The organism is Brevibacillus sp. NRS-1366, from assembly GCF_050467985.1.
In genome coordinates, this window is the sequence record NZ_JBITPN010000040.1 from 1 (window position 1) to 55,709 (window position 55,709).

The window sequence follows — 55,709 nt, forward strand, 5'->3', positions numbered from 1 at the left end:
GTAGGTGGAGGGTAGTTCACTTGTCACAATTTTGTCTCTGTAAGTTCATTTTCAAGCTGTCCACCCCGTTAGAAATGACGAGGTCCGTATGATATGATGGGAGATGATAACGACTGTTGTAATGTACATATAGGAGGATAAATGACGATGAGCAATAGCATAAAAGAAATTACCCCTCAAGAGCTGCTTGCAAAGCTTGCGGCAAACGAGAACGTACAAGTCATTGATGTACGAGAAGTAGACGAATGGAACGCAGGCCACATTAAACAGGCAAAGCTGATTCCACTTGGTTTTTTGCCGCATCGCCTGGATGAGCTGGATAAAGACATTCCGATTGTCATGGTATGCCGCAGCGGTGCGCGCAGCAATATGGCGACAGAGTATTTGAGTGAGCAAGGTTATGACGTTGCGAACATGGTTGGCGGAATGCTCGCATGGCCAGGAGAAAAAGAACTGTAAGAGGATGAGTTCCTTTTCACTCGCTCGGTAGGATGTATAGAGAAAAATGCTTGGATAAGCAGGGGAGGAAGTAAATCGTGAGTGAAGGAGCACAACAACAGCAGGGGTCAGCGCTGCAAAAGCACTGGTTTACTGTGTTGGCAGGGATTATTGTTTTGGCGATTGTCGGGGTCTTTGGCTACAATTACCTATCAAAAGAACAGATTCCCGTTATGAAACCGATCCAGGACTTTACTTTGGACAATAGTAACGGATCATCGTTTACGTTTTCAGAAGGCAAGGGTAAGGTGCGCTTGGTGGAGTTTATGTTTACCAATTGCCCGGATATTTGTCCGGCTACTACCTACAACATGTCCAAACTGCAGGATCAGTTGAAGGAAAAGAGTTTGTTTGGAAATAAGGTAGAATTCGTTTCAATCACATTTGATCCGGATTTTGATACGTCCGAGGTCTTGCAACAATACGCGGACAAATTCAAGGCGGATCAGAGTGGTTGGAAGTTCCTGCGTGGAGATGCACAGGCAGTAGAAAAAGTGACCAAAGACTTTGGTATCGCAGTCCTGAAGCAACCAGACGGAACCATTGCCCACACCGCTCGCATGTTCCTCGTCGATGGAGACGGAAACATGCGTCGCGCGTACGGCATGGCAGCCGATATGGACATGGAGCAAATGATGAAAGAGATGGTAGATCTAGCAGACTAGACGCGGGTCTCCTCGAACGAGATGCGCACCACTTTTTCCGTTCGGCTTTCAAATTCAATATGAACGAGTAGCGCCCGCCTGCGATTGCCCTCCTGGAGCAAAAGCTTGAACGTCTCCTCTGACGTGGTGGGCGTTTTCTGTATGCGCCCCACGTGCAGGTAATCCACGATCTGTTCATGGGGATATTTTTGTTTCGTTTCTTGCATGGCAATCCGTCCCCATTTTGCATAAGGGGGCTGGGCATCTGTGGGAGTGGCGAATGTTATGGTCAGGAGAATGGCAACCATGACAGACAAGCTAGAGTGAATCCGCGGGAAATTGGCGAAAATCAGTATAAGGCACCTCCCTTTTTCAGCGGGTATCGTGTTGGTGTAAAGATAGGGTGCCCGCCAATCAACTTGCTTTTCGCACTTACAATTAGGTACAATTTTCCAATCAACGAGAACCGTAAAAACTTTGTTTGCAAGAAGCGATTACGCAATAACTGCAGATTGTAAGACTGGATGAAACGAACGCCTCGCGTTGTGTTACAATAAGAATGGCATGCTTGGTTCGGGTTCCCAAAATCATGCACGATGAAGTTAGGAGGAAAGAGATTGAGCGACGTTAAGATTTTCGCGATGGGCGGCCTCGGCGAGATCGGAAAAAATATGTACTGCGTCGAGTATGAAGATGAAATCATCATGATTGATTGCGGGGTCAAATTCCCTGAGAATGAAATGTTCGGCATTGATTTGGTTATCCCCGATGTTTCGTATTTGGTGGACAACCAGCATAAAATCAAAGCACTTTTGTTGACGCACGGACATGAGGATCATATTGGGGCGATTCCTTATATTTTGCGCCAAATCAAAGTGCCAATCTACGGTGGTCGCCTGACCCTGGGCTTGGTCAAGGCGAAGCTGGAAGAGCACAAGATGCAAAATGATGTAAAGCTGATTCCGATTTCGGAAGACACGGAAATTCCCTTCAACCGGTTGAAGGCGACTTTCTTCCGCACTAACCACAGTATTCCTGATTCCTTTGGCGTTGTTCTGCATACGCCAGAGGGGATGGTCATTCATACGGGTGACTTCAAATTCGATATGACACCAGTGGGACAAACAACGGAGTACGGGAAAATTGCAAAACTCGGTGCAAGTGGAGATGTGTTGGCACTGCTCTCTGACAGTACCAACAGCGAACGTTACGGTTATACCATGTCGGAACGAACAGTAGGCGAAGGGATCCTCGATGTTGTCCGCAAAGCGCGAGGCCGCATTATTCTCGCTACTTTTGCCTCCAATGTGCACCGTCTGCAGCAAGTAGTTGACGCTGCCGAGCAGTGCAACCGGAAAGTAGCGGTTATCGGTCGCAGTATGGAAAAGGTATTTTTAATTGGACAAGAATTGGGCTACATCCAGATGCCGGAGGGCATGCTGATCGACATCAAGCACATCGACAACTACACGGACAACCAAGTGCTGATCATTTGCACGGGAAGCCAGGGGGAACCAATGGCTGCTCTGACGAGGATCGCATCCGGTTCGCACCGCACGGTTTCGATCTATCCGGAAGACACCGTGATCATCTCCGCTTCCCCGATCCCTGGCAACACGATTAATGTGAGCCGGACAATTGACAAGCTGTATCGTGCAGGAGCCAATGTCGTACTGAGCCATGTATTTGACATTCATGCCTCCGGCCACGGAAGCAGTGAAGAACTGAAGCTGATGCTCAACTTTATTCGTCCGAAGTACTTCATTCCGATCCATGGGGAATACCGGATGCTGAAGACTCACTCCAAGCTTGCTCAGCAGGTAGGGATTGAAGAGAGCAACATCTTTATCATGGACAACGGCGATGTACTCAACTGCAACCGTGAAAAAGCGTGGCTCGGCAAAGTCCAAGCGGGAATTGTCTTGATTGATGGCAGTGGTGTAGGCGACGTCGGAAATATTGTTTTGCGCGACCGCAAGCACTTGGCCGAAGATGGCCTGATGGTGGTGGTAGTCAGCCTGGATATGAAAAACTTCAAGATCCTGACGGGTCCAGACATCGTCAGCCGCGGATTTGTCTATGTGCGCGGATCTGAATCCCTCATCCAGGAAGCGACCATGCTCGTTCGTCAACGCCTGCAGGAAGCGCTGGAGAAGAAAATCAAAGAGTGGTCCGAGTTGAAATCGCAAATCAACGAAGTCATCAAGCCGTTTATTTACGAGAAAACAGGCCGTAATCCAATGATCCTTACCATTTTGATGGAAGTGTAGGATATTGCTACTTCCTCATTCTCCAATGGACATAAACGGGGTATAATATAGGTATTGGAAATGCGTTAGACAAAGGAGAGGTTGCCCAATGATGTCTTATGAAGCATATATGAGTCAAGTGATCCAACCGATGCGTGATGAGTTGACGCGCAACGGTTTCCAAGAACTTCGCACAGCAGAAGAAGTAGAGCAAACACTGCCTAACCAAGAAGGCTTGGCACTGGTTGTCGTAAACTCCGTTTGTGGTTGCGCGGCAGGTCTTGCTCGTCCGGCTGTTGTTCATTCGTTGAACCACTCTACAAAGCCTGACCACATTTTCACTGTATTTGCTGGACAAGACAAAGAAGCTACTGCAAAAGCTCGTGAGTACTTCGAAGGCTATGCACCGTCTTCCCCTTCTTTTGCTATCATGAAAGACGGCAAGATCATGACCATGATTGAGCGTCATCAGATCGAAAATAACGATCTGCAAACGATCTCCAATCTGCTGACCAGCGCATACGAACAGTACAAATAAGAGAATGGAATCTACACCAGGACGCTCGGAAACGGGCGTCTTATTTGTAGAATGAAAGGGGAACAAATCAGGATGCAGACCCGTCCGTTTGGTCGAGACCCGCATCAGGTCTCACTGCTAGGGTTCGGTGCCCAGCGCATTGTGGATGAGCATGACTGCACGGAGGACGAGGCGATAGCCATCATTCGCCGCGCGTTGGAGGCAGGCGTCAACTATTTTGATACCGCACCTAGCTACAGTGATGGTCAGTCGGAGACACGTGTAGGTCTTGGACTTGCGGGCTTGCGTGACAAGGTGTGGATTGCTACCAAGACAGGTGGCCGGACGCGCGATCTGGCACTCAGAGATTTGGAAGGCAGCTTGAAGCGTCTCCAGACCGACTATGTCAATGAATGGCGAATGCACAACATCATGCAGCCGCACGATTTGGAAGCCATTTTTGCCAAGGGAGGCGCACTGGAAGCCTTGCTCGAAGCAAAGGAGCAAGGACTCATTCGTAAAATCAGCATTAGCGCACATACCGATCCGCGTCTTTTGGCAGAGGCCATTCGCCGGTACCCGTTTGACAGTGCATTGGTAGCTCTCTCTGCGCTTGACCACTTTATTTACAGCTTCGCTCACGATTTTGTTCCCCAAGCGGTAGAAAAGGGGGTCGCCGTGATCGGTATGAAGGTAATGGGGCTAGGAAAATTGGCGCCTTGGACAGAAGAAGCCTTGCGCTATACGTGGAGCCTGCCTGTGGCGACCTCCATTCTGGGTGTCAGTAAAATGGAGGAGCTGGAGGCTGATCTGGCTGCCGCAAATACGTTTGTCCCGATGACCGACATCGAACGCGTCGAGCTTTTTCGTGAGATCATGCCACTGGTTCGACCCGATGTCCTGCGTTGGAAAGCGCGTGAATGGATGGCTGGTGAGTGGTATCAGCTCCCTGAGCTGCCATTTTAAAGCAACAGGGCGAATCATAGAGAGTGGGTAGTGAAGTCCTCCTTTCCCTTATTGTGGAAAGAGGGCTTTTTTTAATAAATTGGGGGGATGAGTATGAACAGGCTTGTTGTCATTACAGGTGTGACGAGGGGATTGGGCAGGGCAATGGTAGATCGCTTTCATGAAGCGGGATGGACGGTGGCAGGCTGCGGACGTTCTGAGGAAGAAGTACTGCGGCTATGCAGCCAGTTCGGAGATAAGCATGACTTCAAGTAGTCGACGTAGCAGATATGCGGCAGGTAGAAAAATGGGCAAAGCACGTCTATGCAGAGGTCGGTGTTCCAGATCTGCTTATTAATAATGCTTCTATCGTGAATCAAAATCGTGCTGTCATTGACCTGGCACCGAGTGAGTTTGCGATGGTTATGAACGTGAATGTGAACGGAGTTTTCCATGTCATTCGAGCTTTTTTACCGTATATGGTTGAACGTGCGCGCGGGGGAATTATGGTGAATATTAGCTCTTATTGGGGCAGATATGGAGAGGCGATGCTCGCACCCTACTGCGCTTCCAAATTTGCGATTGAAGGCTTGACCCAGTCGCTCGCTGCGGAATTGCCCCAGGGAATGGCAGCGGTCGCCCTCGATCCGGGCGGCAGTATTGATACTTCCATGCTTCGGTCATGTTCGCCAGATGAAGTAGCTGCTGCACCGAATCCAGAAGCGTGGAGCCATGTTGCTGTTCCGTACATATTGGGGCTAGGTTTAGAAGCGAACGGGAAGTCGCTCACATGCCCGCCTGTGATATGAATGGGAAGGGAAGAGGGAGCTGTCGAGGAAATCTCGGCAGCTTTTTCTAATTGAATCAGAAAGCCTAAACTTCTCCGTATCTGCGTCCTGGTTCAGCAAGAATAACCTTCCGCTAAAACGCGGTCCTCCTCTTTGAAGATGCCTCGATAGGGGTTTTCTTATAATTTCATGAATATCTTCGAAAATAGAGCAACGCTGGTAAGAGAAAAAAGCAGAAATAAGCGCAAGATCTTTGGGACGCCGACCGAAGCGCAATGGAAAAAACGAAACACGTTTTTAAGCGTCCACCCCTGAGCTACTTCTGGGGTCGTCTACTTTGGACGCGGTTTCGTTTTTGGAATGGAGCTGCCCAGGGTGACCCACAGCGGGAGGCCCAAGAATCTGGAGCGTTTTCTGCTTTTTTCTCTCCTCCCCAAAAGCAACTTTCCGAGAGGTTTTACACTTTTTCATTTTTTGTTCTGCCCCGTTTTTTCCCGATATCAAAACGTCCCTGCGTGCTGCTGCCCCTTTTTTTCACGCTGGAAAAAGGAATGGAGCATACACAAGATTACGGCAGCAAAGGAGACGATTGTCGCCAGCACCAGAGTGGGCTCCACACCTCCCTGATCGTACATGAAGCCCATCGCGAGTGGCCCGAGTAAACGACCTACTGTAGTAATAGCGCCTACTACGCCCAAATAAAACGGTGCAGACTCCCCGGTTCTCTCCGTGATAAAGGTAGGAATAGTGGGAGAGATCAGCATTTCTCCAAACGTCGTAATGATCATCCCGATGACAAAAGCGGAATAGCTGCCGTGGTACAACAGGATGAAACCGAATCCTAACGCGTAGAGAACCGCACTGGCGACGAGCTGGGCAGACAGATTTTGCCGCAGAATGCGTTTTAACCAGGTCGTAATGGGCTGACCAGCAAAAATAATGATCCCGTTGATCGTCCACAGCCAGCTATAAGAGGAAAGCGGCATGCCTTGCTCAGTAATGTAAGGGGCGACGCCTGTATTCCAAACCGTATTGGCAAAAAAGATAAAAGCACCGCCCAAGGCCATGAAAAAATACAGTTGATATCGGAGCAAAAGCGCGAATGTATTCGTACCCTGCCCGCGTTTTTGCGCCTCTGCCGATGTTTCCCCAACAAGTTCTCGATGAGAGATATTCTTCATAAAAAGGAAGAAGAACAATGCGAAAAGAAGTGTACTCCCACTATTGAACAAAAAGGTAAGCTGGAAGGAAAAAGTGGCAATCACACCTGCCAAAGAGGTACCGATGGCCATCCCTAAATTATTGCCAACATAAACAATGTTAAACAATTCACGCCGCTGCTCCCTCCAGCGAAAACCAATAAATGCCTGAATAGCCGGAAAAGAAAGGTTGAAAGTGAAACCAAGACCCGTCATCAGTGCCAAATAGACAGGCCAACTAGAAACGAGGGGAATGGACAACTGAATGAGTCCCTGAATGAGCAAGGCACCAACGATGAGTCGCTTGGCACCGAGCCGATGAAAAAGTGATCCACCGACGAATTGTCCCACGATCCCAGCCAGTGATTGGACCATCAGCACAAATCCGGCTTCGGTCATGGAGCGTTGCAAAACAGTATGTACATAAAGGGTAGTAAGGGGCCACATAAATGCGCTGCCGGAAGAGTTGATGAAGCTGGCAACCAGGAAAAATAGCGCTTCCCGTGGATAACGATTCAGCAGGGAGGCTGGGGAAATCACAATAACTCACCCCTTAAAATAAGTTTGCAAATAGTATAACGAATATTAAAAACATTGTAAATGTATAAGTTTAATAAGTGCCGCTACCCAAATAAAGGCTGCTCCACTTTGTCCAGTTTCGAGTATACTAAACAATGTGGAGAGATGGATGGAGTTCACATCAGATACAAAAGACAATAAGGTGGAGTAGTTTTTATGCGAATATGGAAACGAGTGTTGCTCCTGATGTTAGTTGTGATTGCATCAACAGCAGGATACTACGGATATTCCTTTTATCAATTTGCACAAAACATTCAAGGGCCCAATATCTTTACGCCAGCTTTGCCGGATGGTGGGGCAGCGACAAAAGCGGCTGAAATTCCTCAGTGGGATGGCAAAGAACGGGTCAATATCCTGTTGATGGGGGTAGACCGCCGGGGAATGAAAAATAACGGACTCCCTCGTTCGGACTCTATGATGGTGGTCAGTATTGATCCGGTAACAAAGCGCTATGATCTATTCTCTATTTTGCGGGATACCTATGTGGACATTCCGGGAAATGGCAGTTCACGAATCAATTCAGCGATTGTAGACGGAGGACCTGAGCTGGCGATGAAAACCGTTAGTCAGTTTACAGGTTTGCCTGTTGATCGCTATGTCATTACAGATTTTGAAGGCTTCAAGGCATTGATTGATGCAGTAGGCGGTGTGGAGCTGGATGTGGAGAAAAACATGTACTACCACGATCCAACAGACAAGGGCGTCTACGATATTAATCTCAAAAAAGGGTTGCAGCAGTTAGACGGGAACAAGGCTTTGCAGTACGTTCGTTTTCGTCACGACGCTACTTCAGATTATACGCGCACAGAGCGGCAGCGTAAATTGATGGCTGCTGTAGCGAGTCAGATGAAGAGCGGTACAACTCTGATTCAATTGCCGAACATTCTAAAAGAAATTACACCATATGTACAAACCAACATCGGCTCGATGGATATGCTGAAGCTATCTGCTCTCGGACTGAATTTGAATACACAAGCACCAGGTAACTACCAACTGCCGCCGATGGGCATGTTCCATGAATCCCACAAGGCAGGATCGGTTCTGATCCCAGATGTAGATCAAGTACAATCCTTTATTCAAGAAAAGCTCCAGCCTGCTACTGCAGAGGCCATGCAGCCAATCGAAGAAACGTCTAACAGCACGCCAAATTGAGCGTGCTGTTTTTTTTAGAGTGCCAAACAACCTCCAATCGCTTGATGTCGACCCCTGATGGATTAGAAAAAAGTTTTTACCTACTATTACTATTGACTTACTATTTTCAAAAGCGATATAATCCGACTTGTATCACGAAAATATGTAAACCGAACATAATATACGTGGATATCTTTCTTATCAAGAGAGGCGGAGGGACAGGCCCTATGAAGCCCGGCAACCGGTCTATTTTCGAATAGACGAGAGCGGTGCCAATTCCTACAAGATTGATTGGATCTTGATAGATGAGAAGGGTGGATGCGAACGTATACATGCGTTGCAGCCCCTTTTTCGTTTGATGAAAAAGGGGTCCGTTGTTTTAGTGGATCGTGTTTTTTTAACGCATAGGAAAGTTTAAGTACTTCACAGTGTGAAAGCATCCTTGCTTAAACTTCCCGGAGCGCATAAAAACCTTCCACTAAAACGCGGTCGCTCCTCGTGAGCAGGCATCGATAGTGGTTTTTTTATAGGAGGTGGAATTGTTTGATTCAACTGCGCAATTTGCATAAAAGCTACTTAGTAAACGGTGAAAAAATTCCAGCGTTGCTCGGAATAGACCTCTCTATAGATAAGGGAGAAATATATGGGATTATTGGACATTCCGGTGCAGGAAAAAGTACATTAATCCGTTGCATGAACCTGTTGGAACGACCAACCTCGGGGGAAGTCATCGTTGATGGCGTGGATCTGACCAAACTGGATGACCGCAAACTGCAGGAGCAGCGTCGTCATGTCGGGATGATTTTTCAACACTTCAATCTGCTGTCCTCTGCGACTGTTGGAGAGAATGTTGCGTTTCCTCTCAAGCTGGCGAAACGACCAAAGGCCGAGATCAAACAAAAAGTAGATGATTTGCTGAAGCTGGTAGGGCTGGAAGCTCATCGCGACAAATATCCGGCACAGCTTTCAGGGGGGCAAAAGCAGCGCGTAGGGATTGCCCGCGCCTTGGCGAACGCCCCCAAAGTATTGCTATGCGACGAAGCGACATCCGCGCTTGACCCGCAGACGACCAATTCCATTTTGGCTCTGCTGCTCGACATCAACCGCAAGCTGGGATTGACCATCGTCCTGATTACGCATGAGATGCAGGTCATCCGCTCGATTTGTGACCGCGTAGGGGTAATTGACGGTGGACTGATCGTCGAGGAAGGGAAAGTACTCGAAGTATTCCTCAAACCGAAGCATCCGACTACACAGGAATTTGTGGAGCAGGTGGCAGATTCCAATGAGCTGCGAGAAGCGGTTGCCCATGAGAAAGCCTCAGGCAATCGTACTATTGCTCGCGTCACCTTTTTGGGAGAACAGACGTATAAGCCGATTTTGTTCCAGACGATGCAAGAAACAGGTACCGTATTCAGCATCCTGCAAGGGACGATTTCCCGCATGAAAGATACGCCGTATGGTCAGCTGGTCGTCGAGCTCGAAGGCGATGCCGAGCAGAACAAACAGACGATCGAGAAGCTGCGACAAAGCGGCCTTGAAGTGGAGGTGATATAGATGGAATGGTTGCAAATGAAAAATGTCGACTGGTCTGAGATCGGCATTGGAACCGTAGACACCCTCTCCATGCTTGGCTTTTCTACTTTGTTTACAGTCCTGATTGGTCTGCCGCTGGGTGTGATCCTCTTTCTCACTTCCAGGGGGCAGCTCCTTGCGAACCGCGGTTTTTATATGGTGGCATCTTTTATCGTAAACGTCCTGCGTTCGGTTCCCTTTATCATTTTGATGATTTTATTGATCCCTGTTACCAAAGCAATCGTGGGTACATCACTTGGTGTACTTGGTTCCATCCCGCCGTTGGTCATCGGGGCTGCACCTTTCTTTGCCCGCTTGGTAGAAACGTCTCTGCGTGAAGTAGATCGCGGGGTAACCGAGGCAGCGCAGTCGATGGGTGCGTCCAATTGGCAAATCGTGTGGAACGTGCTTCTGCCGGAGTCTCGTTCTGGTCTGATTGCAGGCATTACCATTACGACGGTAGCGCTCGTGTCCTACACGGCGATGTCAGGCGTAATTGGCGGCGGTGGTTTGGGTGACCTGGCTATTCGCTATGGATACCAGCGTTTCCAGACGGATGTCATGATTGTAACGGTTATTATTTTGCTTGTGTTGGTGCAGATCTTGCAATCGCTGGGAGACCGCCTGGTTCTCAAATACAGCCGCAAGTAAGGTCTTTCCATATATCGTTTTAAACTGGTTTACAAAAAAAGGGGGAAATCTACTGTGAAGAAACTAGTCGTATCTGTACTTACTACTGTATTGGCATTTTCTTTGGCTGCTTGCGGAGGCAAAACAGAAACCGCTCCAGCTACAGACGGCAACGCGCAAGGCGGACAACAAGAAGTGACGCTGAAAATCGGTGCTTCTGCTGTACCGCACGCAGAAATCCTGAAATTCGTTCAGCCTAAGCTGAAAGAACAAGGTGTAAACTTGGAAATCAAAGAATTTACCGATTACGTGCAACCGAATATCCAAGTAAACGAAAAACAACTTGATGGAAACTATTTCCAGCATAAACCTTACCTAGAAGATTTCAATAAAGCTCAAAATATGGATCTGGTGCCAGTGGTAGCGGTGCACGTTGAACCATTTGGCGCTTACTCCAAAAAAATCAAAAGTGCTGACGAGTTAGTTGATGGTGCAACGATTGCTCTGCCAAACGATGACACCAACAACGGCCGTGCACTGGCTCTCCTCGAGAAAAACGGCGTAATCAAGCTGAAAGATGGCGTAGGGATCAGCGGCTCTGTGAAAGATATCGTGGAAAACAAGAAAAACCTGAAATTCAAAGAAGTAGAAGCTGCGATGCTGCCGCGCGTTCTGGACGAAGTAGACTTGGCGCTGATCAACACCAACTATGCACTGGAAGCTAAATTGGTACCTACTAAAGACGCTCTGTTCATCGAAGACAAAGAGTCCCCGTATGCGAACTTCCTGGTAGCGCGTCCTGACAACAAAGATTCCGAAGCGATGCAAAAACTGGCGAAGGAATTGAACTCTCCAGAAGTGAAAAAATTCATTGAAGACACTTACAAAGGCGCGATTATGCCAGCGTTTTAATGTAAAAACAATTGATAGATCAAATAAACCCAATCTGCCGCCTTGGCTGGTTGGGTTTATTTTCCTTTATAATAGAATAAATATTCATAAAATTAAATTAAATCTTAGCAAACCCCATTCTCAAGTCCATTTTTGTCGAGTATATTGTGGTGGCGATAGAAAATATTTGATAAGGGGGAACATTTGAATGAGACAGAAAATTTCTATCATTACCGCGATGATTATTATTTCAGGAAGTATCCTGGCAGCTTGTTCAGGAGGGGGACAGACTACGGCACCGAGCTCAGTTGATTCGGGAGCCAAGGTGGTAGAATCCAAGAAGCCCCAAGTATTCCGGGCAAATCTGACGAGTGAGCCGTCTACAGCTGATCCGGGATTAGCCAAGGATGCGACTTCTGGAACCGTCGTCCGCGCTGCATTTGACGGCCTGACCCGTCTCGACAAGGATTCGAAACCAATGAATTCGGTCGCATCAGATGTAAAGGTGTCGGAAGATAATCGCATTTATACCTTCACACTGAGAGATTCAAAATGGAGCAACGGGGACCCAGTAACCGCCCAAGACTTTGAATTTGCCTGGAAGCGTGTACTCGACCCGGCGCTCGCAGCAGAGTACGCTTATCAATTGTATTACATCAAGAATGCAGAGAATGTCCACAAAGGAAAGGCCAAGGCAGATGAGCTCGGAGTAAAAGCGCTGGACGACAAGACACTCGAGGTCACGCTAGAGAATCCTACGCCCTTCTTTCTGGAGCTGACGGCTTTTTACACGTATTATCCCGTGTCCAAAAAAGCGGTGGAAGCTAATCCAAAATGGGCATTTGAAGCGGCCACGCATGTAGGGAATGGCCCCTTCAAAATGACAGAATGGAAGCACAAGAGCAAAATTGTTCTGGAAAAGAACGAAAATTACTGGGATAAAGATGCGGTCAAACTGGATCGAATTGAATTCGCCATGATCGAGGACGATAGTACGGCTTTGTCCATGTTTGAAAATGATGAGCTGGATTGGGCAGGTCAGCCGCTCGGCGGATTGCCAGTGGATGCGATTCCGGCGATAAAGGAATCAGGGAAGCTGGTCATTCATCCAAAAGCAACCATGTATTGGTACAAAATTAACACGACCAAAGGGCCGCTCGCTAATGCCAAAATTCGCAAAGCACTGGCTTATGCCGTCAATCGTCAAATCATCGTAGACAACATTACGCAGGTAGGACAGGTACCTACGATGGGAATGCTTCCGCAGTCCATGATTGTGAAACCGGAAGGCTACTTCAAGGATAACGATGTCGATACAGCTAAACAGTTACTGGCAGAAGGGATGGCTGAGCTGGGGCTGACGAAGCTGCCTCCAATTACTCTGTCCTACAATACGGCAGATCGACACACGAAAATTGCAGAAGCCTTGCAGGATCAGTGGAAAAAAGGGTTGGGGATTGATGTGAAGCTTGCAAACAAAGAATTCAAAGTTCATTTGCAGGACCTGCACGAGTTGAAATATGAGATTGGTCGTCTCGGCTGGAATGCAGATTTTAATGACCCGATCAATTATTTGGAGATGTTCCGTGACGCGAATACGGGGACGAATGACACCGGCTGGGAAGATGCGCGGTACCAGGAACTCCTGAAGCAATCGGCATTAGAGGGGAATCCGGAGAAACGCAAAGAGCTGTTTGCCCAGGCTGAACAGATTTTCATGGATGCAATGCCTGTCATTCCGCTATTTACGGATGTAGATGTATGGGTGCAAAGCGACAAAGTAAAAGATGTACAGGTAGATGGACTCGGATTTATTGATTTGAAGTGGGCGAGCAAAACGGAGTAGACAAGAAAATGGGCTTGTAAATAAAAAAGCGGGGAGAGGATGTGATCCGGCAGCCATGTTTGGAGGCTGACCGGATACGCTCCTTGTTCCCGCTTTTTGCTTGAGTCATTATTGCCTAACAGGGAATCAAAATCCAAAATCCAGTGTTTTACCCGTTTCCGCATAGGTTTTGAGATTGGAGAGAATCATCGGCCAGTGTTTGCTCGCATTAGCGTGAGAAGGATGATCAGCTTGCCATTGGTCGTTGATGAGCACTAGCTTCGTGCATTTGCCGACGGGCTCTAGGGTAATGGTGACACGCGTCTTTAGGTCAGCATGGTTTTCATAATAGGACGGACCAGGATGCTCGAGGTAGCTGATGACTCGATTTGGTTCAAACTCCAGCAGCTTACCGTATACATGTACCGTTTGGTCGCCGTCGTTTCCAGGGCCCACATAAGCCAGCTCGTCACCTACTTGAAAAGTAGAGCGAATGGTACAGCCGAAAAAAATATTCGAGACACCCTCATCTGAGACTAAAGCATGCCAGACATCCTCCGGCTTGGCTGCGATATAGAAATCGTAACGAAGATCCATGATTGTGCCTCCCGTTTTTGTTAGATTTGGAATTGAAAACGTTTCTTTCAACAACTACTCTAAGTATAAACAGAAAATGGATGGTCGTATTGTAAAAACACGACAGGGGGCCAGGCATGGAAAAAATAGCAGTCAAGTTTCCAAAGGGCGTTCTGCATGCGTTGATCGGAGAAAAAAAGTTCTCCCTCCTAAGATTTCAACCTTCTGCGGAAAACAGATATTTTGTACAGCATTACTGGATCGTCAGATGGGATTTGCGTGGTGAACCGCCTTATTCGCAGACGGTACTGGCACATCCCAATATCAATCTCGTATTTGAAAAAGGGGCAACCGGCATCTTTGGAGTGGCGAAAACGACTTCTTCCCACGTGTTGCAAGAACAAGGCAGGGTCGTTGGCGTTAAATTCAAGCCCGGCGGCTTTTATCCGTTCCTGCAGGCACCAGTTTCCTCGCTAACGGGTGGCTCGATCAGTCTGGAGGACGTATTTGGCGTCGAGACGGCACCGCTCGAAAACGAGATATTAAATCAGCCCGATGATACGAAAATGGTGAGTCATGTGGAGGCATTTCTATCTGCACACTTGCCAGAGCGCGACCCGAATACAGCGCTGGTCAGCGGGATCGTAAAGATGATCCAAGAAAACCGATCGATTCTAAAGGTAGAGGATGCTGTTCGCATATCCGGTATGAATATGCGGACGATGCAGAGATTGTTTGAGCGTTATGTAGGGGTAAGCCCAAAATCAGTCATTCAGCGCTACCGTCTCCATGAAGCGGCAGAACGAATCGATCAGGGAACAGTGAGAGATTGGCTGGATCTATCCATTGGACTCGGCTATTACGATCACTCCCATTTTATCCGTGATTTTCGCTCTATTGTAGGCGTGTCTCCCGAAGAGTACCGCCAAAGCAAGTAAAACAGAAAAGAGCTGTCCCCGATCAGATGACGGATGGACAGCTCTTTTTTTTATCCAATATACCTCGGCCTTTTAAAACCGGCTTCTTTTGTAGCAATCACGATAATCCCTTCTTCGGAATCAAGCACGGAAGGACCATCGTGATAAATAAAGCCCTGGAGGGAAGGGATATGACCATGCACCTTTCTCGCACGTTGTGCCAAGAGGGAGCGCCAGACTTGCCTGGCTACATGTCTGGAAACAGGCCTTACGTGGCCGGATACGGTCATGTGGGCATGCGGTTTTCGAGATGGCATGGCATTGTTCCCCTTTCTAATATGGTTTCAAAGTAATAGAAAAGATCTTCATTGGTGCGGATCAGCTGTTCTGCTATATCATTTAGCTCCATCGGGACATCTTTTGCTAACAAATGGATCGTGAAAACAAATATTTTGGCGACAGTAAAACTGAGGATCAGCTCTTTTTCATTCCCATACTTTTTCCCCGTGTACGAAATGACTTTCTTGTTGGTCAAGAAGGAGTCGACTACATAGCTTCGAGGATGGGTATTACTTACATTGTATTCCAAAAAATACGTTTTTGCATGGTCTTTTATTGCCCCCGAGCAACCAATTTGTTTCAAGGCCCTACCGTCTTCTGTTAATTGAAAGAGAGTCGTCCCTTTTACACGAAAATCAGCCAACGGGTAAAATTCGTTGTGGAGAGCGCCGAGGACGGCATGGATGCGAGGTATCATCTGATCACTCGATTCTATCGTCGAGAGGAGGAACCTGGCATGAGACTCCAAACTCCGAACATATCCTTGCAACTCTTTTTCGGACAAGCCTTGTTGCAGCAGTCCGTGCTTCTGGAGCTGGCGGCGAATATGATGACAGGCAGTACCGATTTTGGCCGGAAAAAGCGATGGATCTGTCGTGTGCTCGTAGGTAATGGGAGCAATCCCGAGAAGGTCTGTGGGAAGATGCAATCCATGGACATGACGGGGTGTCATGAAGAATACGCGCTCGATTCCCAGTTTACCTGTGAAAAGGCCAAATTCAAACAGCACATTGTCACGGACTGTTTTGACTTCCTGTGCTCTGTATCTGGTAAGGTCGTCCGGCGTAAAAACAAAAACAGCAAAGTCCACCTGCCTGGTCATAGCGATCAAATCGTGCAATGTGACACTGCTGGGGTCGAATACACCCTGCGGCCAGACGATGCAATCGGCCTCATGCTCGAGTGCGGCTTGAATTTCGTAGGCGACGGGGAGACCTTCTACTGATGATCCGATGAAAATCTCCGGCCTATGTTTATTGTGCACGCTGCCACTCCCCTTCTGGCAACCATTACTTACCAATTCCATTACTTGTAAGTGTAGAGGAATTCTCCAGATTTGCATAGTTTTTCTTGCTGGAGGAATACTTCATCTGATGAAGGTTTAAAATTTATTTCCTTTAACATAATTTGATATTCGAATAAAACATAATTAAACTTACTTAAATTGTCTTTAATATTACTAAAAATGCAGTATATTGTTGGAGTAGCTTTCAATGGAGTTTTACCGATATATAAGGGGGTCAACACCAATGAAAAAAAGCGTATTTGCAGCTATGAGTTCTATCCTTGTGTTGAGTGCTGCGCTGGCTGGCTGTGGCGGCGGCGAGAAAGCAGGAGGGCAAGGAAGTTCTACTGGCAGTGAACAAACTAACGGTCCAAAAGTTTTGCGCATGAACATGAAGAGTGAACCACCAACAGCTGACCCTGGTTTGGCTGAGGATTCCACTTCCGGCGCTCTTTTGCGTGCGACATTTGACGGTTTGACTCGTATTGGTGAAGACGGCAAACCGCATGAGTCCGTTGCCGAAAAAATCGACGTATCCGAAGATGGCTTGACATACACGTTCCACCTGCGCGACAGCAAATGGAGCAACGGCGATGCCGTAACTGCTAAAGATTTTGAATTCGCCTGGAAGCGAGCGCTCGATCCGAAGCTCGGCTCCACTTATGCATACCAACTGTACTATCTGAAAAACGCTGAGGAGTACAACACCGGAAAAGCGAAAGCAGAAGATGTTGGCGTTAAAGCCACAGATGACAAAACACTTGTAGTGACTTTGAAAAACCCAACTCCTTTCTTCCTGGAGCTGACTGCGTTCTACACCTACTTCCCGGTTAACCAAAAAGTAGTCGAGTCCGATCCGAAATGGGCCGGAGAAGCGAAAACACACGTAGGTAACGGTCCGTTCAAGATTGATACTTGGGGGCACAAGAGCAAGCTTGTTCTCGCAAAAAACGAGAACTACTGGGATAAAGATGTTGTTAAACTGGACAAGATCGACTTCTCCATGGTAGAGGATGAGAATACCGAGCTGTCCATGTTTGACAATGGCGATCTGGACTGGGCAGGTGCCCCTACGAGTGCACTCCCGACAGATGCAATTCCAGCATTGAAAGATTCCGGCAAACTGCAAACACGTGCAATTGCGGGAACTTACATGTACAAATTCAATACGGAGAAACCGCCTTTCAACAATGTGAAAATCCGTAAAGCGTTCGCTTATGCGATTGACCGCAAGTCCATCATCGATAACGTGACGCAAACCAACCAAGAACCAGCAATGGGTCTCGTACCGCCGACAATGGCTGTTGCAACCAGCCCATACTTCAAAGATAACGATGCAGAAGCAGCGAAGAAATTGCTGGAAGAAGGTATGAAGGAAGAAGGCATCACCAAAATGCCAACCGTAACTCTTTCCTTTAACACTTCCGAGGGTCACAAGAAAATCGCTGAAGCGATCCAGGACCAATGGAAAAAGGTTTTGGGCGTAGATGTGAAGCTGGAGAACAAAGAGTGGAAAGTATTCTTGGATGACATGCACCAAGGCAAATTCCAAATCGCGCGTTCCAGCTGGACTGGCGACTACAACGATCCATACACATTCCTGGATCTGTTCAAGCTCAAAAAAGGCAGCAACAACGACACCAACTGGGAAAATCCGAAGTACCAGGAGCTGCTGAACAAATCCGCTGTTGAAAAGGATCCAGAAAAACGCAAACAGATTCTGGCCGAGGCAGAGGCATTGCTCATGGACGAAATGCCAGCTGCACCAATCTATTACTACACTCATTCCTATGTGAAGGACGACAAAGTAAAAGGTGTTGTTCTCGACGGTCTGGGCTTTGTAGACTGGAAATGGGCGGACATTCAATAATCAACTACGAGAGAAGAAGGGTGTACAACCCTTCTTTTTTTGTTTTCAAACAAAGGCTTCGAATGCCATGTAGTTGAATGGAAAAGTTTCGATAAATTCAAAATTTTATAAATAAAGGAAAATAAAAATGCACCTTCAGCTATTTCTCGTGGGGAAATATAGAATAGAAAATAATTGGATAGGCCAATAAACCCTTGATTTAATAAGGGTTTATTCGTTTTTATAGAACTTAGGAATCTTTTTCCGTTTTATTTTATCAGTAAATTTATTTTTATAATTGATTAACAATCTTTATAAATAAATAAAAATTTATTAAATCAATCTAAAACATGTTTAAAAATAATATAAATGCATGTATATTGAAAAAAGATTTAGAAAAGGGGGATTACTTGTATGAAAAAGAATGTTTTCGTAGCAATGAGTTCCATCCTCGTCCTTGGGGCAGCTCTCGCAGGTTGTGGCAGCGCTAACCAAGCAGCCGCGCCAGCAGACAAAGCTGCGCAAGGAAGCACAGCTGAAAAACCAGCAGCTGGAGCAAAAGTATTGCGACTGAACCTGCACTCCGAGCCGCCAACAGCTGACCCAGGTATTGCAGAAGATTCCACTTCTGGCACCATCGTTCGCGCTACTTTCGAAGGTTTGACTCGTAACGGTGGCGACGGTAAAGTACATGAGGCAGCAGCGGAGAGCTACACGGTTTCCGAAGATGGCAAAACATATACATTCAAAATCCGCGATGCAAAATGGAGCAATGGCGATGCAGTAACGGCTAAAGACTTCGAATTTGCATGGAAACGCGCTCTGGATCCAAAAACAGCTTCCAACTATGCATACCAGCTGTACTACATTAAGAATGGTGAAGCGTTCAACAAAGGAACGGCTAAAGCAGAAGACGTTGGCGTAAAAGCGGTCGACGACAAAACTTTGGAAGTAACTCTGGAAAACCCGACTCCATTCTTCACTGAGCTGACAGCTTTCTATACTTACTACCCAGTAAATCAAAAATTAGTAGAATCCAACGAAAAATGGGCTGCTGACGCAAAAACTCACGTTGGTAACGGACCGTTCAAACTGGAGGCTTGGGAGCACAAAAACAAGCTGACTTTGGCGAAGAACGACAACTACTGGGATAAAGACAACGTAAAATTGGACAAGATCGAATTCTCTATGGTAGAAGATGAGAACACAGAGCTGTCCATGTTTGATAACGGAGAGCTCGATTGGGCTGGTGCACCTACTAGCGCCCTGCCAACTGACGCGATCCCGGCTTTGAAAGATGCCGGTAAAATGAAAACCCAACCAATCGCGGGTACTTACTGGTACAAATTCAATACGGAAAAAGCACCGTTCAACAACGTGAAAATCCGTAAAGCATTCGCATACTCCATTGACCGTCAAGCTCTGATCGACAATGTATTGCAAGCAGGTCAACTCCCTGCAACAGGTGCAGTACCACCGTCCATGGCTTTGAACAAAGATGGCTACTACAAGGATAAAGATCTGGAAACAGCGAAAAAGCTGTTGGAAGAGGGTATGAAAGAAGAAGGCATCACCAAGCTGCCAACCATCACTCTCTCTTACAACACTTCCGAAGGTCACAAAAAGATCGCAGAAGCAATCCAAGACCAATGGAAAAAGAACCTCGGCGTAGACGTGAAGCTCGACAACAAAGAGTGGAAAGTGTACATCGAAGATCTGCACCAAGGCAAATTCCAAATCGGTCGTATGGGCTGGTTGGGTGACTTCAACGATCCAATCAACTTCCTGGAGCTGTACAAGGAGAAAAAAGGTGGCAACAACGACACCAACTGGGAAAATCCGAAGTACAAAGAGCTCTTGAACCAATCCGCTTTGGAGAAAGATCCAGAGAAACGTAAAGCGATCCTGGCACAGGCTGAGCAAATCCTGATGGATGATATGCCTATCATGCCAATCTACTTCTACACGCAATCTTGGGTACAAAACGATAAAGTTACTGGCGTTGTTATCGACGGTCTCGGCCATGTCGACTACAAAAACGCTGACATCGCACAATAATAGTTGTAAGAAACGAGAGGCGCCCTGTGTGCCTCTCTTCTTTTTTTTGACGACTCATGGACAAATGACCAATCCACCGTGCACTTCCTGACATAGAGTGAAAGGAAACAAACTGTGATCTGGGGGGATAACTGTGGATATTGGCAAATTGCTGAGTATTGTAAAGTCGATTCCCAAGGATAAGTTGAAGACAGATGCTGGCCTCAAAGACGTCATCCGTGAAATGGGCAAGAAAATGGGAAAGAACTTCACAGATAAAGAGCTGAATGGCTATGTGGCGCAGTTTAGACAAATGTCCAAAACCGAAAACGTCGGTAGTCTCATGAATAAACTGTCCAAGAAGGGCGTTGATGCCAAAGACTTGAACAACATCAAGAAACGCTTTAAATAAGGGGGAGCGTAAAAAGGAGGGAGGTGGGATTATCGCTTCCAAAACGAAAAAGAAGCAAAAGCAGGCCGACTCCCAGGATCACCTGATCGAGACGATGAATAAGCTCGCAGATGCTCACCATACGAGTAATGAGCAGATGATGCGCGAGATGAATCAAGTTCGCCAGGAGCTGCAGGATATGAAAGATACATTGGGTCGACTCAAGGCGAGACCCGCGATTGAGCCGCGGCGCAGCATTTTATTCGGGGCACGCCGACGCCCCATTCCTGTTCAGCCCGTTCCGGAAAAACCAAAGCCTGCCTTTTCACTAGAAGATTTACTACCGCTTTTGCCACACCTCAGTGGAGCTATCCCACAATTAAAGAACCCCAAGGTGGCGGAATCGATCAAGGTCTTGTCCAATCCTGCGGTCCTATCCATGATCCAGCAGTTTGTGGCAAATGGAGGATTAAATATGCTAAAGGGACCTGTTGAGCAGGTAAGCAGGAGAGAGCGACGTGGATTGTTTCGTTAACATGTCACGCGAGGCGTTCATTTCGGGAAACGCCTCTTTTTTTTGGAGATCGGATCTATGCCGTTTGTCATGCGGAAATATCAGACTATTTACACTATACAAAAAATTGAATTTCTGGCATAATTGTCTACGAATGTAAACTTCTTATTATTGAGGAGGACAAGCATGTTGAAAAAATCGTTAGTTCCTTTTTGTCTTGTGGCAAGTTTGACGTTCGGAATGACTGCTTACGCTGCACCACATCCTTCTGACAGTGCATTTGACAACAAGATCGTCAAAAGAATAAAGGTAGACAACATTTACAAAATGGTGAAGGAGTTATCAGAAGAACCGAGAGTGGCCGGAACAAAGTCTGAGCATAATGCTGTTACATATATTGAAAAGAAGTTTCAATCGTATGGGTATGATACAGAACGGCAGCCTTTTGAGTTTTACAGTTTTTCAGGGCCGACCGATTTTTCTTTTTCCGTCAGTGGATTTGAAGACACCGATTGGGATCTGGGCACCTTTACCTATGGAGTGAACGGAAGTGTGACCGAAGAATTGGTTTATGCCGGGTTGGGTAGAGAGAGTGATCTGGACGACGTGGATGTGGACGGCAAAATTGCGCTGATAAAGCGCGGGGAGATCTCTTTTGCGGATAAAGTGAAAAATGCTGCAGAGGCAGGGGCAAAAGCTGTCATTATCTTTAATAACAGCTCCGGCACCATCAACGGGACACTTGGAGGACCGGATGACAGCTTTGTTCCAGTCCTTGCGCTCACGAAGAAGCAAGGAGAAGAGCTCCTGGAGAAATTGGATGCGGGCGAAGAGCTGACCGCAACAGTAACCGTGGAAGGGGCAGAGACCAAGGAAAGTACCTCATACAACGTGATTGCCACCAAAAAACCGGACAAAAATAAGGACAACGGGCAAATCATCATTGTCGGTGCTCATCACGATTCGGTAGAAGGGGCACCTGGTGCCAATGACGACGCCTCTGGTACAGCGACAACGCTTGAGCTGGCGCGTGTCATGGCGAATATGCCGACAGATACGGAAATCCGCTTCATTACTTTCGGAGCGGAAGAGAACGGACTTCTTGGCTCCTATGCCTACGTGGAATCCCTGTCGGAAGAGGATGTGGAAAATACGGTGGGCATGTTCCAAATGGACATGGTAGGAAGCAGGGATGCCGGTAAATTGATCATGTATACAGTAGATGGGGAGAAAAATGTCGTCACTGACTTGGGGGCGGCAGCCGGATCACGCTTGTCCGAGACTGTAAACTATGGTCGTGAAGGTCGAAGCGACCACGTTCCCTTTGCAGAAGTGGGCATTCCAGCAGCGTTGTTCATCCATGCACCGGTAGAGCCTTGGTACCATTCGCCGGAAGACAGCATAGACAAAATAAGCAAGGACAAGCTACAGGAAGTGGCTGAAATCGTAGGAGCTGCGGTTTATCAGATCGCACGTCCGGATACGCCAGCCTTGAAAAACGCACACGTTGCGCCAAAGCCTGTCGACTATGATTTTGAGGAAAGAGAATTAGAATAGAGATAATGATTTTCAAAAGAAAAACGACCAGGAAAGTGCCGTGAACCGGCACTTTTTTCTGTTTGTGATTGATTTGGTACCAAAAGACTATAAACTTTACAGATCATGAAGCGTCTAATAGAATGGTGAACGTTGCACAATGGCTGAAGCCACAAAAAAACAGACATCACGGAGGAGGTCATGATGAAAAGAGGATTGTACCCGCTGCTTCTAGCACTGCTGGTCCTGCTATTGATCCCCGGTTGGGCAACAGCTGCAAAGGCAGCGACAGATGAAAGCGTCAAGCTGATGATCGGTGGACAAGCTGTAGAGCCTGATGTGCCGCCAGTCATCAAGAATGGACGGACACTGGTTCCTGTTCGTGTGATCGCTGAAGGACTCGGGGCAGAGGTAGCTTGGAATGAAGCTTCTCGAACAGCCGTGATTACACGGGGGGCACAACAACTTTCCCTTACGCTGGATTCTCGAAGGGCTTTGGTGAACGGCAAACAGGTTAATCTGGATACAGCGCCTGTCATTGTAGGGCAGCGCATGCTGTTGCCGCTGCGTTTTGTCGGGGAATCGCTGGGGGTTACGGTAGGCTGGGATAACAGTAACCGTACAGTGGTTGCAAACGAAACGCCACAGGTAATGCTGAACGGTCACATACCTGCGCAGGCAATCAAGACGTATCTGGTGTCTGATACGATGTATGTTTCGGCACAGGCAGTTGCGCAGCAGGTTGGACAAAAGGGATTTGCATGGAAACGACCTGAACGAGGTCTGACGATTGATGACCAATTGGTTCTTTCATTAGAACAAGTAGAGAGTGAGCTGGGAGGCTCATTCGCTTGGAATAAGAAAAAGAACTTGGTAGAGATCGATCGACTGAACCACCTGCAAGGTTTATCGCGTGACGGGGATCGCGTACACATTGAAACGACGATGCCTGTCCAGGCACAATCTTTTGTGTTGACCGGCCCACATCGCATTGTTTTGGATCTGCCGCAGACGGCTTTGAATGACGATCTCATCGAGCTGTTAGAGGAGCAAAATACTAATGTAGGCAGTATCGGTGAGACAGAAGAAAAGGAACACGTAGAGGCAACGGATGAGGATGAAGAGCAAGATCAAGATCAAGATCAGGATATGGAAGAGTCCAAGACTGAACCACTGATCGCATCGCTGCGTTACAGCCAATACAGTGCTTCACCTGATACCGTCCGTGTCGTCATTGAATTGAATCAGAAGAGTCAGTACAATCTGGAGTATACGGATGATGGTATTGAGGTGCAATTGACACCCAAACCGCAGAAAACGGGATATTTAATCGTGATTGATGCGGGGCACGGCGGTAAAGATCCAGGTACGCTCGGTACTACGGGCAACCATGAAAAAGATTATAACCTGGCTGTTGCTAATAAGGTGGTTGAGCTGCTCAAGCAGTATCCAGAGTTTCAGGTAGTACCTGTCCGCACGACAGATGTTTTTTACGAGCTGTCAGAGCGGGCTGCCATTGCCAATGAACGGGAGGCTGATCTGTTCCTTTCGATTCACGCAAACGCGGCTCCAAGCGGCAAAGCGGGAGGTACCGAAACCTTCTATTACAATGCCAACAGCAAGACCTTTGCGGAAGTCGTACATAAACATCTGCAAGGTGCTACGCAGTTCCAGGATCGGGGAGTCAAGGCTAGCGGCTTTTATGTCATTAAAAATACGAACATGCCAGCTGTTCTTACAGAAACTGGATTCCTTTCCAATCCGACAGAGAACGCACAGCTTACAAATCCAGCGTTCCAGGACAAAATTGCGAAAGCGCTAGTAGCGGCTATCCGTGAATACTATCAGTCTTATCAGTAAGGGAGGCTTTTTACGATGAAAAAAAGTCGTATGATCTGGATGGCAGCACTCGCCATGTTGCTCATGGCCGGTTGCGGGCAAAAGGCGGCTCCAGCGCCGCAGCCAACGACGCCAGTTGAACAGCCGTCTGGCTCGACTCCATCGACAACAGAGCCAAAACTGACGAAACAAACCATTACCGTTTACTATTCGGATAACGATTTGATGGAGCTGCAAAAGGAAGAGCAGGAAATTTCTTTTGCCGAGGACATCGAAAAGTATAAAAAAGCACTCTCGATGTTAGAGAAGCCACAAAAAACAGATGATCATGTACCACTGTGGAAAGACTTCCACTATCATTCTGTGACATTTGACAAAGGGACGTTAACGATTGATGCTGACAGCAAAAATCAGTACAATTTAGGCTCCAGCGGTGAAGGTATGGCCATTGATGCCTTGAAGAAAACCATTTTCCAATTCCCGGAAGTAGAGCAAATTGTCATTCTCGAAGACGGGAAAAAAGCCGAATCGTTGATGGGTCACGTAGAAATCTCGGAACCACTCACACGATAAAGCTTCTTGTAATAGAAAAAGCGGCACGCCCTGTTTACTTAGGGGGTGCCGCTTTTTTTATTAGGTTCGTTCCCGTTCCCGCTTAAAAAATTTGATTGCGTAAATACCAGCCAACCCAACGAGTGTATAGACGATTCGGCTAAGGAGAGAATCAGATCCGCCAAAAAGGGTTGCGACCAAATCAAATTTGAAAAGCCCGATTAACCCCCAGTTTATTGCACCGATAATGACGAGAATTAAGGCCAGTTTGTCCAAAATAATCACCTCTTAACAGATTAAGCAAAGTTTCTCCAAGCACGCGTGAGTTTATACAAAATTGGGCCTCATCTTTAAGAAAGCTTAACAATGGCAACACAATACAACAACATTCGACCTGTATAGTTTGTACTTGTAAGAGAGAAAAAACCGAACCTTTTAAGGAGGATTTTCATCACATGAAAAAGCTCAGCAAAATGTTTATGGCGCTGACATTTGTAGGAGCCCTGCTCGCAGGTTGTGGAAGCAATAATGCTGCACCAGCTCCAGCTCAACAACCGGCAACTTCAACTCCTGCAGCTACACCAGCAACACCTGATGCTAGCAAACCTGCGGCGGAGACAACATCCAGCGAGCCTATTACTGCAGTTGGTTCTACGGCGCTGCAACCTCTCGTTGAACAAACAGCGAAAGACTTCATGGCAAAAAATCAAGGCGTGCAAATTCAAGTACAAGGCGGAGGAAGCGGTACTGGTCTGAGCCAAGTAGCAAGTGGTGCTGCAACAATCGGTAACTCCGACATCTATGCAGAAGAGAAAAAAGGAATTCCGGCGAATGAGCTGGTTGACCATAAAGTAGCTGTTGTTGGTATGGCAGCGGCGGTTAGCCCGAAAGTAAAAGTAGATAACTTGACCAAACAACAACTGATCGACATCTTCACTGGCAAAATTACAAACTGGAAAGAAGTTGGCGGCGATGACATGAAAATCACGCTGGTTAACCGTCCAAAATCTTCCGGAACACGCGCTACCTTTAGCAAGTTTGCTTTGGATGGAAAAGAAGAAGCAGAAGGCATCACAGAGGATTCCTCGGGTACTGTTCGTAAAATCATTGCAGAAACACCAGGTGCGATCGGTTACCTCGCTCTGTCCTACTTCAACGATTCTGTGAAAGCATTGAAATTGGATGGCGTAGAAGCAAATGCAGAAAATATCATTTCCAACAAATATCCAGTATGGGCTTATGAGCATATGTACACAAAAGGTGAGGCTACTGGCAGCGCGAAAGCATTCCTGGAGTTTATCCTGACTGACGAAGTTCAAAAGAAAACAGTAACAGAGCTCGGCTTCCTGCCTATTACTGACATGAAAGTAGAACGTGATGTTGAAGGAAAAGTAACACAAAAATAAATAGTCAAACGGTAGAGGCAAGATTGAGGGGTGGAGGGGCACTTACCCCTCATTTTGCTTGCGCAAGTCTTCTTTCCAGGAGGGAGAACATGAACCATCGTATTGAAGGGGCAAAGACAAAGGGGCAATCATTGATTGCACGAAAAATGCTGACGTACAACAAGCGTCAGTTCACAGAGAATATAACAGGTAGAACAATCGCGTTGGTCTGCGCGGCTTTGCTAGTTGTAGTAGTCTTGTCCATTACGTATTTTATCGCTTCCAAAGGGCTGTCTACGTTTTTTGTAAATGGGGTTAGCATTAGCGAATTTTTAACACAGGTAAAATGGGATCCAGAGGGTGAGCCATCGGTATACGGTGTGTTTCCCTTTATTCTCGGTTCGTTTTTGGTTACCGCTTTGGCTGCGTTGATTGCAGCTCCTCTCGGCATTGGTGCCGCTATTTTCATGACTGAAATATTCCCTGGCTTTGGTAAAAAAGTATTGAAGCCGGTCATTGAGCTGTTAGTGGGTATCCCTTCCGTTGTTTACGGCTACGTGGGTCTAACCCTGCTTGTTCCTTTTATTCGTGAGCAATTTGATGTGCTAGGATTTAGCTTGTTGGCTGGGGGACTCGTACTGGCCCTAATGATTTTGCCAACAATTACGAGTGTGGCTACGGATGCCATTGAGGCAGTACCACAAGATTTGCGCAATGCGTCTCTTGCCTTGGGTGCTACCCGCTGGCAAACGATTTGGAATGTTGTTTTGCACTCCTCTCTTCCTGGATGTTTAACAGCGATTGTTTTGGGGATGGCTCGGGCGTTTGGTGAAGCCTTGGCTGTACAAATGGTCATCGGGAATACGACAAAGCTGCCTGGCAGCCTGTTGGATCCGATCAGTACGTTGACGAGTGGGATTACACTCAACATGGGGAATACGATCCAAGGTACACCTTATAATAATGCTCTTTGGTCGATGGCTTTATTGCTCTTGGCGATGTCGTTTATCTTCATCATGGTTTTGCGGATTCTTGGCAGAAAAAGGATGGTGAAATAGATGAAAGCGAGAGTAATGGACCGCGCCGCTACGATCATTTTGACGCTGATTGCCGTTCTCATTATCGGTACACTGGTAGGATTGCTAGGCTTCATTTTGTCACAGGGGTGGCACAAGCTGAACCTAAACTTCCTTACGTCACCACCTGATATCGTTAATGCAGGCGGCGGGATTGGACCGCAGTTGTTTAATTCCTTGTACCTTCTCGTTCTGACTATGCTAATTGCCCTGCCACTGGGTATCGGTGCAGGTATATATATGGCTGAATATGCACCGGATAACAAGTTTACGCAATTTATCCGGATGAGTATTGAAGTATTGTCTTCTCTTCCTTCTATTGTTGTCGGTTTGTTTGGTTTGTTGGTTTTTGTAAACATGACTGGATGGGGGTATACCCTTTTCTCAGGCGCCTTGGCACTGACGGTATTTAATTTGCCGCTTTTGGTCCGCGTCACGGAAGACGCCCTGCGTAACGTACCGCGCAGTCAAAAAGAAGCGAGTCTGGCCCTGGGGATCACCAAATGGCGGACGATTGTCTCTGTTATTTTACCGGCAGCTTTGCCAGGCATTATTACCGGAGCGATTCTCGCTTCAGGTCGTGTTTTTGGAGAAGCGGCAGCACTGCTGTTTACAGCAGGGATGTCTTCCCCTAACCTGAACTTCGCTGATTTTTCACTGGGCAGCCCTACTTCACCGCTTAATCCGTTCCGTCCGGCTGAGACACTGGCTGTGCACATCTGGAAGGTCAACAGCGAGGGGCTGACACCGGATGCACGGGATGTTGCTGATGGAGCCGCCGCCGTACTCATCATTGCAGTTTTGCTCTTTAACGTCTCGGCCCGTTGGTTTGGCACATGGGTTTACAAAAAGATGACGTCAGGATCAAACTAGGAAGAGGTGGTAGACATGTCCGTACTTACCATGCAGGACACGATGCAAGACGCCGTGAAAGATACCATTATTCAAACGCGCAATGTCTCTGTTTTTTATGGAGAAAAGAGGGCTGTTTCCGATATTCAGATGGACATTGAAAGAAATTCCGTCACGGCCTTTATTGGCCCATCAGGTTGCGGCAAATCAACACTTCTCAGAAGCCTGAACCGCATGAATGACCTCGTCCCTTCTTGCCGTGTCACAGGCTCTATTGTTGTCGACGGGATCGACATCAATAGTGAGCAAGTAAACATCGAAGGCTTGCGCCAAGTGGTAGGGATGGTTTTCCAACGCGCCAATCCATTTTTTAAATCCATCTATGAAAACATTGCATTTGCTCCAAGGTTTCATGGTTTGACCGATAGACGTGAACTGGACGAACTGGTTGAGAACAGCTTGCGCAAAGCTGCCTTGTGGGATGAGGTAAAGGACCGCTTGCGGGATTCGGCACTTTCTCTGTCAGGTGGACAGCAGCAAAGGCTCTGTATCGCCCGTGCTATCGCCATGCAGCCAACCATCTTGCTTTTGGATGAGCCAGCCTCTGCGCTGGATCCCATTTCGACAATGAAAATCGAAGAGCTGGTCATGCAACTAAAGGAAGAATACACAATCGTAATCGTGACCCACAACTTGCATCAAGCAGCGCGCATCTCCGAGAAAACAGCTTTCTTCCTGTTAGGAGAGCTGGTGGAGATGGATGATACGTCCAAAATCTTTACTTCCCCGGAAAACGAAAAGACAGAAGCCTACATCAGCGGCCGTTTTGGCTGAAAAAGAAACCTCCATCGCAGTTTCCAGTCTGCGGTGGAGGTTTCCTTTTAACGTATTGTCCTCATGCAGAGGGCTTTTCTGCTGTTCGGAAGAAGCGTATTTCCTGTTCCAAATCTTCTACAATGCCAGTTAGTCTTTCCGAGTCATGAAGGAATTGTTCGGAGAGAGAGAGGCTCTCCTGGTTTGCGGCGACAGCTTGCTGGGTTCCAGAGACGACCTCCATGGCAGAATGGGCAAGGTTGTCTACCCGTTCCTGGATGAGCTGGCTTTGACGATAAATCCATTCAGAGAGCTTTTCGATCGTCTCAAACTGATTGGTCAGTGTTTCGCTAATCTGAACAGTGTTTGTAAAAATAACAGTAGCCTGATGCAGTGTGTTGATTCCATCAATAGTAGCGTGATCGGTTGTTTCCAGGCACTGTGAGACATGAGCCATTCGGTGCTCGCCTGAGGTGATGACTTGTTGGATTCGAGTGGTTGCTTCTTCGGTTTGTTCAGAGAGCAAGCGAATTTCATCAGCTACGATCCCAAAGCCCAGCCCGGCATGACCTGCTCGTGATGCCTCGATACGGGCGTTGAACGACAAGAGTTTGGTTCTCTTTGAAATACTGGAGATCAATTCTAGTATTTCTCTGATGTCATCCATGCTCTCCTTCATAGAGGACATAGCGTTGAGTGATGCTCGCATATCCTCTGAAATTTTTTGCATATTCCCTTTTAATTGTTCCATGGAGGCTGCAGCCTTGGAGCTTTGATCACGGGACTCTTGATTTTGCATGACTGTAGTTTGCATGGAACTGTTGATCTGTGACATTTCCTTCGTGATACTCTCCATGATGGAGTGAATATGATCAATTTGTACCTGCTGCTGGTCCATCTCCAGAGAAAGCTTTTCTGTCACAGCGACGACTTCTGTTTGCATCGCGTGAGAGTGTCGGGAGCTTTTTCCCACGTGGCTTGCGACTTGTTTGACGTCTGCGATGACGTACTGTATTTTGCCGATGATGGTGCGGATTTGCAAGCTCATTCGGTTGAAGCTATCGGCAAGCTGACGAATTTCATCATTGCTTTGTACTTGCATGGTTAGAAAAAGGTCGCCGTCACTAAAGGCAGTCATTTTTTGCTGGACTTCTTTGAGTGGATGCATGATTTTACGGACGAATAAATACAAGAGCAAGGCGAGTGCGCAAAGTCCGATCGACGAGACGATGAGGATCGTCAGCTGCAGGCGACGGACCTCCTGTTTTACTTCCTGGACAGATTGGACGACGATAATGCCCCATTTAAGCGCGCTGTCGTACTGATAGGCTGCAAAGTAATCCGTTCCATTCAGCTTGGCTGCATCTATGCCAGACTGGCCAGCGATCACATTTTGAACGATGGGCAGTTGGTTCAGAGAAGGCCGCTGCAGGGCGTAGGTTTGATCAGGATGGGCGACGAGTTTCCCCTCTTGATCGACAATCATAGCATAACCGGACTGCCCCAGCTTGATTTGACTGATCGATTCGCTCAGCTTGGGAACCGAGACGAAGGCTACAACAACCCCGACAGGCTCCTCTTCTTCATTGCGCAAAGCCAGTGAGATCGCTATTTTTGGAAATTCGGTCTGAGAGAATTGGAAGACATCAGAGACAAAAACCGTTTGATTGTTGAATGCTCCTGTAAACCAGTCCGTTTTTCGCGGATCATATCCGCTATCGAGCGGTGAGCCTGGAAAGGTTAGAAAACGACCATCGTTGGTAGCTACTTGTATCTCGGAAATAGTAGGATTGCTGGCTGTAATATCGGAAAAAATGCCAAACGATTGACTGTTCGTTACTTTACTGTTTTTGTAAGTAGAAGCAAACGATTGTAGCGCTGTGACGATGGTTCGGACTCGGCTGTCGACCTCCTGCATAGCAGACCCGGATGCATCTTGCAGTTGTTGTTTTGTTTTTTCATTCAGCGTAGCTTCGGATTGATGACTGATAAAAATGGCGGCAATGGCCATCATACCGATCACCATTGCTAAGATTCCAAAGAACAGCCTCGTGAAAATGGAACGATGATGAAACGACGAGTTGCCTAGTATTCTTTTTTTTCTCGGCATCAAATGCTCTCCCCTTATTCGACAAAACGTTCAGCTTTATTGTAGGTTTTGCCAGTGAGGGCGTATATGGTTTGCAAGCAACATTTACCGTAAATTTACTTTGCTAAAAATCTTTATTGAAACTTAATAAACTTCACATAGAAGCATAACATTGCCGCGATATAGTGATGGAGAAAACGGATGTAGCAGCATAAAGAGTCTGTTTAAAAAAGGAGCGAGGACCGTATGAGCGTTATTACGGTGAGAGAGCTAAACCTCTTCTACGGGAATAAGCAAGCCCTCTATGATATAAATCTCGATGTAAATTCCCATTCGATTACGGCTTTAATTGGGCCGTCGGGTTGTGGGAAATCCACATTTTTACGGACGTTGAATCGGATGAATGATTCCGTTCCAAATACAAAGATTACGGGAACTGTAAAGGTATTTGATGAAGATATTTATAGCTACAGTGTGGAAGTGGAGAGATTGCGTAAAAACATCGGCATGGTCTTTCAGCATCCAAATCCATTCCCTAAGAGCATTTATGACAACGTGACGTATGGTCCAAAACTGCATGGCCTGATGGATCGCCACAAGCTTGACGAGATTGTGGAGACAAGCCTCAAGGCGGCAGCCCTCTGGGATGAAGTGAAAGATGTATTGAAAAAACCTGCTACAGGCTTGTCTGGGGGACAACAGCAGCGTCTATGTATCGCGCGTGCGCTGGCAGTTCAACCGCAGATCTTGCTGATGGACGAACCAACCTCTGCTTTGGACCCGATCTCCACCGCCAAAATCGAGGAGTTACTGGAAGAGTTGAAGGGCACCTACACGATTGTCATCGTGACCCATAATATGCAGCAAGCTGCGCGCATCTCCGACAAGACAGCCTTTTTCTTGAACGGTGAGCTTGTAGAATTTGACGATACGCCAGCCATCTTCCAAAATCCATGTGATAAAAGGACGGAAGATTACATCACCGGACGTTTCGGATAATGATTGAATGTAGTATGGTAAAAAGAGCGGCCTTGTACAGGGCTCGCTCTTTTTCTTATTAAGCTGATTGGATCGTTGAGAGGAGAAGTACGGTGGTCTGGATCTCATTATTTATTTTTGTGGTCACGTTGACATTCGTTATCTGGCAGCCGCGTGGCATGTCGATTGGTTATCCGGCAGTGGGCGGCGCACTCTTGGCGCTGGCTACTGGAGTCGTGACGCTGACAGACGTGGCCGAGGTTACTTCCATTGTTTGGAACGCGACGTTTGCCTTGATCGGAATCATCATTATTTCGCTCATTTTAGATGAGATTGGTTTTTTCGAATGGTCTGCTCTTCATATGGCTCGGTTGTCCAGGGGGAATGGGCGGCTGATGTTTGTCTATGTCATTTTGCTGGGGACGGTTGTATCCGCTTTGTTTACCAATGACGGTACAGCGCTGATTTTAACACCGATTGTGCTGGCCCAAGTACGCGCACTGAAGCTGGATAGCAGGATGGTCCTGGCTTTTGTGATGGCTAGCGGCTTTATTGCGGATACCAGCTCGCTGCCCTTTGTCGTGAGCAATTTGGTGAACATCGTTTCTGCAGATTATTTCGAGATCGGGTTTGCCGAGTATGCTTTACGGATGGTGCTGCCGACCTTGTTTTCGGTGGGAGGGAGCTTGCTTGTCTTGTTTGTCTATTTTCGCAAAAGCATTCCCAGGCAGGTTGATTTGTCGCAATTGAAACAGCCGCATGAAGCGATTCGTGACCAGGGCTTGTTTCGTCTTTCCTGGCTGATCCTTGGGGTGCTCTTGGTTGGCTTTTTTATGAGCGAGTCGATTCATACGCCAGTTTCGTTCATCATTATGGGAGCCGCAGCGATTTTTTGCTTGGCTGCTCACAGTAGCAAAGCAATCCAGATGCGTAGAATCATGAGGGAAGCGCCATGGGTTGTCGTCATTTTTTCTATCGGGATGTATGTGGTAGTTTGGGGGTTACATAATGCTCGCTTGACGGATCTGGTCAGGACGATGCTCGATGTGCTGGTGGAGGACGGCTTGTTCGCTACGACGATAGGGACGGGATTTATTGCAGCGATCCTCTCTTCGCTGATGAACAATTTGCCGACCGTGATGTTCAATGCGCTTGCGATTACGGGGACGGAGGCAGACGGAGTCATTAGGGAGGCTATGATCTATGCCAATGTCATCGGCAGTGATTTGGGGCCGAAGATTACACCGATCGGATCACTCGCTACTTTGCTCTGGCTGCATGTACTGGGGCGCAAAGATGTACGGATCACATGGGGACAATACTTTCGGACGGGGATTGTGCTGACTGTACCTACTTTGTTGGTTACTTTGATCGGTTTGTATATCACTTTGCTGTTTCTCGGGTAGCGAGGAATAAGGCTAAAAAGAAGGATAGGGAGGTCAAGCTGAATTTGACCAGCTCTATCCTTTTTTGCTGCAGGCTTATAAAAAGGCCTCGCTGGTAATACCTCGGTAGTAATGAATATGCCCATCATCATAAGTCGTTTGCCCTGAAAATTCATGGTAATGGCTTCCATCCGGCAAGGGAATAGGCGGCCCAGTCCAACCGCTGTAATAATGCACATGGCCATCATTAAACGTAGTGGTACCTTGATAATAGTGCACGTGTTCATTTCCTGCCCCTTGCGGAGGAGAGGTGTTTCCGCGCAGTCGATGACGATGACGATCGTTTACCGTTGTGGGGGTGTCATAACTGTGTAAATGACCTGGGATATCAGTAATTCTTACAAAGCGCAATAAATGACTGTGCCTAGCCTTCATCTGGAAACGCCCCTTTGAAGTCCATTTATCCTTAATAAATGCGGATCCCAGGCGTTTTGAGACGGACATTCGCCCAGAAAAATAGGTACCAAACGAAAGAGGGAGAGTGCAAGCCTCTTGTTCGATACGGAAAAAACAGGAATAGGACCAGGCCCGCTAGGAAAAAATAGGCGCATCGCAGCGAAAAAGGAGGATGTTTCCATGTGGCAAGGCTGGCCGATCGAACGCGTGCTGATTTTGTTTGCAGGGCTTGCGTTTTTGTTGATTGCAATTCAGGTCACACTCTTTCACGCAAGACAAAATTTTCGTCATTGGGCTATGTGGATTCCGGTACTTGAGCTTCCGGTGTTTGCTGTAACGGCTATTGTCTTATCGTTCATGAATGCTGGCTGGCTTCGCTGGGTGTTTGCCTTGATGATGATAATTGGAATGGCGGGTGGCGTATATGGGGCTTATTTGCATGCAGTAGGTGTGGGACAACGGGTAGGCGGTTACTCGCAAAGTCAAAATTTCCTCGTCGGTCCTCCCATCATCCTCCCTTTGTTAATTACAGCTATGTCGGCACTGGGGCTTCTTGCCCTGTTTTGGGGGTGAAATAGATGGCACAGCACAGTCATTATCCTTCCTATGACGTATGGGATCAGCATAAGGAATGGGATGATCACACCCAAAAGGTCGTTGGTTCCAGGCGGTCAGCTCAGGTTGCCCATCAGTTTTTCACGGAAACAGAAGCGTTGTTATTACAGACTATTGTTAGCGTGCTCGTGAATGATCATCGACTGGAAGTATTGACCTACGTAACACAGCATCTCGATGATTCGGCGGCAAGCCCGATCGGCGAATCGCAGAGGAAGGTTGGTGTCCCACCTAAAAAAGAATTGTACCGACTGGGACTCGCGGGAGTGGAAGCCGAGAGTGAGGCTGGATATGGAAAGAGTTTTGTTGCCTTGAAATCAGAGGAACAACAGAGCTTGCTTCAGGGAATCGCCGAGGGCAATGTACGGAGGGGGCAAGCCTGGACGAGTGCAGCTCCTGCTGATTTTTTTAAGCAACTGCTGCAAAACACGGTCGGAGCCTATTATTCTCATCCGTTGGTGTGGTCGGACATCGGTTATGGCGGCCCTGCTTATCCGCGTGGGTATGTTCGGGTGGAAAAAGGGTTGACGGACCCCTGGGAGGCGAAAGCGAATGGCAACGGATGACCGGGTTACGCACAACAGCGATCATTACGAAGGGCACCGCTCGCGGGGGATGGATCAGCGAAAATATGCGGACGGGGCAGATGTTTGCATCGTCGGTGCCGGAGCAGCGGGCGGTGTGCTCGCTTATGAGTTGGCTAAAGCTGGCCTCAGTGTCGTGGTGATTGAAGCAGGTCCATTCTGGGACCCGCAAAGTGACTTTGCCAGTGATGAGCTGTCCATGCGCAAGCTAGCGTGGCAAGAGACGAGACTAGTGGCTGGGAAAGACCCTCTGAAGCTGGGGCACAATAATTCCGGGCGCGGCGTAGGCGGAGGGACTGTCCATTTTACAGGGGTATTCCTGCGGTTTCACGAAAGTGATTTTAGGACAAAGACACTAGATGGAGTAGGGGAAGACTGGCCGATTTCGTATCAGGATCTGGCCCCTTACTATGACAAAATTGAGCGGGAAATAGCGGTTTCCGGTCCGGATCATTTTCCGTGGGGTGCTTTCAACGGTCCTTATCCGTACCCAGTGCGGGAACCAATTAGCGCGAATGCCCAGTTGTTCCGGGAAGGCTGTGACAAGCTGGGGATTGAGAGTGTCGTCGCTCCATTGGCGATATTGTCTGCCCCGTTTGATGGTCGTCCGCCTTGTATTAATCGCGGCTTTTGCAATCAAGGGTGTATGCCGAATGCCAAGTACAGCGGGCTGATTCACCACATTCCCAAAGCGATTGCCCACGGGGCAGAGGTCTTGTCTGATTGCATGGTCACTGAAATACTGATGGCAGGGGATAAAGTGAGTGGGGTCCTGTTCAATCATGATGGTATGACACACAGACAAATGGCGCGAGTGGTCATTCTAGCAGGCTTTGTCGTCGAGACTCCGCGGCTGCTGCTGAATTCAGCCACTTCCCGGTTTCCAGACGGTCTAGCCAATTCTAGCGGATGGGTCGGCAAGGCGATCATGCCCCATTCCAGCCATGACGTTTACGGACGTCTGCCAGAAGAGGTTCGCTTGTACAAAGGGACGCCTGTCCTTGCGTTAACCCAGCATTTTTACGAGACTGACCGGGAGCGTGGTTTTGCCCGTGGTTACACTTTGAGTGCGCACGGGGCAAGGCCAGTCTCCATGGCGGGGGCAATTGCAGCAGAGCGGGAAGATGGCTCGTTTTTATGGGGGAAACAGCTCCGAGAAACGATGCTTGATTATAATCAATTTGCTAGAATTACTCTGGTCGGTGAGGTCTTGCCGCATCCGGACAATGCGGTGACCTTAAGCGGGGAAAAAGATGAATACGGTATGCCTGTTCCAAAAGTGACATTCAGCTACCAGGAAAATGATCGCAAGCTATACAAGCATGCGATTGGCCAAATGAAGCGAATCGTAGAGGCTGTGGGAGGGACTGCTGAGCATGTCGTCTCAGATACAGCTCATTTGATGGGGGGCTGTCGAATGGGCAATGACCGTGCAACCTCCGTTGTCAACGAATATGGTCAGAGTCACGACATTCCCAATCTTTTCATAGCAGGTGCTTCTACCTTTGTCACGTCTGGGGGCGGCAACCCGACAAATACAGTAATGGCGCTGGCTGCACGTACTGCGGACAAGCTGATTGAAGCCATGAGTCAAAGAGATGTATAGAGTTCATTCACGGAACTTTTACGTTCATATCTTCCCGACCTTATAAGGCATATAGTATACTGGGATACAGATATGCAAGGCAAAGGTGGGTTCGTATGGAAATGGATTTGATGCAGGTACTGTTTTTGTCAGAGGTTTACAAGCTGCTTGGCGACAAGACTCGCTTGACGATCATGGCTCTCCTGCAAGTGCAGTCCTTATGTGTCCGTGATCTCGTGGAGATTCTGCAAACGTCCCAGCCCTCAGTTTCCCAGCACTTAGCTAAGCTAAAGACACATGGTTTGGTAAAAGAGCGTCGGAAGGGACCATGGGTATTCTACTCAGTCAATACGGAGTGCGCTCCTGCGGTCAAGCAGATTCTTTCTCACTTGCCGGATATGTCACCAGTCGTCAAACAAAAATCAGCCGAGAATGAACCATCCTTTGGCTGATCAGTCTTAGGAGCGTTGGATCAAACAAGATCCAACGCTTTTTTTATTTGTTCTTTGTCAAAACCATGGACGACAATTTCCTCGCCATTTTCCTTTTTGATGTGAGTGACTGGTGTCATGCTGGCGCCTAGGTTAATCGCTTCCTGGAAGTAGGTGTCGTTCTTGCGGATGTCTCGGTCTTCGAAAGCAATTTGCTGCTGGGTCAGCCACATTTTTTCTTCCTGGCAGGGACCGCATGTGGTTTGGGTGTAGATAATGACAGTGTGGGCCATTCGTATACGCTCCTTTCTATCAGACGATCTAAACTGAAAACAATTCATTTCGCTTCTTGCAAATAATATCCTGCTCCATTCAACACTTTTAGGATGCCCGAAAATTTTTGCCGCATCAAGAGTTCCCGGTTCCCATCAGTTCGCAGGCTGTAAAAGTCGTTTACCTACCAATATTCTGGGAAAATGAGGATGGATACGAAATCAGAGCGCAGTACAAATTAACTTCAGTGACGTCGAGGAGGTGAATGGAACAATGCCTAAGCAAAACAAACAAGCTGGTCAAGCTGGTCAAGCTGGAATGAACCAAGCGAGCCAAGCGCAAAACGCTGCTACTGAATTCGCAAGCGAGACTAACGTATCGGAAGTTCGTCGTCAAAACCAACAATCCGCTGCGCAGTCTGCTTCTCAACAATCTGCTGGCCAAGCTACTGAATTCGCAAGCGAGACTAACGTATCGGAAGTTCGTCGTCAAAACCAACAATCTGCTGCGCAGTCTACTGCTCGACAATCTGGTGGCCAAGCCACTGAGTAGCAAATGGCAAGTAACCCTCGCAATTTAGCGAGGGTTTTTTTGCATTCAGCTTGCCAACACTAAAGGCGAATGATACTGTGATGCGTAAAATCAAATAATGGGGAGAGCGTTAATCCATGATTATGGGCATTGGTGTAGATATAGTAGAAATTGAACGGATTTCTACATTGATCAAACGGCAAAAGAGTGCGATCAGCCGGTTTTTGACCGGGGAAGAACAGTTATTGCTGCAAGGCAAGGCGGAAGCGAGGCAAGCGGAAATGGTCGCAGGACGATTCGCAGCCAAAGAAGCGGGTGCTAAGGCACTGGGAACGGGGATCGGCAAAGCGATCAGCTTCCTTGACATGGAGATCGTGCCGACTGAGCTCGGAAAGCCAGAAATGAAAATAAAAGACGAGGTTTATATTCGCTTAGGGCTAGATCCTGCTTGTGTGCGGGTTCATCTGAGTATTTCGCATAGTCAAACGTATGCGATTGCACAAGTCGTTGTAGAACATCTATAAACTTGTCTGCATATTGGGACGAGGATGGACATACATTTATATCGCGTAGATCAGGAGGGACTACCTGCTCTTACAAAGGAAGGGTAAGTCTTCAGCCGATCCAAGCGATATCGCGTCTTTCATAGGCATAAACCGACAAGTGACACGATGAACGCTGCATGAGGCGAAAGACTGACAGATTTCCCAGGAAATAGACAGGGATGCCCTTCTTTGTCGAAAATTTTGACAAGGAGGAGTTCATTGAATGAAACGGGCAGCTTTACCACTGGTGTTATTGTTGGTCTTCTCTCTGCTGCTCGGCGGCTGCTTTGGTCAAAAGACACCCGAAGATGTGGTGAGTGACTTGAGCGGTACGCTGGGAAAAATGTCGGGGTACAAGTCTCAAGCAGTTTTGACCATGCAGACTGGCTCTACTCCCATGGAGTACGATGTCCAGGTCTGGTATGAAAAGCCGAACAACTATCGGGTAGCACTTACCTCCAAGCAGCGTGGCATCACTCAGATCATCTTGCGGAACGGGGAAGGAGTTTTCGTGCTCACCCCTCATTTGAACAAGAGCTTCCGCTTCCAGAGCGGCTGGCCAGAAAACAACGGTCCGCTCTACCTGTATGAAACACTCGCTCGTAGTATTATTGACGACGCCGAGCGGCAGATGAAGATGGAAGAAAAGCAGTACGTCTTTGAAGTGAAAGCAAACTACAGTGGCAATCGCTCTCTAACAAAGCAAAAAATTTGGCTGACAGAAGATTTCAAACCTACGCACGCAGAAATAATGGATTCCAGTATGCAGCCACTGGTCAAAATTAACTTTACCGAGTTCGTATTTAATCCGCCGTTTGATAAAGATGCTTTTGACAAAGATCGCAACATGACGAGCAGCTCCCTGACTTCGATACCGACGATGGGAACAAATGGCCAGGTCATGAAGCAGCCTTCTAGCCAGTTCGGGGTAATTGTACCGACTTATGTCCCAGAAGGCGTGAAGCAAGGAAATATTGAGCCTGTGACCAAGAACGGCGTGAGGACTGTCGTCTTGAATTACCAAGGTACCTATAACTACAACCTGGTTGAGGGACGTCCGACCGAAGCATCCGCCTCTTATGAGCAAGGTATGCCTGTTAACCTTGGATTTACGATTGGAGTCTTGGCGCAGACTGACGACAATCGTCGCATCCTCACATGGGAGCTTGACGGAGTAGAATTTATGCTGGCAGGTGACTTGCCAGAAGAAGAAATGATCAACGTCGCCCAATCTACGTATGATGTCGGTGGCAAATAATGCATGGGAGAGGGGACGGTCCAATCCGTCCTCTTTTGTTTTTACGCAAGCTCCTCGACTTTCCCTCAAGTTTTCCACTTTTATCAAAGGGGAATCTAAAAAAGCACCTGTACACTTAGTCATGTACCCAAGAGGTGCAGGAAATGACAACAGCAGATGAAAGGATTGAGTGTATATGTTTAGCAAAGCTAAAATGGGAATGCTTTTGGGAACGATGGCAGCAGTTCTGAGTCTGGGAAGCCTGGGCAGTGCTTTGGCGGCAGATACGGCACAAACACAAGCTGAGAAATTGAATAAACCAGCGGAAGTAAAATTCGCAACAGGCAAGATGGAGCATCGTGGTGGATTTGGAATAAAGGTCTCTTACAAGGAAAACACCGATCTTCTTTCCCTCCTCAAATTGGACGCTGACAAGCTGCAAGAAGAGCTGAAAGCTGGAAAATCTTTGGCAGCCGTAGCCGAAGCCCAAGGCGTGGAAACAGATGATGTGGTTGCGCTCTTGGTGAAACAGCAGGAAGCAAAGCTTGCGGAAGCAGTAAAAGCAGGCAAGCTGACACAAGAGCAAGCTGACAAAATGACGGAAAACGCCAGCGACCGAATCAAAGAACAGGTAGAAAACACGCATCAGGGTGGAGGCTTTGACAAAGGAAAAGGCTTTGGTTTTGGCTCCGAGAAAAATGAAGAACTGCTCTCCCTGCTGAAGCTGGATGCTGACAAGCTGCAAGAAGAGCTGAAAGCAGGCAAGTCTCTGGCAGCCATAGCTGAAGCGCAGGGTGTCTCTACTGATGATGTTGTGGCCCTGCTGGTGAAGCAACAGGATGCGAAGTTAGCAGAAGCAGTTTCCGCTGGCAAACTAACGCAAGAACAAGCTGACAAGATGAAGGAAAAATCAAGCGAGCATGTCAAAGCGATGGTGGAAAACACACATCAAGGTAGAGGCTTTGGCAGAGAAATGGTCTTCGCTGGCGGTTTCGAGAAGAACGAAGAGCTGCTCTCCCTGCTGAAGCTGGATGCTGACAAGCTGAAAGAAGAGCTGAAAGCAGACAAATCCTTGGCAGCCGTAGCCAAAGCGCAAGGTGTATCTACAGACGATGTGGTTGCTCTTTTGGCGGGTCAGCAGGAAGCCAAGCTGCAAGAGGCAGTAAAAGCAGGCAAGCTGAATCAGGAGCAGGCTGACAAGATGAGTGAAAACGCAACTGACCGGGTAAAAGCGATGGTGGAGAATACACACCAAGGCAGAGGGCCGGGTAAAGGCATCGGCTTCGGTATTGGTTTCGATAAAAATGAAGAGCTGCTCTCTTTGTTGAGCCTGGATGCTGCCCAGCTGCAGGAAGCGCTGAAAGCAGGTAAATCTCTGGCGACCATAGCAGACGAGCAAGGCGTGGATGCAGACGATGTAATAGCGCTTCTGGTCAAGCAGACGGAAGCGCAAGTAAAAGAAGCTGTGAGCGCAGGCAAGCTCACACAGGAGCAAGCTGACGAACGCAGTGAGAAGTTGACCGCCATGGTCCAAAAAATGGTCGAGGGCAACTTTGAAAAAGTAGTTTTCCCACGCCATGACGAGGATCAAAAAGCAGACAAAGCGAAAACTAACTGAAGAGTCGGCTAAAACTGGTTTTCTGTTTTCGAGGAGAAACCCCAAGTATTTCGGGGTTTCTTTTACGTATTTCCATTCATCTATGGTTTTTCTTCTCCCCCACCACAGTCAGAATTGACACATGACTGCAAAAAAGGATACATTCAGAGTAACTTATATCGTATTGAGGTGGCATGCTTTACATGAAAAAACCGACTACCGATGTTTTGTATCAGGAAGAATCCACGTACAAGGACATGCTTTTGCGTAAAACATGGAGAATGCGCATTAGCGAGACAATTGCCTTTGTATTGGGTATGATGATTCTTGCGCAGATTCTTCCAAGCAATAACACGGCGTTCAAGGTGCTTGCCTTTGCTATTGCGATTGCTGTCGTTGGTCTGGCACCATTTTTGTACAAGTCGACTTTACGCCCGATGTACAAGCTGACGAAAACCCATTTGATTATCACGATGTCTGGGAAAGAAACCAGCTATCCGTTGTCGGAGGTAGAGCAGATTGCCGAAGGGCGTCATTTTTACAGACTAGCGGGCAAGAAAGAATCGTTGATGGTTTCAAGGGAGTTCCTCAGCCATTTGAATGAGCGCTTGTTTTACTATAAAAAAGGGAACAAGAGGAGATAAGAATGAAACCGTTTTGTCGTGACACTTGGGTTGAGGTTGATTTGGACGCCATCCGGACCAATGTCGAGACCTTCCGAAGCCACTTGCCAAAAAGCACAGGCATTATGGCAGTGGTGAAGGCAGATGGATACGGCCATGGAGCTGTCCATGTGGGTAAAGAAGCACTGGCCAGTGGAGCGAATTCGCTCGCGGTAGCTATGCTGGATGAAGCAATCATACTGCGGGAGGCAGGGATTGAGGCCCCGATCCTGGTTCTCGGGTACACACCTGCCGAGTCGGTAGAGATCGCCAGCAGGCTGCGTGTAGAATTGACCGCTTACAATAGCGACTGGATGATCCACGCCAATGAATTTTTGCAACAGGCTGGTCTAGAAGCTGTCGGTGTTCATATAAAAACCGATACAGGGATGGGCAGGCTGGGGGTTCGGACGTCAGAAGAATTGATGCGGGTAGTCTCCACGCTCGAAGCTTCTCCCAAGCTGACCTGGACTGGCATTTTCACTCACTTTGCTTGTGCAGATGAACCAGACACCACCCATGCGCGACGACAACACGAAACGTTTCAAGCCTTTTTGCAGGATTTGCGTCATGCAGGCAAAAAGCTGCCCATGATTCACTGCTGCAATACGGCTGCTGCGATTGCTTTTCCCGAATGGGGGTATGATAGCATCCGTTTGGGCATAGGTTTATACGGATTGTATCCTTCGCCATACATGAAAGAGCGTGCGGATGTATCGCTTGTTCCGGCCCTTTCGTTAAAAACCAGGATTGCTCATGTGAAAACGGCTACTGAACCTTTCACGGTAAGCTATGGTGCGACATATTGCGCCCAGCCTGGTGAACAGGTAGCGACACTTCCGATCGGGTATGCAGATGGTTTTTCGCGTCTGTTGTCCAATCGTGGGGAGGCCCTGTACAATGGTACACGTGTGCCCATTGTCGGCAGGGTCTGCATGGATCAAGTGATGGTACGGCTGGAGCCGGGAGCGGGGCAGGTCAATGACGAGATTGTCCTGTACGGAAAACAGGGTGATGAGGAAATCTCGTTGGATGAGGTAGCGGCACTGATTGGAACTATTAATTATGAGGTGCCGTGCATGCTGAATTACCGCATTCCTCGCGTCTACTTTCAGAGTGGAGAAGAGGTCGGAGTTTTTCACCCGCTTACGATGAAGCATGCTCCTCTGGAAAGATGTAAATAACTAGCAATAAAAAAAGGCAGGAATTCGAACAGGAAGCGCGAATACTAGTTAAGCGCAAAACAGGCTATTTCTGAGAAAAACGTCTCGGTGTTTTTCATGAAAGGTAGATGTGACTGCTTGGCGGTCTACAAAACGGTCATGACCGTTTTGCTTGAGAGCGTACGGACAGGTATATTTTTGCAATGGTTTCGACATAATGGTATTGTTCATACTGATGGTTTCTATCTGTAGAACAATCGTAGCGGATGGAAGTTACGGTCATGGTTGGAGGTGGATTTGTCTTGTCGAAGTCAAACACGAAACGCATCATGATCAGTTTGCCACAACACTTGCTTCAAGAAGTGGATGGCGTCATTGAAAAGGAAAAATCCAATCGCAGCGAGTTCATTCGCCAGGCGATGCATTTGTATTTGAAGGAGCGCAAGAAACGCACGATCCGTGAGACGATGCAAAAAGGCTACATGGAAATGGCTAAGATCAATCTGAAAATGGCATCGGAGGCTTTTGGCGCTGAAGAAGAGGCTGACCATACTCTTGTCCGCTTAGTTAGCGGGGTGTGACCAATGATTGTCAAACGCGGCGATGTTTTTTTCGCGGACCTGTCACCGGTCGTTGGTTCTGAGCAAGGAGGCGTGCGGCCTGTTTTAGTCATTCAAAACGACATTGGAAATCGATTTAGTCCGACGGTCATCGTCGCAGCCATCACGGCGCAGATACAAAAGGCAAAATTGCCTACGCATGTTGAGATTGACGCAAAAACATATGGATTTGATCGTGACTCCGTCATTCTGTTGGAACAAATTCGAACCATTGACAAACAACGGCTGACCGATAAGATAACCCATCTTGATGATGAGATGATGGATCGGGTCAATGAATCCCTGCAAATCAGTTTGGGACTTATTGATTTTTAAAAATGGATCATGCCTTTGGAGAGGAAAAGCCACTTGAGTGAAACAAGTGGTTTTTTTGCATTGAGGGCAGGGAATTGCTGCGACAATAGCGAATTGATTCGAGGAGAATTATAGACAAAATGTGACACGATTTGCTTTATATTCCGAGGTGGAGAAAAATCTCTCTTCGGATTCATGTATAACGGCGCAGGAGACTAGCTACTTAAAGTGGGGGAGACGAATGCACCTCCTTACAAGCTCACTTATGTACCAGTGAGTAGTTGATATCTACCTACCAAGTGAGGGCGGAAGGGGTTTTTTTGATTGTGGCAGTGCTGTTACCCTGAGACAATCAACATTGAAAAAGAGACGGACATTGTGGCAGCAAGACAAGTGGGCCGAAACATGTCGAGACAGCTTGGCTTTGGCACAATCATGCAGTCCCGAATCGCCACCTCCATTTCAGAATTGGCTCGCAATATTTATTTGTACGCAGGCGTGGGAACGATCACCATATCACCAGTTGAGCACAACGGAAATGTTGGCTTGCAGCTGACAGCGGTTGATGCTGGACCAGGGATCCATGATATCCGAAAGGCTTTAGAAGACGGTTACTCTACTTCCGGCGCGCTCGGAGCAGGGCTGCCCGGGGTCAGACGCATGATGGATGAGTTCGATATCCAGAGCTCTCCGTCAGAAGGCACCCGCGTCGTCGTCGTGAAGTGGCGCAACCAACCAGAGGAAGGTGGAGAAGGGAAATGGTAGCCCGGGGCTTAGAAGAAGAGTACGTGAAAATTCTTCGGGATTACCTGAGTGGCCAAGGGGAAGACCAGCTTTACGGAGCGCAGCAGTTAGGGAAATGGCTTCTATCACGAGAGATATCGCCAGAAGAACTAACTGACTTGCACGGCAGAGCACTGGAAAAACTGGGGGAGGTACCAGAGTTTGTGCGTGCTTCGTTCTCCATTCTGACCGAAGTCATGATTGAATACGGAATTGAGCACAGGTCTGTGAATAGCTGGAAAAGCAGGCACCAGCAGATGGAGTCGGAAATTGCCGTGGCATCCGCGATGCAGCAGACCTTATTGCCACGCGAAATTCCCGTATATCCGAGTGTGGATATTGGCTTGGTCAGCGTTGCAGCCAACCAAATTTCCGGCGACTTCTACAATTTTATCTCCCACGACGACCAGCGATTTTCCCTCACCATTGCCGACATCACGGGTAAAGGTATACCGGCAGCGATGTGCATGTCCATGGTCAAATACGCGATGGACAGTCTGGGAGAAATCATGCTGGGGCCAGACGATATGCTTCGTCACCTAAACCGGGTCGTAGAACGCAACATTGATCCCAGCATGTTTGTCACCATGCTGCTCGGCAGTTACGATACGAATACTCATCGCTTTCGCTATGCAGTAGCAGGGCATGAACCGGGGTTTCTTTACCGGGCGAAAACAGGCCGGTTTTACGACCTCGAAGGTCAAGGTGCGGCTCTGGGGCTATGTCCAGATACCCAATACGAAGAACAGGAAATACAACTAGAGAAAGACGATGTTCTGATTCTTCTGACTGATGGTGTAACGGAACGTAAAATTAACCGATGCTACTTGCAAAGGGATGAGCTTGTATCCTATTTGCAGGCAGAGGTAGGCGGATCAGCGCAGCAATTGGCAGATGCTCTCTACAGTAAACTGCTCCTGCTTTCCCGGTTTGAACTGCCAGATGATTACACCATGATCGTACTACGAAGAAACGAAAGCATTGCTGGGAGGGAGGCTAAGGATGGATCTGACAATTGAAACAATCCAAAATGAAAAAGAGCATCAAGTAACATTGTGTGGAGATATTGACGCTTTTACAGGAATGAAAGTAAAAGAAACACTGATGTCCCTTGTCAATCAGCCAGACACGGCCTTGATAACCGTCAATTTGGAAGCGGTAGAGTATATGGATAGTACAGGAATAGGAATTTTCATCGCAGTCATGAAAGCGTGCAAGCAGTCGGCTTGTACCCTTGAGGTAACAAAGTTGTCCCCTCGCGTGGAAAGGCTGTTTCGCATTACTGGTTTATACGAACATATTGCCATCCGCAAAGGAGAGAGCGAGTAATGGGTCAAAATGGACCTAAGGCAGACGTGATTGGGTTGACCTTTCCTAGCCAGACGGAGTATCTCGGTGTGGCTCGTCTGACAGTATCCGGTGTAGCGAATCGCATGGGTTTTTCCTACGAAGAGATTGAAGACATCAAGCTGGCGGTGGGAGAAGCCTGCACCAATGCTGTGAAACATGCCTATAGGAGAGATGATGAGCCCGGCGCAATCCACATGGCGTGCCAGGTATATCCGGATCGCTTGGTCATTGTAATAACCGATCAGGGAGTGGGTTTTACGGGGGAGTTTATGCCCGAGCTGCTGACTCCTCTCTATTCCGGGAGGGACATTGACGATCTAGAAGAGGGGGGACTGGGTCTCTATCTGATTCACACGCTTATGGATGAAGTTGTGATTCGTTCTGACTCCGGTGTGGCAATTTCCATGATCAAGTACGTTCGGCGAGATGGGGTGGCTGGCGATGACTGGACAATCTCGAAAACAGAAGTATAGCGCGGAGGAGTTAAAGGAACTTACCCACCAATATTGGCAAACCGGGCAAACACACCTGCAGGAACAATTGGTGAGGGCCTACACTCCTCTGGTAGAGACATTGGCCAAAAAATTTGTCCGTGGGCAAATCATGCACGAGGATCTGGTTCAAGTAGGGATGATTGGCCTTCTTGCTTCACTGCGCCGATTTGATCCTTCCTTTGAAAGGAGCTTCGAAAGCTTTGCCATACCTACCATCGTGGGAGAAATCAAACGTTATATTCGGGACAAGACATGGAGTGTCCATGTTCCGAGGAGAGTAAAAGAGCTCAGTCCAAAAATCAAGCGCGTCGTCGATGAATTGACGACACAACTGCAAAGATCGCCGCAAATTTCCGATATTGCCCATCGCTTGGGTGTGACAGAAGAAGCGGTTTTGGAGACACTGGAGATGGGGCGAAGTTACCACTCGCTTTCCATGGATAGTGAATTGGAAGCTGACAATGATGGACATACGATTACGCTGCTCGACCTGGTCGGCTCGCCGGAAGTCGGATACGATCAAGTAGAACAACACATGATGCTGGACCGTGCCTTGACTGTACTGGACAAGCGTGAAAAAGAAATCATCCATTTAACTTTTTACCAAAACTTGAGCCAGAAGCAGGCAGGCGATGTAATGGGGATGTCTCAGATGCATATTTCCAGGCTCCAGCGCAGGGCATTGGTGAAGCTGCGCGAGGCGTTGCGAGTAGAACATCTGGAAACGGTAACGTGAGGAGAGCTAGGAGAGGTGTCTGCAGGCACCTTTTTTTCTTTTCCCTTTTCCAGACCTTGCTAGCAAATATGGTACAATAAACGGCGAAGTACGAGCGCAGGAGGAAATGTATGGAGCTAACGTTGATGATCCAGACAATCGCCCAGGATACGGGTGTTAAACCTCATCAAGCGGAACGCACGATTGCTCTCTTGGATGAGGGGAATACCGTCCCTTTTATTGCCCGTTATCGAAAAGAGATGACCGGTCAACTGGATGAAACACAAATTCGAGCCATTGAAGAGCGCGTTCGTTATTTGCGCAACCTGTCAGTACGCAAAGAGGAAGTAGTACGTCTCATCGAGGAACAAGGAAAGCTGACAGAAGAACTGAAACAGACAATCGAACGTGCGACGAAATTACAGGAAGTAGAAGACCTTTACCGTCCCTATCGCCAAAAACGGCGTACAAGAGCCACGATGGCAAAGGAAAAAGGCTTGGAGCCGCTGGCGAATTACCTGCTTAGCTTGCCGAAAACAGGAGATCCCGAAGCAGTAGCACAGGAATATGTGAATCCGGAAAAAGGAGTCGAAACGGTAGAACAAGCCTTGCAAGGAGCGATGGATATCGTGGCCGAGCAGCTCTCCGACGACCCGGATATTCGCCAATGGGTACGCGAGCGCACCATGCAAAAGGGATTGCTCGTGTCCGAACAAAAAGCGGAAGAAGCCGACGAAAAAAATGTCTATCAAATGTATTATGCATACAGTGAACCGTTGAAAAAAGTAGTGCCGCATAGAGTTCTGGCGATCAATCGAGGAGAGAGCGAGGGTATCCTCAAGGTAGCGGTGGAAGCTCCTGTGCCGGAAATACTCGCATGGATAGAAAGACGGGTCATTGCTCGCGAGACTGTCGTGCGATCTTTCCTGAATTCGACTGTAGAGGACGCTTATAAACGCCTGATTGCGCCGTCCATCGAAAGGGAAGTACGCGCAGAGCTGACAGAAGTAGCCGAAGAGCGTGCCATCCACATTTTCTCGGAGAACCTCCGCAACCTGCTGCTCCAACCGCCAGTAAAGGGTAAAGTAGTATTGGGAGTAGACCCGGCATTCCGGACAGGCTGCAAGCTTGCTGTGGTGGATGAAACAGGCAAGCTCCTAGAGGTAGCAGTCGTTTATCCGACCCCGCCGGCAAACAAGGTGGCAGAGGCGTCAGCCAAGGTCAAACAGATGATTGCTGCCTATGACGTTACGGTCGTCGCAATCGGTAACGGAACGGCGTCAAGGGAGACAGAGCAGTTTATTGCCACACTATTGAAGGAACTAAAGCAGGACGTGATGTACATCATCGTCAATGAAGCAGGCGCATCTGTTTATTCAGCTTCTGCACTCGCCAAGGAAGAGTTTCCTGATCTGGATGTGGCGGAAAGAAGTGCGGCGTCGATTGCTCGCCGCTTGCAGGACCCACTGGCTGAATTGGTCAAAATTGATCCGAAATCAGTAGGGGTAGGCCAATACCAGCACGATGTCTCCCAGTCCAGACTGGCAGACAGCCTGCAGTTTGTCGTCGAATCGGCGGTTAACCACGTTGGTGTCGACGTCAATACGGCCTCGTCTTCCCTTTTGCAATATGTGTCGGGTATCAGTCGTCAGGTGGCGGGTAATATTGTGAAAAAGCGGGAAGAGGTCGGCAAGTTTTCTTCGCGTTCTCAGCTAAAGGAAGTACCTCGTCTCGGAGCTAAAACGTATGAGCAATGCATCGGTTTCCTGCGTATTGGCGATGGAACCAATCCTCTGGACAAGACACCGATTCACCCGGAGTCATACGATGCCACCCACAAGCTGCTGCAGATGATCGGCATTGCGCCAGAGCAGATTGGCAGCGAGCAGTGCAAAGAGCGTCTGCAGGCTCTGGATGTGGCTGCAACGGCAGGACAACTAGGGGTTGGGGAGCCGACTCTTCTGGACATCGTGGAGAGCTTGCTGCGCCCAGGGCGCGATCCTCGCGATGAGCTTCCTAAGCCACTCTTGCGAAGTGATGTACTCCAATTGTCTGACCTCAGTGTGGGGATGAAGCTGCAAGGGACGGTACGAAACGTCGTAGACTTCGGTGCATTTGTGGACATTGGTTTGAAAAATGACGGTCTGGTGCACATTTCTCGCTTGAAAAAAGGCTTTGTCAAACATCCGCTTGATGTGGTCACAGTAGGCGATATTGTAGACGTCTGGGTAGTGGAGATTGATGAGAAGCGCCAACGTGTCGGAATGACGATGATTGCCCCAACGGAAGCATAATCGTCAAAACATGAATTTGAACACAACAAAAAGGCGGCCTCCCTGTTACTGTGGACGGCCGCCATGTTTTTCCCAATATAGGAACCAACAACTGTTCAACAAACGAATTTGCCGAACATCCTTCCCAATGAAGGCACGCTGCAATTGCCTACGCATCCATTGTGGCATGAAGGTACCTCCTGGAGTTATTCGTCTATAGGCAATGTATGCAAAGGACGAACAAGAGGTACCTATTTTACAAAAAACTTACTCTTCCTCGGTCAAAAACTCCAGTTGTGCCTGCAAGGCACGAATCTCTGTCAACAGGGAGATGAGCGGATACTCGCTCTCCTGCAAGGAGGCGAAGCGGCGCTCTAGCTGACTTACGTAGTCAAGCCCCTCCACGATGGACAGCTCACTTCCCAGTAGTTCAAGATCGGAGCATTCAGCCAGGACAGTTGGAAGTTCAGGTCGGTCCGAAATTGTCAATTTGTCAATTTCCTTATGTAGTCTCTTGAAAAGAGCAATCAATTGGTACATATGCGATTCGGGCAGCGCGACAAAATTCAGCCCAGCGCTTTCTTGCAACATCAAATAGCGCATAAACTCCTCCACCATTCTACTTTTCTTCCACCCAGTGTAGCCTATCTGTCTGGCACTTTTCAACAAGAACTGCTATCGTGAGAGGGTAGAGAAGCGGAGGAGATGAGATGACCGATCAGGAATTGCAAATACTGGTTGAGGAGATTTCCAGCCAATTTTTTGCCACCCCCTTTCGCCATCAGGCCCGCTTTAACAGCAGATTGCGTACAACGGGCGGACGATACTTACTTCGCTCGCACGACATCGAGCTCAATCCTCGCCATCTAAAGGAGCACGGGCTGGAAGAATTGACTGCGATCATTAAGCATGAGCTTTGCCATTATCATCTGCATCTGGCAAAGCGGGGATACCGTCACGCTGATCGTGATTTTCAAGTTTTGCTTAAACAGGTCGGAGGAAGTCGATACTGTCAGCAAGTAGGCAACGGTCGGACGAGCTTGCCGTATCGCTATGAGCTTGTTTGCCGGGAATGTGGCATGAGCTACAAGCGCAAACGCAAAATGAATCCAGCGAAATACCGTTGTGGACGCTGCAGTGGAAAGCTGGCGCTGCGGGAAATAAAAGAGATACTCGAGCCCTGAGGTACCGTATGCCGGGGCTTTCTTGCACGTCTTTTGAAAGCAGAGGTATAATGAACTCACTATGCGATAAAGGAGCGTTTGAGGTGGCACATGATGAATTTTCCCTGATCCGGCAATGGACGAGTCGTTCGAACGGACAGGAAGGAGACGGCTTGACCGTCGGGCTCGGGGATGATGCCGCCGTTTTTACGCCAGCACCGGAGATGGAAGTGGTGGCTTGCTGCGATGCCATGGTGGAAACCATCCATTTTTTAAAGAAAACAATGAATCCGAGCGATATCGGTTATAAGGCTGTTATGAGCAACGTGAGCGATGTGGCTGCAATGGGTGGGTACGCTCGCTACGCCCTTGTCAGTATCGCAGTCCCTCCACAGTGGACGCCAAAGGAATGTCAACAGATCTACGATGGCATTTATCATGCCTGTGAGTTGTATGGTGTGCGTGTAATCGGCGGAGATACCGTTTCTGCTCCTGATGCCTTGCATTTGTCAGTGACTGTGCTCGGGGAAGTGGAAAAAGGCAGGGCGATTCGTCGCTCACAGGCAGCAGTCGGGCAGATCGTATTTGTGACCGGGCACGTAGGCAGTTCGGCAGCGGGACTTCACCTGCTCTTGCAGCAACAGGACGCAGGAAGCATACCGCCTGAGTGGAGAGAGCTGGCGTGTGCTCACCAACGTCCGCAGGCTCAAGTCATGGCAGGCAGGCTGCTTTTGGCATCGAAGGCTTGCAGTTCGTTAAATGATGTGAGTGATGGTCTGGCATCGGAACTGTGGGAGATCGCAGAAGCCAGTCAGGTGGCAATTACCGTTGATCCACAGCAAATTCCTATCAGGGAAGATGTTCGCGCCTATGCTTCGCACATAAACAAGGACCCTTTGGATTGGGCTTTTTACGGAGGGGAAGATTACCAACTCGTCGGCACATTGGAAGCAAGCCGTGTCGACGAGGTAGCGAAGCAGTTTGCTGCAAATGACATTCCGTTTTCAGTAATTGGTCGGGTAGAGGCACAAGCACAAGCCAAAGTGCCATCCCTTTCCCTTTTGCGGGAAGGAGTGCAAATTCCACTGCCCAAAGCAGGTTTTAATCATTTCGGGCAGCGTGGGTGAGGAGTGGAACAATAACATGGCATATACTTGGAAGCTCGCAGGGACATCACAAACACAGCGTTTTGCAGAGCGTTTGGCAAAGCAGCTGCAGCCAGGCGACTTTTTGGCGCTGGAAGGCGATTTGGGTGCTGGCAAGACCACGTTCACCCAAGGATTGGGACGAGGACTGGGCATCTCCCAAGTGGTGAACAGTCCGACATTCACCATCATAAAAGAATATCAGGGGCGTATGCCGTTATACCATATGGATGTTTATCGGGTGGGCGATGATGCTGATTCGCTCGGGCTCGACGATTACTTTTTTGGCGAGGGAGTCTGCGTGGTCGAATGGGCTTCCTTAATTGAGGACGTGCTTCCCGAGGAACGGCTGACTGTTTTTTTGCGAACAGAAGGAGCAGAAGAACGTACAATCGAGCTGGTGCCACAAGGAGCACGCTATGTGAATATGTGTGAGGAGTTTGATTTTGATGCGTGTACTGGCGATTGATACGTCCAATCTGGTATTAAGTGTAGCTGTTGTTGAGGAAAACCGGGTCCTCGCAGAGATGACAACGAATCAGCAAAAAAACCATTCGATCCGTCTCATGGATTGTGTCAATGAACTGCTGGACGCCACAGGGACTTCGCCAGAGATGCTGAGTGGATTGGGCGTAGCCAATGGCCCTGGTTCCTATACCGGTGTAAGGATCGGAGTGGCTTCGGCGAAGAGCATGGCGTGGTCCCTCAGCATTCCGGTTATTGGGATTTCCAGCTTGCAAGTAGTTGCCATGAATGCACTCGGATTCCCGGGAATGATCGTGCCGTTGTTTGATGCGCGTAGAGGTCAGGTTTATACGGGGTGTTACCGGACAGAGGACATGGAGTCTGTCCGAGCGTGTGAAAACGAAAAAATAATTCTGCTACAGGAATGGCTGCCACATCTTCGTGACCAGGCAGAGGGAGAGCCTATCTTGTTTCTGGGGGAAGACGTTCGGATTCATCGGGCGTCAATTGTACAGGAGCTGGGTGAGCAGGCGCGTTTTGCCTCTCCCGCTTCCAATCATCCGCGTGCCGCTCACATTGGATTCCTGGCGATGAAGAAGCTGCAAGATGGCGGGAATGCGCATGAATTGGTCCCTGAATATCTTCAATTGGCAGAGGCAGAAGCGAAGTGGCTTGCCCAAAAGCAGGGGGCTTTTGTAAAGGAGTAATCATATGATACAACCAACAGAATTGGAATACCGCTTTATGACCATGCAGGATGTCGGGGCAGTTGCCGAGCTGGAGCGGTTGTCATTTACCACTCCTTGGCCGCACGACGCTTTCGTCAACGAGCTGACGAAAAACCCGAATGCCCGTTATGTGGTCGTCGTTCACCAGAATCGGATTGTCGCCTACTGTGGCATGTGGATCGTGCTTGACGAGGCTCATATTACCAATGTAGCTGTCCATCCCCTGTTTCGAGGAAAAAAAATCGGATTGGGACTTATGATCAAGATGATGGCTGTAGCCAGAACGTTTGGCGCCAAAAGCATGACACTGGAGGTGCGAACTTCCAATGCGGTGGCGCGGAGTATGTACATCAAGCTCGGATTCAAGGAGCATGGAGTACGAAAAGGATACTATTCGGATAATAACGAGGACGCAATAATAATGTGGGTGACACTGTAATGAACAAGACATACACCTCGCGCTACGATATGCGCGTACAGGAAGCTTATCAGGCACACAAGGAGTCGGGTGCTCCAACCTATATTCTCGGTATTGAGACCAGTTGCGATGAGACGTCCGCTTCTGTGGTTCGTGATGGTCGAACGGTCCTATCCAATGTGATTGCCTCCCAAGCCGATATCCACAAGCGTTTCGGCGGAGTCGTGCCGGAAGTGGCCTCCCGCAGGCATGTGGAAAATATTACACTGACCATTGAAGAGGCTTTGGCGGAAGCAGGCAAGACACTGGACGATATTCAAGCGATTGCCGTAACATACGGTCCGGGGCTCGTAGGAGCACTTCTGGTCGGTGTCGCGGCAGCCAAAGCCGTCTCTTTGGCAAGAGGAATTCCGTTGATTGGCGTCCACCATATTGCGGGTCATATTTATGCAAACCGTTTAGTTGAGGAAATGAATTTTCCTTTGATTGCATTGGTCGTTTCAGGCGGCCATACCGAGCTGGTGTGGATGAAGGGGCACGGCCAATTTGAAATTTTAGGCGAGACGCGTGATGACGCTGCCGGAGAGGCCTATGACAAGGTGGCGCGTGCACTGCATCTGCCTTATCCGGGAGGACCGCATATTGACCGGCTCGCTCACGAAGGGAAGGCAAATGTACCGCTTCCTCGTTCATGGCTGGAGGCAGGCTCATACGATTTCAGCTTCAGCGGTTTGAAGTCCGCTGTACTCAATACGCTCCACAATGCGGCGCAACGGGGAGAGACGATTGAGCCTGCCAATCTGGCTGCCAGCTTTCAAGACTCGGTAACCGAGGTATTGGTGGAAAAAACGTTGCGGGCTGTACGTGAATTCGGAGCGAAGCAAGTGCTTTTAGCTGGCGGTGTGGCAGCCAACCGGGGATTGCGGGAACGGCTTCAAGCCCGATGCCAGGCAGAAGGTGTCCCGCTTGTCATTCCACCCTTCACGCTTTGTACGGACAATGCGGCAATGATTGCAGCAGCAGGCTTCATCAAATATGAAAAAGGGCAGTTTGCCGGCCTGGATTTGAACGGGGTACCAAGCTTGCCGCTAACAGAATAATAAAGCACTGATGTTTCAGGCAAACAGGGTCTATCCATAGAGGATGGGTCCTTTTTTGCTTATCAAACAGCTCGGCTGAATGTGAAGAGAGTCGATCCATAAATTGCAGTTATCCACAAAGAAAGGATAACTTAGAAGGTTGCTCACCCCTTCTCCTGTGAATACTGGTGATAACGTAAAAAAAGACCGGAAAAATCACCGATAAAATCCCTCTTTGCCTGTGGATTATTCTGTGGAATATGTGGATAAGACAGGTGGAGTTATCAACAGGAGGCATTTCGTGAAGATAAAGCTCATGCCTAGTTTACTCGCATTCCTGATTTTGTTTACTGCAACAAATAACGGAAATGCAGTTGCCGCAAAGGAAGCCCCTCAAGTCATCATGCTGTTTGTGGAAGGCATGTCCTTTTCGGATATGGAAAAATTCGGGCAAGATCCACTTGTGGATAAATGGATAGCACAGTCATCTGCTGGTGCGGTATCCATTCGCACTCCTGGGGCCCGAACAGCACCCAACGGCTATCTGCTCTTGGGAAGCGGGGGTCAGGCACTATACAGCGTGAAAAGCGGAACAGCTTATCATCCTGCGGAGTCGTTTTCTCTCAGAGAGACTGCGGGAGAGCGGGCACGTGAGCTTGGAGCGGCAGAAGAAAAAGGGTCGCGCTCATCCATTATTTTCCCGGGGATATTTCGGTTACTTGCAGAAAATCGGGACAAACCGTTTTCTTCACGAATTGGATTACTCGGTACGACGCTTGCTGCGAATGAGATTCGAGTGGCAGCTTACGGGAATGGTGATTTTGATGATACCAAACAGCGTCATAGCATCTTGTTTGCCATGGACGAGGAGGGGCGCGTACCGTATGGTGATATATCA

At 48.2% G+C, this 55,709-nt stretch carries 60 protein-coding genes, 1 pseudogene and 1 riboswitch (1 of these 62 running past the window's edge); of the genes and pseudogenes, 50 read left to right on the forward strand and 11 right to left on the reverse strand.

Annotation, left to right across the window (positions count from 1 at the left end):
* The first annotated feature begins 147 nt into the window (after window positions 1-147).
* Complete coding sequence (locus ACIFQN_RS25830; RefSeq protein WP_429835908.1) at window positions 148-459, forward strand: rhodanese-like domain-containing protein; 312 nt, start codon at window positions 148-150, stop codon at window positions 457-459.
* A gap of 77 nt (window positions 460-536) precedes the next feature.
* A complete protein-coding gene (locus tag ACIFQN_RS25835; RefSeq protein WP_429835909.1) occupies window positions 537-1,163 on the forward strand; it encodes an SCO family protein in 627 nt (208 codons plus the stop codon).
* Here ACIFQN_RS25835 and ACIFQN_RS25840 read toward each other — a convergent pair.
* On the reverse strand, window positions 1,160-1,450 hold the full coding sequence (locus ACIFQN_RS25840) for a YqzG/YhdC family protein (protein WP_429835975.1): 291 nt from the start codon (window positions 1,448-1,450) through the stop codon (window positions 1,160-1,162). The two genes, ACIFQN_RS25835 and ACIFQN_RS25840, sit on opposite strands and share 4 nt — an antisense overlap.
* A gap of 288 nt (window positions 1,451-1,738) precedes the next feature.
* Between ACIFQN_RS25840 and rnjA the strand changes: the two genes are divergently transcribed.
* From rnjA to ACIFQN_RS25860, 4 genes and pseudogenes are all read left to right on the forward strand, one after another.
* Window positions 1,739-3,412, forward strand: a complete 1,674-nt coding sequence (rnjA, locus tag ACIFQN_RS25845) for a ribonuclease J1 (protein WP_429835910.1) — start codon at window positions 1,739-1,741, stop codon at window positions 3,410-3,412.
* An 88-nt stretch (window positions 3,413-3,500) separates the two neighbouring features.
* A complete protein-coding gene (locus tag ACIFQN_RS25850) occupies window positions 3,501-3,929 on the forward strand; it encodes a BrxA/BrxB family bacilliredoxin (RefSeq protein ID WP_429835911.1) in 429 nt (142 codons plus the stop codon).
* A gap of 72 nt (window positions 3,930-4,001) precedes the next feature.
* Window positions 4,002-4,874, forward strand: a complete 873-nt coding sequence (locus ACIFQN_RS25855) for an aldo/keto reductase (protein WP_429835912.1) — start codon at window positions 4,002-4,004, stop codon at window positions 4,872-4,874.
* Window positions 4,875-4,967: 93 nt separating this feature from the next.
* Window positions 4,968-5,662, forward strand: a pseudogene (locus tag ACIFQN_RS25860) (SDR family oxidoreductase).
* 479 nt (window positions 5,663-6,141) lie between these two features.
* On the opposite strand, the gene ACIFQN_RS25865 reads toward ACIFQN_RS25860, so the two are convergent.
* A complete protein-coding gene (locus ACIFQN_RS25865) occupies window positions 6,142-7,380 on the reverse strand; it encodes an MFS transporter (RefSeq protein ID WP_429835913.1) in 1,239 nt (412 codons plus the stop codon).
* A 195-nt stretch (window positions 7,381-7,575) separates the two neighbouring features.
* Between ACIFQN_RS25865 and ACIFQN_RS25870 the strand changes: the two genes are divergently transcribed.
* The 5 genes from ACIFQN_RS25870 (at window position 7,576) to ACIFQN_RS25890 (ending at window position 13,492) form a co-directional block, all read left to right on the forward strand.
* A complete protein-coding gene (locus ACIFQN_RS25870) occupies window positions 7,576-8,571 on the forward strand; it encodes an LCP family protein (RefSeq protein WP_429835914.1) in 996 nt (331 codons plus the stop codon).
* Between the two features lie 174 nt (window positions 8,572-8,745).
* Window positions 8,746-8,862: riboswitch (SAM riboswitch) on the forward strand.
* A 231-nt stretch (window positions 8,863-9,093) separates the two neighbouring features.
* Window positions 9,094-10,107 carry a methionine ABC transporter ATP-binding protein gene (locus ACIFQN_RS25875; RefSeq protein WP_429835915.1) on the forward strand — a complete coding sequence of 338 codons (1,014 nt, stop codon included), beginning with the start codon at window positions 9,094-9,096 and terminating at the stop codon, window positions 10,105-10,107.
* A complete protein-coding gene (locus ACIFQN_RS25880; protein WP_429835916.1) occupies window positions 10,108-10,776 on the forward strand; it encodes a methionine ABC transporter permease in 669 nt (222 codons plus the stop codon). It abuts the gene before it with no gap.
* Between the two features lie 54 nt (window positions 10,777-10,830).
* Window positions 10,831-11,667, forward strand: coding sequence for a MetQ/NlpA family ABC transporter substrate-binding protein (locus ACIFQN_RS25885; protein ID WP_429835917.1), 837 nt, complete (start codon window positions 10,831-10,833; stop codon window positions 11,665-11,667).
* Window positions 11,668-11,854: 187 nt separating this feature from the next.
* The gene (locus ACIFQN_RS25890) at window positions 11,855-13,492 is read left to right on the forward strand and encodes a peptide ABC transporter substrate-binding protein (RefSeq protein ID WP_429835918.1); all 1,638 of its coding nucleotides are present in this window, start codon (window positions 11,855-11,857) and stop codon (window positions 13,490-13,492) included.
* Between the two features lie 126 nt (window positions 13,493-13,618).
* On the opposite strand, the gene ACIFQN_RS25895 is transcribed toward ACIFQN_RS25890, so the two are convergent.
* On the reverse strand, window positions 13,619-14,068 hold the full coding sequence (locus ACIFQN_RS25895; RefSeq protein WP_429835919.1) for an SRPBCC family protein: 450 nt from the start codon (window positions 14,066-14,068) through the stop codon (window positions 13,619-13,621).
* Between the two features lie 116 nt (window positions 14,069-14,184).
* Here ACIFQN_RS25895 and ACIFQN_RS25900 point away from each other — a divergent pair, with 116 nt between their 5' ends.
* A complete protein-coding gene (locus ACIFQN_RS25900; protein WP_429835920.1) occupies window positions 14,185-14,985 on the forward strand; it encodes an AraC family transcriptional regulator in 801 nt (266 codons plus the stop codon).
* Between the two features lie 50 nt (window positions 14,986-15,035).
* Here the strand turns inward: ACIFQN_RS25900 and ACIFQN_RS25905 are convergent, their stop codons facing one another.
* Both ACIFQN_RS25905 and ACIFQN_RS25910 read right to left on the reverse strand, forming a co-directional pair.
* Entirely contained in the window at window positions 15,036-15,281 is a 246-nt protein-coding gene (locus tag ACIFQN_RS25905) for a hypothetical protein (protein WP_429835921.1), read from the reverse strand.
* Window positions 15,251-16,288, reverse strand: coding sequence for a nucleotide-binding protein (locus ACIFQN_RS25910; protein WP_429835922.1), 1,038 nt, complete (start codon window positions 16,286-16,288; stop codon window positions 15,251-15,253). The genes ACIFQN_RS25905 and ACIFQN_RS25910 overlap by 31 nt, the downstream gene beginning before the upstream one ends.
* A 265-nt stretch (window positions 16,289-16,553) precedes the next feature.
* On the opposite strand from ACIFQN_RS25910, the gene ACIFQN_RS25915 reads away from it, so the two are divergent.
* From ACIFQN_RS25915 to ACIFQN_RS25945, 7 genes are all read left to right on the forward strand, one after another.
* Window positions 16,554-18,179: a peptide ABC transporter substrate-binding protein gene (locus ACIFQN_RS25915; protein ID WP_429835923.1), complete on the forward strand. Its 1,626-nt coding sequence runs from the start codon at window positions 16,554-16,556 to the stop codon at window positions 18,177-18,179.
* A 393-nt stretch (window positions 18,180-18,572) separates the two neighbouring features.
* Window positions 18,573-20,216 (forward strand): peptide ABC transporter substrate-binding protein, encoded by a 1,644-nt coding sequence (locus tag ACIFQN_RS25920; RefSeq protein ID WP_429835924.1) that lies wholly within the window; start codon window positions 18,573-18,575, stop codon window positions 20,214-20,216.
* Between the two features lie 133 nt (window positions 20,217-20,349).
* Window positions 20,350-20,607: a hypothetical protein gene (locus tag ACIFQN_RS25925; RefSeq protein ID WP_429835925.1), complete on the forward strand. Its 258-nt coding sequence runs from the start codon at window positions 20,350-20,352 to the stop codon at window positions 20,605-20,607.
* Between the two features lie 94 nt (window positions 20,608-20,701).
* Window positions 20,702-21,121, forward strand: a complete 420-nt coding sequence (locus ACIFQN_RS25930; protein ID WP_429835926.1) for a hypothetical protein — start codon at window positions 20,702-20,704, stop codon at window positions 21,119-21,121.
* A 165-nt stretch (window positions 21,122-21,286) separates the two neighbouring features.
* On the forward strand, window positions 21,287-22,657 hold the full coding sequence (locus ACIFQN_RS25935) for a M28 family peptidase (RefSeq protein ID WP_429835927.1): 1,371 nt from the start codon (window positions 21,287-21,289) through the stop codon (window positions 22,655-22,657).
* Between the two features lie 183 nt (window positions 22,658-22,840).
* Complete coding sequence (locus ACIFQN_RS25940; protein WP_429835976.1) at window positions 22,841-24,496, forward strand: N-acetylmuramoyl-L-alanine amidase; 1,656 nt, start codon at window positions 22,841-22,843, stop codon at window positions 24,494-24,496.
* 15 nt (window positions 24,497-24,511) lie between these two features.
* Complete coding sequence (locus ACIFQN_RS25945; RefSeq protein WP_429835928.1) at window positions 24,512-25,048, forward strand: GerMN domain-containing protein; 537 nt, start codon at window positions 24,512-24,514, stop codon at window positions 25,046-25,048.
* 60 nt (window positions 25,049-25,108) lie between these two features.
* Here the strand turns inward: ACIFQN_RS25945 and ACIFQN_RS25950 are convergent, their stop codons facing one another.
* Window positions 25,109-25,303, reverse strand: coding sequence for a DUF378 domain-containing protein (locus ACIFQN_RS25950; protein ID WP_429835929.1), 195 nt, complete (start codon window positions 25,301-25,303; stop codon window positions 25,109-25,111).
* A gap of 179 nt (window positions 25,304-25,482) precedes the next feature.
* On the opposite strand from ACIFQN_RS25950, the gene ACIFQN_RS25955 reads away from it, so the two are divergent.
* From ACIFQN_RS25955 to pstB (ACIFQN_RS25970), 4 genes are all read left to right on the forward strand, one after another.
* Window positions 25,483-26,433 (forward strand): phosphate ABC transporter substrate-binding protein, encoded by a 951-nt coding sequence (locus ACIFQN_RS25955; protein ID WP_429835930.1) that lies wholly within the window; start codon window positions 25,483-25,485, stop codon window positions 26,431-26,433.
* A gap of 89 nt (window positions 26,434-26,522) precedes the next feature.
* Window positions 26,523-27,470, forward strand: a complete 948-nt coding sequence (gene pstC, locus ACIFQN_RS25960) for a phosphate ABC transporter permease subunit PstC (RefSeq protein ID WP_429835931.1) — start codon at window positions 26,523-26,525, stop codon at window positions 27,468-27,470.
* Complete coding sequence (gene pstA, locus ACIFQN_RS25965; protein ID WP_429835932.1) at window positions 27,471-28,361, forward strand: phosphate ABC transporter permease PstA; 891 nt, start codon at window positions 27,471-27,473, stop codon at window positions 28,359-28,361.
* 15 nt (window positions 28,362-28,376) lie between these two features.
* Window positions 28,377-29,174, forward strand: a complete 798-nt coding sequence (gene pstB / locus ACIFQN_RS25970) for a phosphate ABC transporter ATP-binding protein PstB (protein ID WP_429835933.1) — start codon at window positions 28,377-28,379, stop codon at window positions 29,172-29,174.
* 61 nt (window positions 29,175-29,235) lie between these two features.
* Here pstB (ACIFQN_RS25970) and ACIFQN_RS25975 read toward each other — a convergent pair whose 3' ends face one another.
* Entirely contained in the window at window positions 29,236-31,263 is a 2,028-nt protein-coding gene (locus tag ACIFQN_RS25975) for a methyl-accepting chemotaxis protein (protein ID WP_429835934.1), read from the reverse strand.
* Between the two features lie 225 nt (window positions 31,264-31,488).
* Between ACIFQN_RS25975 and pstB (ACIFQN_RS25980) the strand changes: the two genes are divergently transcribed.
* On the forward strand, window positions 31,489-32,241 hold the full coding sequence (gene pstB / locus ACIFQN_RS25980) for a phosphate ABC transporter ATP-binding protein PstB (protein WP_429835935.1): 753 nt from the start codon (window positions 31,489-31,491) through the stop codon (window positions 32,239-32,241).
* 92 nt (window positions 32,242-32,333) lie between these two features.
* On the forward strand, window positions 32,334-33,626 hold the full coding sequence (locus ACIFQN_RS25985; RefSeq protein ID WP_429835936.1) for an arsenic transporter: 1,293 nt from the start codon (window positions 32,334-32,336) through the stop codon (window positions 33,624-33,626).
* A 75-nt stretch (window positions 33,627-33,701) separates the two neighbouring features.
* Here ACIFQN_RS25985 and ACIFQN_RS25990 read toward each other — a convergent pair whose 3' ends face one another.
* Window positions 33,702-34,040 carry a YmaF family protein gene (locus tag ACIFQN_RS25990; protein ID WP_429835937.1) on the reverse strand — a complete coding sequence of 113 codons (339 nt, stop codon included), beginning with the start codon at window positions 34,038-34,040 and terminating at the stop codon, window positions 33,702-33,704.
* A 201-nt stretch (window positions 34,041-34,241) separates the two neighbouring features.
* Between ACIFQN_RS25990 and ACIFQN_RS25995 the strand changes: the two genes are divergently transcribed.
* The 4 genes from ACIFQN_RS25995 (at window position 34,242) to ACIFQN_RS26010 (ending at window position 37,297) form a co-directional block, all read left to right on the forward strand.
* A complete protein-coding gene (locus tag ACIFQN_RS25995) occupies window positions 34,242-34,634 on the forward strand; it encodes a hypothetical protein (protein ID WP_429835938.1) in 393 nt (130 codons plus the stop codon).
* Between the two features lie 5 nt (window positions 34,635-34,639).
* Window positions 34,640-35,242, forward strand: a complete 603-nt coding sequence (locus ACIFQN_RS26000; RefSeq protein WP_429835939.1) for a gluconate 2-dehydrogenase subunit 3 family protein — start codon at window positions 34,640-34,642, stop codon at window positions 35,240-35,242.
* Between the two features lie 49 nt (window positions 35,243-35,291).
* Entirely contained in the window at window positions 35,292-36,866 is a 1,575-nt protein-coding gene (locus ACIFQN_RS26005; protein WP_429835977.1) for a GMC family oxidoreductase, read from the forward strand.
* Window positions 36,867-36,961: 95 nt separating this feature from the next.
* The gene (locus ACIFQN_RS26010; RefSeq protein ID WP_429835940.1) at window positions 36,962-37,297 is read left to right on the forward strand and encodes an ArsR/SmtB family transcription factor; all 336 of its coding nucleotides are present in this window, start codon (window positions 36,962-36,964) and stop codon (window positions 37,295-37,297) included.
* A gap of 20 nt (window positions 37,298-37,317) precedes the next feature.
* Here ACIFQN_RS26010 and ACIFQN_RS26015 read toward each other — a convergent pair whose 3' ends face one another.
* On the reverse strand, window positions 37,318-37,569 hold the full coding sequence (locus ACIFQN_RS26015) for a glutaredoxin family protein (protein ID WP_429835941.1): 252 nt from the start codon (window positions 37,567-37,569) through the stop codon (window positions 37,318-37,320).
* Between the two features lie 253 nt (window positions 37,570-37,822).
* Between ACIFQN_RS26015 and ACIFQN_RS26020 the strand changes: the two genes are divergently transcribed.
* The 14 genes from ACIFQN_RS26020 (at window position 37,823) to ACIFQN_RS26085 (ending at window position 49,834) form a co-directional block, all read left to right on the forward strand.
* Window positions 37,823-38,101 (forward strand): gamma-type small acid-soluble spore protein, encoded by a 279-nt coding sequence (locus tag ACIFQN_RS26020; RefSeq protein ID WP_429835942.1) that lies wholly within the window; start codon window positions 37,823-37,825, stop codon window positions 38,099-38,101.
* Between the two features lie 116 nt (window positions 38,102-38,217).
* Window positions 38,218-38,604, forward strand: coding sequence for a holo-ACP synthase (gene acpS, locus ACIFQN_RS26025; protein ID WP_429835943.1), 387 nt, complete (start codon window positions 38,218-38,220; stop codon window positions 38,602-38,604).
* A 244-nt stretch (window positions 38,605-38,848) separates the two neighbouring features.
* Window positions 38,849-39,883, forward strand: coding sequence for a DUF4367 domain-containing protein (locus tag ACIFQN_RS26030; RefSeq protein ID WP_429835944.1), 1,035 nt, complete (start codon window positions 38,849-38,851; stop codon window positions 39,881-39,883).
* Window positions 39,884-40,058: 175 nt separating this feature from the next.
* Window positions 40,059-41,480, forward strand: a complete 1,422-nt coding sequence (locus tag ACIFQN_RS26035) for a hypothetical protein (protein WP_429835945.1) — start codon at window positions 40,059-40,061, stop codon at window positions 41,478-41,480.
* A gap of 182 nt (window positions 41,481-41,662) precedes the next feature.
* The gene (locus ACIFQN_RS26040; protein WP_429835946.1) at window positions 41,663-42,103 is read left to right on the forward strand and encodes a hypothetical protein; all 441 of its coding nucleotides are present in this window, start codon (window positions 41,663-41,665) and stop codon (window positions 42,101-42,103) included.
* 2 nt (window positions 42,104-42,105) lie between these two features.
* On the forward strand, window positions 42,106-43,305 hold the full coding sequence (gene alr / locus ACIFQN_RS26045; RefSeq protein ID WP_429835947.1) for an alanine racemase: 1,200 nt from the start codon (window positions 42,106-42,108) through the stop codon (window positions 43,303-43,305).
* A gap of 260 nt (window positions 43,306-43,565) precedes the next feature.
* Window positions 43,566-43,865 (forward strand): CopG family ribbon-helix-helix protein, encoded by a 300-nt coding sequence (locus ACIFQN_RS26050; RefSeq protein WP_429835948.1) that lies wholly within the window; start codon window positions 43,566-43,568, stop codon window positions 43,863-43,865.
* Between the two features lie 3 nt (window positions 43,866-43,868).
* The gene (locus ACIFQN_RS26055; protein ID WP_005830205.1) at window positions 43,869-44,219 is read left to right on the forward strand and encodes a type II toxin-antitoxin system PemK/MazF family toxin; all 351 of its coding nucleotides are present in this window, start codon (window positions 43,869-43,871) and stop codon (window positions 44,217-44,219) included.
* A 384-nt stretch (window positions 44,220-44,603) separates the two neighbouring features.
* Window positions 44,604-44,963 carry an anti-sigma regulatory factor gene (locus ACIFQN_RS26060; RefSeq protein ID WP_429835978.1) on the forward strand — a complete coding sequence of 120 codons (360 nt, stop codon included), beginning with the start codon at window positions 44,604-44,606 and terminating at the stop codon, window positions 44,961-44,963.
* A complete protein-coding gene (locus ACIFQN_RS26065; RefSeq protein ID WP_429835949.1) occupies window positions 44,957-46,000 on the forward strand; it encodes a PP2C family protein-serine/threonine phosphatase in 1,044 nt (347 codons plus the stop codon). The genes ACIFQN_RS26060 and ACIFQN_RS26065 overlap by 7 nt, the downstream gene beginning before the upstream one ends.
* A complete protein-coding gene (locus tag ACIFQN_RS26070) occupies window positions 45,984-46,310 on the forward strand; it encodes an anti-sigma factor antagonist (protein WP_429835950.1) in 327 nt (108 codons plus the stop codon). Before ACIFQN_RS26065 ends, ACIFQN_RS26070 begins: the two co-directional genes overlap by 17 nt.
* A complete protein-coding gene (gene rsbW / locus ACIFQN_RS26075) occupies window positions 46,310-46,804 on the forward strand; it encodes an anti-sigma B factor RsbW (RefSeq protein ID WP_429835951.1) in 495 nt (164 codons plus the stop codon). The genes ACIFQN_RS26070 and rsbW overlap by 1 nt, the downstream gene beginning before the upstream one ends.
* On the forward strand, window positions 46,773-47,561 hold the full coding sequence (gene sigB, locus ACIFQN_RS26080) for an RNA polymerase sigma factor SigB (RefSeq protein ID WP_429835952.1): 789 nt from the start codon (window positions 46,773-46,775) through the stop codon (window positions 47,559-47,561). The genes rsbW and sigB overlap by 32 nt, the downstream gene beginning before the upstream one ends.
* Window positions 47,562-47,671: 110 nt before the next feature.
* Window positions 47,672-49,834 carry a Tex family protein gene (locus tag ACIFQN_RS26085; protein WP_429835953.1) on the forward strand — a complete coding sequence of 721 codons (2,163 nt, stop codon included), beginning with the start codon at window positions 47,672-47,674 and terminating at the stop codon, window positions 49,832-49,834.
* A gap of 45 nt (window positions 49,835-49,879) precedes the next feature.
* On the opposite strand, the gene cmpA is transcribed toward ACIFQN_RS26085, so the two are convergent.
* Both cmpA and ACIFQN_RS26095 read right to left on the reverse strand, forming a co-directional pair.
* Window positions 49,880-50,002 carry a cortex morphogenetic protein CmpA gene (gene cmpA, locus ACIFQN_RS26090; RefSeq protein WP_003389777.1) on the reverse strand — a complete coding sequence of 41 codons (123 nt, stop codon included), beginning with the start codon at window positions 50,000-50,002 and terminating at the stop codon, window positions 49,880-49,882.
* Window positions 50,003-50,080: 78 nt separating this feature from the next.
* The gene (locus ACIFQN_RS26095; protein WP_429835954.1) at window positions 50,081-50,416 is read right to left on the reverse strand and encodes a hydrolase/acyltransferase; all 336 of its coding nucleotides are present in this window, start codon (window positions 50,414-50,416) and stop codon (window positions 50,081-50,083) included.
* 107 nt (window positions 50,417-50,523) lie between these two features.
* Between ACIFQN_RS26095 and ACIFQN_RS26100 the strand changes: the two genes are divergently transcribed.
* The 7 genes from ACIFQN_RS26100 to ACIFQN_RS26130 all read left to right on the forward strand — a co-directional run.
* Window positions 50,524-50,997 carry a SprT family protein gene (locus ACIFQN_RS26100; RefSeq protein ID WP_429835955.1) on the forward strand — a complete coding sequence of 158 codons (474 nt, stop codon included), beginning with the start codon at window positions 50,524-50,526 and terminating at the stop codon, window positions 50,995-50,997.
* Window positions 50,998-51,080: 83 nt separating this feature from the next.
* Window positions 51,081-52,103 (forward strand): thiamine-phosphate kinase, encoded by a 1,023-nt coding sequence (gene thiL, locus ACIFQN_RS26105; protein ID WP_429835956.1) that lies wholly within the window; start codon window positions 51,081-51,083, stop codon window positions 52,101-52,103.
* A 16-nt stretch (window positions 52,104-52,119) separates the two neighbouring features.
* Entirely contained in the window at window positions 52,120-52,590 is a 471-nt protein-coding gene (gene tsaE / locus ACIFQN_RS26110) for a tRNA (adenosine(37)-N6)-threonylcarbamoyltransferase complex ATPase subunit type 1 TsaE (protein ID WP_429835957.1), read from the forward strand.
* Window positions 52,571-53,293 (forward strand): tRNA (adenosine(37)-N6)-threonylcarbamoyltransferase complex dimerization subunit type 1 TsaB, encoded by a 723-nt coding sequence (tsaB, locus tag ACIFQN_RS26115; RefSeq protein WP_429835958.1) that lies wholly within the window; start codon window positions 52,571-52,573, stop codon window positions 53,291-53,293. Before tsaE ends, tsaB begins: the two co-directional genes overlap by 20 nt.
* 4 nt (window positions 53,294-53,297) lie before the next feature.
* Complete coding sequence (gene rimI, locus ACIFQN_RS26120; RefSeq protein WP_429835959.1) at window positions 53,298-53,753, forward strand: ribosomal protein S18-alanine N-acetyltransferase; 456 nt, start codon at window positions 53,298-53,300, stop codon at window positions 53,751-53,753.
* Entirely contained in the window at window positions 53,753-54,832 is a 1,080-nt protein-coding gene (tsaD, locus tag ACIFQN_RS26125) for a tRNA (adenosine(37)-N6)-threonylcarbamoyltransferase complex transferase subunit TsaD (RefSeq protein ID WP_429835960.1), read from the forward strand. Before rimI ends, tsaD begins: the two co-directional genes overlap by 1 nt.
* 280 nt (window positions 54,833-55,112) lie before the next feature.
* Window positions 55,113-55,709 carry the start of a hypothetical protein gene (locus tag ACIFQN_RS26130; protein ID WP_429835961.1) on the forward strand. Its footprint extends 1,641 nt past the window's final position, so the window shows 597 of its 2,238 coding nt (coding positions 1-597); its start codon is at window positions 55,113-55,115; the stop codon falls past the right edge of the window.

Excerpts from the sequence above, each read along its gene's own strand:
- ACIFQN_RS25830 (WP_429835908.1), top strand. The coding sequence starts at position 148 with ATGAGCAATAGCATAAAAGAAATTACCCCTCAAGAGCTGCTTGCAAAG.
- ACIFQN_RS25840 (WP_429835975.1), bottom strand. The coding sequence starts at position 1,450 with ATGGTTGCCATTCTCCTGACCATAACATTCGCCACTCCCACAGATGCC.
- rnjA (WP_429835910.1), top strand. The coding sequence starts at position 1,739 with ATGAAGTTAGGAGGAAAGAGATTGAGCGACGTTAAGATTTTCGCGATG.
- ACIFQN_RS25850 (WP_429835911.1), top strand. The coding sequence starts at position 3,501 with ATGATGTCTTATGAAGCATATATGAGTCAAGTGATCCAACCGATGCGT.
- ACIFQN_RS25855 (WP_429835912.1), top strand. The coding sequence starts at position 4,002 with ATGCAGACCCGTCCGTTTGGTCGAGACCCGCATCAGGTCTCACTGCTA.
- ACIFQN_RS25870 (WP_429835914.1), top strand. The coding sequence starts at position 7,576 with ATGCGAATATGGAAACGAGTGTTGCTCCTGATGTTAGTTGTGATTGCA.
- ACIFQN_RS25880 (WP_429835916.1), top strand. The coding sequence starts at position 10,108 with ATGGAATGGTTGCAAATGAAAAATGTCGACTGGTCTGAGATCGGCATT.
- ACIFQN_RS25890 (WP_429835918.1), top strand. The coding sequence starts at position 11,855 with ATGAGACAGAAAATTTCTATCATTACCGCGATGATTATTATTTCAGGA.
- ACIFQN_RS25895 (WP_429835919.1), bottom strand. The coding sequence starts at position 14,068 with ATGGATCTTCGTTACGATTTCTATATCGCAGCCAAGCCGGAGGATGTC.
- ACIFQN_RS25900 (WP_429835920.1), top strand. The coding sequence starts at position 14,185 with ATGGAAAAAATAGCAGTCAAGTTTCCAAAGGGCGTTCTGCATGCGTTG.
- ACIFQN_RS25905 (WP_429835921.1), bottom strand. The coding sequence starts at position 15,281 with ATGCCATCTCGAAAACCGCATGCCCACATGACCGTATCCGGCCACGTA.
- ACIFQN_RS25915 (WP_429835923.1), top strand. The coding sequence starts at position 16,554 with ATGAAAAAAAGCGTATTTGCAGCTATGAGTTCTATCCTTGTGTTGAGT.
- ACIFQN_RS25920 (WP_429835924.1), top strand. The coding sequence starts at position 18,573 with ATGAAAAAGAATGTTTTCGTAGCAATGAGTTCCATCCTCGTCCTTGGG.
- ACIFQN_RS25930 (WP_429835926.1), top strand. The coding sequence starts at position 20,702 with ATGAATAAGCTCGCAGATGCTCACCATACGAGTAATGAGCAGATGATG.
- ACIFQN_RS25935 (WP_429835927.1), top strand. The coding sequence starts at position 21,287 with ATGTTGAAAAAATCGTTAGTTCCTTTTTGTCTTGTGGCAAGTTTGACG.
- ACIFQN_RS25940 (WP_429835976.1), top strand. The coding sequence starts at position 22,841 with ATGAAAAGAGGATTGTACCCGCTGCTTCTAGCACTGCTGGTCCTGCTA.
- ACIFQN_RS25945 (WP_429835928.1), top strand. The coding sequence starts at position 24,512 with ATGAAAAAAAGTCGTATGATCTGGATGGCAGCACTCGCCATGTTGCTC.
- ACIFQN_RS25955 (WP_429835930.1), top strand. The coding sequence starts at position 25,483 with ATGAAAAAGCTCAGCAAAATGTTTATGGCGCTGACATTTGTAGGAGCC.
- pstC (WP_429835931.1), top strand. The coding sequence starts at position 26,523 with ATGAACCATCGTATTGAAGGGGCAAAGACAAAGGGGCAATCATTGATT.
- pstA (WP_429835932.1), top strand. The coding sequence starts at position 27,471 with ATGAAAGCGAGAGTAATGGACCGCGCCGCTACGATCATTTTGACGCTG.
- pstB (WP_429835933.1), top strand. The coding sequence starts at position 28,377 with ATGTCCGTACTTACCATGCAGGACACGATGCAAGACGCCGTGAAAGAT.
- ACIFQN_RS25975 (WP_429835934.1), bottom strand. The coding sequence starts at position 31,263 with ATGCCGAGAAAAAAAAGAATACTAGGCAACTCGTCGTTTCATCATCGT.
- pstB (WP_429835935.1), top strand. The coding sequence starts at position 31,489 with ATGAGCGTTATTACGGTGAGAGAGCTAAACCTCTTCTACGGGAATAAG.
- ACIFQN_RS25990 (WP_429835937.1), bottom strand. The coding sequence starts at position 34,040 with ATGAAGGCTAGGCACAGTCATTTATTGCGCTTTGTAAGAATTACTGAT.
- ACIFQN_RS25995 (WP_429835938.1), top strand. The coding sequence starts at position 34,242 with ATGTGGCAAGGCTGGCCGATCGAACGCGTGCTGATTTTGTTTGCAGGG.
- ACIFQN_RS26000 (WP_429835939.1), top strand. The coding sequence starts at position 34,640 with ATGGCACAGCACAGTCATTATCCTTCCTATGACGTATGGGATCAGCAT.
- ACIFQN_RS26005 (WP_429835977.1), top strand. The coding sequence starts at position 35,292 with ATGGATCAGCGAAAATATGCGGACGGGGCAGATGTTTGCATCGTCGGT.
- ACIFQN_RS26010 (WP_429835940.1), top strand. The coding sequence starts at position 36,962 with ATGGAAATGGATTTGATGCAGGTACTGTTTTTGTCAGAGGTTTACAAG.
- ACIFQN_RS26015 (WP_429835941.1), bottom strand. The coding sequence starts at position 37,569 with ATGGCCCACACTGTCATTATCTACACCCAAACCACATGCGGTCCCTGC.
- ACIFQN_RS26020 (WP_429835942.1), top strand. The coding sequence starts at position 37,823 with ATGCCTAAGCAAAACAAACAAGCTGGTCAAGCTGGTCAAGCTGGAATG.
- acpS (WP_429835943.1), top strand. The coding sequence starts at position 38,218 with ATGATTATGGGCATTGGTGTAGATATAGTAGAAATTGAACGGATTTCT.
- ACIFQN_RS26030 (WP_429835944.1), top strand. The coding sequence starts at position 38,849 with ATGAAACGGGCAGCTTTACCACTGGTGTTATTGTTGGTCTTCTCTCTG.
- ACIFQN_RS26035 (WP_429835945.1), top strand. The coding sequence starts at position 40,059 with ATGTTTAGCAAAGCTAAAATGGGAATGCTTTTGGGAACGATGGCAGCA.
- ACIFQN_RS26040 (WP_429835946.1), top strand. The coding sequence starts at position 41,663 with ATGAAAAAACCGACTACCGATGTTTTGTATCAGGAAGAATCCACGTAC.
- alr (WP_429835947.1), top strand. The coding sequence starts at position 42,106 with ATGAAACCGTTTTGTCGTGACACTTGGGTTGAGGTTGATTTGGACGCC.
- ACIFQN_RS26050 (WP_429835948.1), top strand. The coding sequence starts at position 43,566 with ATGGTTGGAGGTGGATTTGTCTTGTCGAAGTCAAACACGAAACGCATC.
- ACIFQN_RS26055 (WP_005830205.1), top strand. The coding sequence starts at position 43,869 with ATGATTGTCAAACGCGGCGATGTTTTTTTCGCGGACCTGTCACCGGTC.
- ACIFQN_RS26060 (WP_429835978.1), top strand. The coding sequence starts at position 44,604 with ATGTCGAGACAGCTTGGCTTTGGCACAATCATGCAGTCCCGAATCGCC.
- ACIFQN_RS26065 (WP_429835949.1), top strand. The coding sequence starts at position 44,957 with ATGGTAGCCCGGGGCTTAGAAGAAGAGTACGTGAAAATTCTTCGGGAT.
- ACIFQN_RS26070 (WP_429835950.1), top strand. The coding sequence starts at position 45,984 with ATGGATCTGACAATTGAAACAATCCAAAATGAAAAAGAGCATCAAGTA.
- rsbW (WP_429835951.1), top strand. The coding sequence starts at position 46,310 with ATGGGTCAAAATGGACCTAAGGCAGACGTGATTGGGTTGACCTTTCCT.
- sigB (WP_429835952.1), top strand. The coding sequence starts at position 46,773 with ATGACTGGACAATCTCGAAAACAGAAGTATAGCGCGGAGGAGTTAAAG.
- ACIFQN_RS26085 (WP_429835953.1), top strand. The coding sequence starts at position 47,672 with ATGGAGCTAACGTTGATGATCCAGACAATCGCCCAGGATACGGGTGTT.
- cmpA (WP_003389777.1), bottom strand. The coding sequence starts at position 50,002 with ATGCCACAATGGATGCGTAGGCAATTGCAGCGTGCCTTCATTGGGAAG.
- ACIFQN_RS26095 (WP_429835954.1), bottom strand. The coding sequence starts at position 50,416 with ATGCGCTATTTGATGTTGCAAGAAAGCGCTGGGCTGAATTTTGTCGCG.
- ACIFQN_RS26100 (WP_429835955.1), top strand. The coding sequence starts at position 50,524 with ATGACCGATCAGGAATTGCAAATACTGGTTGAGGAGATTTCCAGCCAA.
- tsaE (WP_429835957.1), top strand. The coding sequence starts at position 52,120 with ATGGCATATACTTGGAAGCTCGCAGGGACATCACAAACACAGCGTTTT.
- tsaB (WP_429835958.1), top strand. The coding sequence starts at position 52,571 with ATGCGTGTACTGGCGATTGATACGTCCAATCTGGTATTAAGTGTAGCT.
- rimI (WP_429835959.1), top strand. The coding sequence starts at position 53,298 with ATGATACAACCAACAGAATTGGAATACCGCTTTATGACCATGCAGGAT.
- tsaD (WP_429835960.1), top strand. The coding sequence starts at position 53,753 with ATGAACAAGACATACACCTCGCGCTACGATATGCGCGTACAGGAAGCT.